This window comes from Leisingera coralii, assembly GCF_049056525.1.
In the GTDB taxonomy this organism is placed as follows: Bacteria; Pseudomonadota; Alphaproteobacteria; order Rhodobacterales; family Rhodobacteraceae; genus Leisingera; species Leisingera coralii.
In genome coordinates this window covers 54,415-96,567 of record NZ_JBHUPT010000024.1, presented here as the reverse complement: position 1 = coordinate 96,567, position 42,153 = coordinate 54,415, and the positions used below count along the sequence as shown (strand labels likewise).

General features: G+C 65.0%; 43 protein-coding genes, 5 tRNA genes and 1 riboswitch (1 of these 49 only partly in view). Of the genes, 26 read left to right on the top strand and 22 right to left on the bottom strand.

The features are described from left to right. Positions 1-66 precede the first annotated feature (66 nt). The gene (locus tag ACFMBG_RS10325) at positions 67-2,436 is read right to left on the bottom strand and encodes an ATP-dependent helicase (RefSeq protein ID WP_421054607.1); all 2,370 of its coding nucleotides are present in this window, start codon (positions 2,434-2,436) and stop codon (positions 67-69) included. 207 nt (positions 2,437-2,643) lie between these two features. Here ACFMBG_RS10325 and ACFMBG_RS10320 point away from each other — a divergent pair, with 207 nt between their 5' ends. Continuing rightward, entirely contained in the window at positions 2,644-4,416 is a 1,773-nt protein-coding gene (locus ACFMBG_RS10320; protein WP_421054606.1) for a sensor domain-containing diguanylate cyclase, read from the top strand. Positions 4,417-4,476: 60 nt separating this feature from the next. Beyond that, positions 4,477-5,628: an alpha-hydroxy acid oxidase gene (locus ACFMBG_RS10315; protein WP_421054605.1), complete on the top strand. Its 1,152-nt coding sequence runs from the start codon at positions 4,477-4,479 to the stop codon at positions 5,626-5,628. An 18-nt stretch (positions 5,629-5,646) separates the two neighbouring features. Here ACFMBG_RS10315 and ACFMBG_RS10310 read toward each other — a convergent pair whose 3' ends face one another. Beyond that, complete coding sequence (locus tag ACFMBG_RS10310) at positions 5,647-6,084, bottom strand: BLUF domain-containing protein (RefSeq protein ID WP_421054604.1); 438 nt, start codon at positions 6,082-6,084, stop codon at positions 5,647-5,649. 407 nt (positions 6,085-6,491) lie between these two features. Between ACFMBG_RS10310 and ACFMBG_RS10305 the strand changes: the two genes are divergently transcribed. Further along, complete coding sequence (locus ACFMBG_RS10305; protein WP_421054603.1) at positions 6,492-9,935, top strand: pyruvate carboxylase; 3,444 nt, start codon at positions 6,492-6,494, stop codon at positions 9,933-9,935. 169 nt (positions 9,936-10,104) lie between these two features. Continuing rightward, the gene (locus ACFMBG_RS10300; protein WP_421054602.1) at positions 10,105-10,497 is read left to right on the top strand and encodes a DUF2314 domain-containing protein; all 393 of its coding nucleotides are present in this window, start codon (positions 10,105-10,107) and stop codon (positions 10,495-10,497) included. A gap of 100 nt (positions 10,498-10,597) precedes the next feature. Here the strand turns inward: ACFMBG_RS10300 and ACFMBG_RS10295 are convergent, their stop codons facing one another. After that, the gene (locus ACFMBG_RS10295) at positions 10,598-10,783 is read right to left on the bottom strand and encodes a hypothetical protein (RefSeq protein ID WP_421054601.1); all 186 of its coding nucleotides are present in this window, start codon (positions 10,781-10,783) and stop codon (positions 10,598-10,600) included. A gap of 157 nt (positions 10,784-10,940) precedes the next feature. Here ACFMBG_RS10295 and ACFMBG_RS10290 point away from each other — a divergent pair. From ACFMBG_RS10290 to ACFMBG_RS10255, 8 genes are all read left to right on the top strand, one after another. Further along, positions 10,941-11,015 (top strand) — tRNA-Gly (locus ACFMBG_RS10290). 144 nt (positions 11,016-11,159) lie between these two features. Beyond that, on the top strand, positions 11,160-12,119 hold the full coding sequence (locus ACFMBG_RS10285) for a DNA cytosine methyltransferase (RefSeq protein ID WP_421054600.1): 960 nt from the start codon (positions 11,160-11,162) through the stop codon (positions 12,117-12,119). 105 nt (positions 12,120-12,224) lie between these two features. Then, entirely contained in the window at positions 12,225-13,127 is a 903-nt protein-coding gene (locus ACFMBG_RS10280) for a NaeI family type II restriction endonuclease (protein ID WP_421054599.1), read from the top strand. After that, complete coding sequence (locus tag ACFMBG_RS10275) at positions 13,112-13,525, top strand: very short patch repair endonuclease (RefSeq protein ID WP_421054598.1); 414 nt, start codon at positions 13,112-13,114, stop codon at positions 13,523-13,525. Before ACFMBG_RS10280 ends, ACFMBG_RS10275 begins: the two co-directional genes overlap by 16 nt. Positions 13,526-13,615: 90 nt before the next feature. After that, positions 13,616-13,690: transfer RNA gene (locus tag ACFMBG_RS10270), tRNA-Gly, on the top strand. Positions 13,691-13,834: 144 nt separating this feature from the next. Next, positions 13,835-13,909: transfer RNA gene (locus ACFMBG_RS10265), tRNA-Gly, on the top strand. 144 nt (positions 13,910-14,053) lie between these two features. Continuing rightward, positions 14,054-14,128 (top strand) — tRNA-Gly (locus tag ACFMBG_RS10260). Between the two features lie 165 nt (positions 14,129-14,293). Continuing rightward, positions 14,294-15,646: an aminotransferase gene (locus tag ACFMBG_RS10255; RefSeq protein ID WP_421054597.1), complete on the top strand. Its 1,353-nt coding sequence runs from the start codon at positions 14,294-14,296 to the stop codon at positions 15,644-15,646. A 374-nt stretch (positions 15,647-16,020) separates the two neighbouring features. On the opposite strand, the gene ACFMBG_RS10250 is transcribed toward ACFMBG_RS10255, so the two are convergent. Beyond that, a complete protein-coding gene (locus tag ACFMBG_RS10250; RefSeq protein WP_222505458.1) occupies positions 16,021-16,260 on the bottom strand; it encodes an Lrp/AsnC family transcriptional regulator in 240 nt (79 codons plus the stop codon). A gap of 192 nt (positions 16,261-16,452) precedes the next feature. On the opposite strand from ACFMBG_RS10250, the gene hisB reads away from it, so the two are divergent. Then, positions 16,453-17,040, top strand: a complete 588-nt coding sequence (gene hisB, locus ACFMBG_RS10245) for an imidazoleglycerol-phosphate dehydratase HisB (RefSeq protein WP_421054596.1) — start codon at positions 16,453-16,455, stop codon at positions 17,038-17,040. Between the two features lies 1 nt (position 17,041). Beyond that, positions 17,042-17,680, top strand: a complete 639-nt coding sequence (gene hisH / locus ACFMBG_RS10240; protein WP_421054595.1) for an imidazole glycerol phosphate synthase subunit HisH — start codon at positions 17,042-17,044, stop codon at positions 17,678-17,680. Positions 17,681-17,746: 66 nt separating this feature from the next. Here the strand turns inward: hisH and ACFMBG_RS10235 are convergent, their stop codons facing one another. Further along, on the bottom strand, positions 17,747-18,520 hold the full coding sequence (locus ACFMBG_RS10235) for an AraC family transcriptional regulator (RefSeq protein ID WP_421054594.1): 774 nt from the start codon (positions 18,518-18,520) through the stop codon (positions 17,747-17,749). Positions 18,521-18,591: 71 nt separating this feature from the next. On the opposite strand from ACFMBG_RS10235, the gene ACFMBG_RS10230 reads away from it, so the two are divergent. Both ACFMBG_RS10230 and ACFMBG_RS10225 read left to right on the top strand, forming a co-directional pair. Continuing rightward, positions 18,592-19,128, top strand: coding sequence for a peroxiredoxin-like family protein (locus tag ACFMBG_RS10230; RefSeq protein WP_421054593.1), 537 nt, complete (start codon positions 18,592-18,594; stop codon positions 19,126-19,128). A gap of 106 nt (positions 19,129-19,234) precedes the next feature. Next, positions 19,235-19,486 (top strand): WGR domain-containing protein, encoded by a 252-nt coding sequence (locus ACFMBG_RS10225; RefSeq protein ID WP_421054592.1) that lies wholly within the window; start codon positions 19,235-19,237, stop codon positions 19,484-19,486. 18 nt (positions 19,487-19,504) lie between these two features. Here the strand turns inward: ACFMBG_RS10225 and ACFMBG_RS10220 are convergent, their stop codons facing one another. Further along, positions 19,505-19,891, bottom strand: a complete 387-nt coding sequence (locus ACFMBG_RS10220) for a DUF2147 domain-containing protein (protein ID WP_421054591.1) — start codon at positions 19,889-19,891, stop codon at positions 19,505-19,507. A gap of 134 nt (positions 19,892-20,025) precedes the next feature. Here ACFMBG_RS10220 and hisA point away from each other — a divergent pair, with 134 nt between their 5' ends. Together hisA and ACFMBG_RS10210 are read left to right on the top strand one after the other, a co-directional pair. Then, entirely contained in the window at positions 20,026-20,748 is a 723-nt protein-coding gene (gene hisA / locus ACFMBG_RS10215; protein ID WP_421054590.1) for a 1-(5-phosphoribosyl)-5-[(5-phosphoribosylamino)methylideneamino]imidazole-4-carboxamide isomerase, read from the top strand. 37 nt (positions 20,749-20,785) lie between these two features. Beyond that, entirely contained in the window at positions 20,786-21,076 is a 291-nt protein-coding gene (locus ACFMBG_RS10210) for a hypothetical protein (protein ID WP_421054589.1), read from the top strand. A gap of 31 nt (positions 21,077-21,107) precedes the next feature. Here the strand turns inward: ACFMBG_RS10210 and ACFMBG_RS10205 are convergent, their stop codons facing one another. Beyond that, positions 21,108-21,554 carry a DUF302 domain-containing protein gene (locus ACFMBG_RS10205; RefSeq protein WP_421054588.1) on the bottom strand — a complete coding sequence of 149 codons (447 nt, stop codon included), beginning with the start codon at positions 21,552-21,554 and terminating at the stop codon, positions 21,108-21,110. 211 nt (positions 21,555-21,765) lie between these two features. On the opposite strand from ACFMBG_RS10205, the gene hisF reads away from it, so the two are divergent. Continuing rightward, positions 21,766-22,527 (top strand): imidazole glycerol phosphate synthase subunit HisF, encoded by a 762-nt coding sequence (gene hisF / locus ACFMBG_RS10200; protein ID WP_421054587.1) that lies wholly within the window; start codon positions 21,766-21,768, stop codon positions 22,525-22,527. Positions 22,528-22,537: 10 nt separating this feature from the next. Then, positions 22,538-22,855: a phosphoribosyl-ATP diphosphatase gene (locus ACFMBG_RS10195; RefSeq protein ID WP_421054586.1), complete on the top strand. Its 318-nt coding sequence runs from the start codon at positions 22,538-22,540 to the stop codon at positions 22,853-22,855. Positions 22,856-23,096: 241 nt separating this feature from the next. On the opposite strand, the gene ACFMBG_RS10190 is transcribed toward ACFMBG_RS10195, so the two are convergent. From ACFMBG_RS10190 to rlmB, 3 genes are all read right to left on the bottom strand, one after another. After that, on the bottom strand, positions 23,097-23,567 hold the full coding sequence (locus ACFMBG_RS10190; RefSeq protein ID WP_421054585.1) for a CoA-binding protein: 471 nt from the start codon (positions 23,565-23,567) through the stop codon (positions 23,097-23,099). 205 nt (positions 23,568-23,772) lie between these two features. After that, positions 23,773-24,234 (bottom strand): YHS domain-containing (seleno)protein, encoded by a 462-nt coding sequence (locus ACFMBG_RS10185; RefSeq protein ID WP_421054584.1) that lies wholly within the window; start codon positions 24,232-24,234, stop codon positions 23,773-23,775. Positions 24,235-24,332: 98 nt separating this feature from the next. Next, complete coding sequence (rlmB, locus tag ACFMBG_RS10180; protein WP_421054583.1) at positions 24,333-25,109, bottom strand: 23S rRNA (guanosine(2251)-2'-O)-methyltransferase RlmB; 777 nt, start codon at positions 25,107-25,109, stop codon at positions 24,333-24,335. 120 nt (positions 25,110-25,229) lie between these two features. On the opposite strand from rlmB, the gene ACFMBG_RS10175 reads away from it, so the two are divergent. After that, positions 25,230-25,313: transfer RNA gene (locus tag ACFMBG_RS10175), tRNA-Tyr, on the top strand. Between the two features lie 132 nt (positions 25,314-25,445). Here the strand turns inward: ACFMBG_RS10175 and ACFMBG_RS10170 are convergent. The 12 genes from ACFMBG_RS10170 to bioB all read right to left on the bottom strand — a co-directional run bounded on the left by ACFMBG_RS10170 (position 25,446) and on the right by bioB (position 37,866). After that, positions 25,446-25,964: a DUF2478 domain-containing protein gene (locus tag ACFMBG_RS10170; protein WP_421054582.1), complete on the bottom strand. Its 519-nt coding sequence runs from the start codon at positions 25,962-25,964 to the stop codon at positions 25,446-25,448. Between the two features lie 62 nt (positions 25,965-26,026). Further along, positions 26,027-26,689 (bottom strand): NnrU family protein, encoded by a 663-nt coding sequence (locus ACFMBG_RS10165; RefSeq protein WP_421054581.1) that lies wholly within the window; start codon positions 26,687-26,689, stop codon positions 26,027-26,029. A 124-nt stretch (positions 26,690-26,813) separates the two neighbouring features. Then, positions 26,814-28,850, bottom strand: a complete 2,037-nt coding sequence (locus tag ACFMBG_RS10160; RefSeq protein WP_421054580.1) for an ABC transporter permease — start codon at positions 28,848-28,850, stop codon at positions 26,814-26,816. Continuing rightward, on the bottom strand, positions 28,850-29,902 hold the full coding sequence (locus ACFMBG_RS10155) for a quaternary amine ABC transporter ATP-binding protein (protein ID WP_421054579.1): 1,053 nt from the start codon (positions 29,900-29,902) through the stop codon (positions 28,850-28,852). The genes ACFMBG_RS10160 and ACFMBG_RS10155 overlap by 1 nt, the downstream gene beginning before the upstream one ends. Before the next feature lie 10 nt (positions 29,903-29,912). Then, the gene (locus ACFMBG_RS10150) at positions 29,913-30,878 is read right to left on the bottom strand and encodes an ABC transporter substrate-binding protein (RefSeq protein WP_421054578.1); all 966 of its coding nucleotides are present in this window, start codon (positions 30,876-30,878) and stop codon (positions 29,913-29,915) included. A gap of 394 nt (positions 30,879-31,272) precedes the next feature. Beyond that, entirely contained in the window at positions 31,273-32,241 is a 969-nt protein-coding gene (locus ACFMBG_RS10145; RefSeq protein WP_421054577.1) for an ABC transporter substrate-binding protein, read from the bottom strand. Between the two features lie 182 nt (positions 32,242-32,423). After that, positions 32,424-33,215 (bottom strand): malonyl-ACP O-methyltransferase BioC, encoded by a 792-nt coding sequence (gene bioC, locus ACFMBG_RS10140; RefSeq protein WP_421054576.1) that lies wholly within the window; start codon positions 33,213-33,215, stop codon positions 32,424-32,426. Next, on the bottom strand, positions 33,212-33,829 hold the full coding sequence (locus ACFMBG_RS10135; protein WP_421054575.1) for a pimeloyl-ACP methyl esterase BioG family protein: 618 nt from the start codon (positions 33,827-33,829) through the stop codon (positions 33,212-33,214). The genes bioC and ACFMBG_RS10135 overlap by 4 nt, the downstream gene beginning before the upstream one ends. A 2-nt stretch (positions 33,830-33,831) precedes the next feature. After that, positions 33,832-35,130 (bottom strand): adenosylmethionine--8-amino-7-oxononanoate transaminase, encoded by a 1,299-nt coding sequence (bioA, locus tag ACFMBG_RS10130; protein WP_421054574.1) that lies wholly within the window; start codon positions 35,128-35,130, stop codon positions 33,832-33,834. Continuing rightward, positions 35,127-35,753 (bottom strand): dethiobiotin synthase, encoded by a 627-nt coding sequence (bioD, locus tag ACFMBG_RS10125; RefSeq protein ID WP_421054573.1) that lies wholly within the window; start codon positions 35,751-35,753, stop codon positions 35,127-35,129. The genes bioA and bioD overlap by 4 nt, the downstream gene beginning before the upstream one ends. Continuing rightward, on the bottom strand, positions 35,750-36,889 hold the full coding sequence (locus ACFMBG_RS10120; RefSeq protein ID WP_421054572.1) for an 8-amino-7-oxononanoate synthase: 1,140 nt from the start codon (positions 36,887-36,889) through the stop codon (positions 35,750-35,752). Before ACFMBG_RS10120 ends, bioD begins: the two co-directional genes overlap by 4 nt. After that, entirely contained in the window at positions 36,889-37,866 is a 978-nt protein-coding gene (bioB, locus tag ACFMBG_RS10115; protein ID WP_019294655.1) for a biotin synthase BioB, read from the bottom strand. The genes ACFMBG_RS10120 and bioB overlap by 1 nt, the downstream gene beginning before the upstream one ends. 213 nt (positions 37,867-38,079) lie before the next feature. Then, positions 38,080-38,208, top strand: a riboswitch (TPP riboswitch). Positions 38,209-38,346: 138 nt separating this feature from the next. On the opposite strand from bioB, the gene thiC reads away from it, so the two are divergent. The 5 genes in view from thiC to ACFMBG_RS10090 are tightly spaced (at most 1 nt apart) and all read left to right on the top strand, a layout consistent with a single transcriptional unit that may run on beyond the window. Continuing rightward, positions 38,347-40,161 (top strand): phosphomethylpyrimidine synthase ThiC, encoded by a 1,815-nt coding sequence (gene thiC / locus ACFMBG_RS10110; protein WP_421054571.1) that lies wholly within the window; start codon positions 38,347-38,349, stop codon positions 40,159-40,161. Beyond that, on the top strand, positions 40,158-41,126 hold the full coding sequence (locus ACFMBG_RS10105) for an FAD-dependent oxidoreductase (RefSeq protein ID WP_421054570.1): 969 nt from the start codon (positions 40,158-40,160) through the stop codon (positions 41,124-41,126). The genes thiC and ACFMBG_RS10105 overlap by 4 nt, the downstream gene beginning before the upstream one ends. Further along, positions 41,095-41,292, top strand: coding sequence for a sulfur carrier protein ThiS (gene thiS / locus ACFMBG_RS10100; RefSeq protein ID WP_174147453.1), 198 nt, complete (start codon positions 41,095-41,097; stop codon positions 41,290-41,292). The genes ACFMBG_RS10105 and thiS overlap by 32 nt, the downstream gene beginning before the upstream one ends. 1 nt (position 41,293) lies before the next feature. Next, positions 41,294-42,061, top strand: a complete 768-nt coding sequence (locus ACFMBG_RS10095; protein WP_421054569.1) for a thiazole synthase — start codon at positions 41,294-41,296, stop codon at positions 42,059-42,061. Continuing rightward, on the top strand, positions 42,061-42,153 hold the 5' portion of the coding sequence (locus tag ACFMBG_RS10090) for a thiamine phosphate synthase (RefSeq protein ID WP_421054568.1). It continues 513 nt past the right edge of the window; 93 of the gene's 606 nt are visible here — the first part of the coding sequence; the start codon lies at positions 42,061-42,063; its stop codon lies beyond the right edge, outside the window. Before ACFMBG_RS10095 ends, ACFMBG_RS10090 begins: the two co-directional genes overlap by 1 nt.

Genomic DNA, 42,153 nt, shown 5'->3' with positions numbered 1-42,153 from the left:
CCCCCGCGCCCGGATCGGATCGCTGCGCGATCCGATCCGCCGGCACAGCCGGCCAAACCGGGCTGATCAGAAGGGAACGTCGTCCGTGGCGGAGACAAAGCGGGCAACCACCTTCTTGGGGCCAGCCTTCTCGAAATCCACTTCCAGCTTGTCGCCCTCGATGCCGGTGATGGCGCCATAGCCGAATTTCTGGTGGAACACCCGCTCGCCCAGGGTGAAGCTGGAGGTGGCGGTGAGGTCGATCACCTGATGCTTGCTTTCCTTCGGCTGCGACAACCCGCGCTGGCCCGCGCGGGCTTGCATCCGTTTCCAGCCGGGGGAGTTGTAGCCGTCGGCCTGCGCCATTTTCTCCTCGATGGTGGAGCGGACCTGCCCTGTCCCCATGGATCCGCCGGGCGCGGCAGCGCCGTAGCCGCCGCCATAGAGACCCGGGGGCGTCAGCACTTCGACGTGCTCCTCTGGCAGCTCATCAATGAAGCGGGAGGGCAGCTGCGATTGCCACTGGCCGAACACCCGGCGGTTGCCGGCAAAGGAAATGGTGCAGATTTCCTCCGCCCTTGTGATGCCGACGTAGGCAAGGCGGCGTTCTTCCTCCAAGCCTTTCAGGCCGCTTTCGTCCATCGAGCGCTGCGAGGGGAACAGGCCATCCTCCCAGCCCGGGAGGAAGACCGCGGGGAATTCGAGGCCCTTGGCCGCGTGCAGGGTCATGATTGAGACCTTTTCGTCCGCGTCCTGCTTGTCGTTGTCCATCACCAGGCTGACATGTTCGAGGAAGCCCTGCAGGTTCTCGAAAGATTCCAGCGCCTTCACCAGTTCCTTGAGGTTTTCCAGGCGGCCCGGCGAGTCCGGGTTTTTGTCGTTCTGCCACATGGCGGTGTAGCCGCTCTCATCCAGGATGATCTCGGCCAGCTCCATATGGGTCATGCCGGCGTCGCCCGCCATGCGGCCCCAGCGGGCGATGCCTTCGACCAGCTGGCGCAGGGCGCCGCCGCCCTTACCCTTGATCTGGCCGCTCTCGACTGCAAGCCGCGCACCCTCCACCAGTGAAACGCCATTTTCGCGGGCGATGCCTTGAATGGTCTGCTGCGCCTTGTCGCCGAGGCCGCGTTTCGGAGTATTGACGATGCGCTCAAACGCCAGGTCGTCGTCGGGCGAGACCACGACACGGAAATAAGCCATGGCATCGCGGATCTCCATCCGCTCATAGAAGCGCGGGCCGCCAATCACGCGGTACGGCAGGCCGATGGTCAGGAAGCGGTCCTCGAACGCGCGCATCTGGTGGGAGGCGCGGACCAGGATGGCCATGCTGTTGAGGCCGATGGGCGACTGGCCGCGGGTGCCGCGCTGCATCGCCTCGATTTCCTCGCCGATCCAGCGGGCCTCTTCCTCGCCGTCCCAATGGCCGATCAGGCGGACCTTCTCGCCATCGCCGGCCTCGGTCCACAGCTCCTTGCCGAGACGGCCCTGGTTGCCGCGGATGACGCCCGCGGCGGCGGCGAGGATATGGCCGGTGGAACGGTAGTTCTGTTCCAGCCGCACCACCATGGCGCCGGGGAAATCCTTTTCGAACCGCAGAATGTTGCCGACCTCCGCGCCGCGCCAGCCGTAGATCGACTGGTCATCGTCGCCGACACAGCAGACGTTCTTGTGCCTGCCGGCCAGCAGCCGCAGCCACAGGTACTGGGCGACGTTGGTATCCTGGTATTCGTCCACCATGATGTAGCGGAACCAGCGCTGGTACTGCTCCAGCACGTCCGGGTGGTTCTGGAAGATCGTCACCATGTGCAGGAGCAGGTCGCCGAAATCCACCGCGTTCAGTTCGCGCAGGCGGGTCTGGTACTGTGCATAGAACTCGGTGCCGCGGCTGTTGTAGGCGCTGGCGTCGCCGGCCGGCACCTTGTCCGGCGCCAGGGCACGGTTCTTCCAGTCGTCGATGATGCCCGCCAGCATCCGCGCGGGCCAGCGCTTGTCGTCGATGCCCGCGGCCTGGATCAGCTGCTTCAGCAGGCGGATCTGGTCGTCGGTGTCGAGAATGGTGAAGTTCGATTTCAGCCCCGCCAGTTCTGCGTGGCGGCGCAGCAGCTTGACGCAGATCGAGTGGAAGGTGCCGAGCCAGGGCATGCCCTCGACCGCCTGGCCCAGCATGGCGCCTACCCGCTCCTTCATCTCGCGGGCGGCCTTGTTGGTGAAGGTCACCGACAGGATCTCGTTCGGGCGCGCCCGGCCGGTGCTGAGGAGATGCACGATGCGGGTGGTCAGCGCCTTGGTCTTGCCAGTGCCCGCCCCCGCCAGCATCAGCACAGGGCCGTCGAGGCATTCCACCGCCTCCCGCTGTGCCGGGTTGAGGCTGTCCAGATACGGCATCGGCCGCGCCTGCATGGCGCGGGCCGACAGCGATGCGCCCTCAAAGGCGTCCATTTCGTCGAAACTGCTCATGCCGCGACCCTAGCCTGATTCAGCCGCGGCGGAAAGAGGACGTTCACAGTCTGTTCACCCTGAATTTGCAGCCCATGCCGCCCAACCGGCCGGTCAGGTTAAGTTGCATTGTCTTTATTCTTCATGACCTGCAGCGGGTTATCTTTACCTTTTAACAGGGGCAAATCGCGATCCTACCGCAAAATCCGCCAATTTTGGGATTACGAAATGACAAACCGCCTGGCCAGGACATTGCTCCCCCAGTTCAAAGCATACTCTCTTTTCTTTGCCCTGCTCGCCGTGGCCGCTTTGGCCGCCTGGGCCGTGCTGACGGTGCCCGCCCCGATTGTCGACCGGATGCTGGAGGCGGACCTTCGCAAGCAGGCCGGCACCTGGCGGCGCGCCGTTCTGCTGCACCTCTCCAGCAGCGAGGATACCTTTGTCCTTGGCGATTTGACCGAACGAGACACCGAGTATCTGAGCCTGATGCCGAAAACCTCGGACGTGTACCGGCTGAACCTGTTCGAGGCGGACGGCACCATTTTCTGGTCCACCCGGGCCGAGAACATTGGCGACCGGAACACCAAGCCGTATTTTCAGTCCACCGTTTCCAAGGGCGTCGTCTATTACAAGCATGAGGAAAAGCCGGCAACCGAAGTTGACGGTCTCATGACGGCGGTCAATCCGGACGGTTCCATCCCTGTGCGCGAGGTGGCCGAGGTGTATTCGCCGGTCATGCACGAGGGTATCTTTATCGGCGCCATCGAATTTTATTCGGACATCACGGAGGTCAGGAACACATTCATCACCCGGGTCCGGTTTTCGCTTGCCCTGATATCGATCGTCACGATTGCAGCAATGACCGTTGTCACCATTGTTGTTTTCAAGACCAACCGCCGCACCATGCGGCAGGTGGAGGAGCGTTCTGCCAAGGATCACGAGGTCATGGCCAACCAGATGCAGCTCGCGCGCGAAGTGAAGCTGCTGGGCGAGCTGAACGAATGGCTGCAGTCCTGCCGCTCGCTCGACGAGCTGTTCAAGATGGTATCGGAATTCATGAGCCACCTGCTGCCGGATGCCGAGGGCAGCGTCTATGTGTTCTCCAATTCGCGGGACGTACTCGACGGCTGCGTGAGCTGGAACGGCGGCAGCCACAAGGATCACATCCACCCCGGCGAATGCTGGGGCCTGCGCCGCGGGCGCACCTATGAGTTCGGCTCCACCGAGGTGGCCTTTACCTGCGAGCACGCGGAACCCCATGACGGGCGGCCTTATTTCTGCTTCCCGATCCTGGCGCATGGTGAAACCGTCGGCCTGATGCATTTGCGGGCGCGGCCCAGCCGGGCCGGGGACTTTACCAGCTGCAAGCAGCTGGCGCAGATGTGCGCCGAGCAGATCAGCATGGCCATTGCCAATGTCCGGATGCGCGACCAGCTACATGACCAATCCGTGCGCGATCCGCTGACCGGTCTATACAACCGCCGCCATATGACCGACAGCCTGCGCAAGCTGATCCACGCCAGCGAGCTGCGCGGCACGGCGCTGAGCGTGGTTGCCGTGGACGTCGACCACTTCAAGAAGTTCAATGACAACCATGGCCACGATGCAGGCGACATGGTGCTGCGTGCGGTTGGCTCAGCATTGGAAAAGGCCTGCGACGGGGATGAGGTGGCTTGCCGCCCGGGCGGCGAGGAGTTCACCCTGATCCTGCCGGGGGCCACGCCGGAAGATGCGGTCACCCGGGCCGAACTGCTGCGGCAGCAGGTTGAGGAAATCACCGTGCGCTACGGCGAGAAGAACCTGCCGCGCATCACCATTTCCGCAGGCGTTGCGCATTTCCCGAGACACGGGCTGATCCCGCAGGAACTGCTGCGGGCTGCGGATGACGCGCTGTATGCGGCCAAGGCCAAGGGCAGGAACCAGATCTGCGTCTCCAGCCCGGGCGACAGCGGCGGCCAGGCCGAAGCGGACACGCTGCCTGCCCTGCCGAAAGCCGGCTAGGGCCTTCCCAAGCCTGCGCGGGGGCTGGACATTTTCCGCCCCCGCACTCCAAATGCACGGATGGATCTGCATCAGCGCTACCCCGGCCTCGACGATTTGAAACGCCGCGCCAAGGCGCGGCTGCCGCGGTTTGTCTGGGATTACCTGGACAGCGGCACCGGTGCCGAGCAGGCCCGCGCCCGCAACCGCACGGCGCTGGACCGGATCCGTTTTCTACCGTCCATCCTGCACGGGCCGATGGAGCCGGATCTGAGCACCGGGTTCCTGGGCGCGCCGCAGGCCCTGCCCTTCGGCATCGCCCCGGTGGGCATGTCCGGGCTGATCTGGCCGGATGCCGAGGCCGCGCTGGCGCGCAGCGCCGCCGCGGCGGGCATTCCCTTTTGCCTGTCCACCGTGGCCAGCCAATCGCCCGAGGATCTGGCGCCGCATCTGGGCCAGGACGCCTGGTTCCAGCTGTACCCGCCCAAGGACGAGGGCATCCGCGCCGACCTGCTGGCGCGGGCCCGGGATGCGGGGTTCAGGACGCTTGTGCTGACGGTGGATGTGCCCGCCGCCTCGCGCCGGGAGCGGCAGACCCGCTCCGGCCTGACCCAGCCGCCCAGGCTGACCCCGCGGCTGCTGGCGCAGATCGCGATGCGTCCTGCCTGGGCGCTTGGCATGGCGCGGAACGGGATGCCGCATATGCGGACCCTGGACAAATATATCTCCGGCGCGCAGGCGAACCTGCCGCCAACGGCGCATATCGGCTATTTGCTGCGGACCTCGCCCGATTGGGACTATGTGCAGTGGCTGCGGCGCAACTGGGACGGCCCTTTCGTCATCAAGGGGGTGCTGCGGGCGCGGGATGCCAGGCGGCTGGAAGAGGCCGGGGCCGATGCGGTGTGGATCTCCAACCACGGCGGACGCCAGTTCGATGGCTGCCCCGCCGCGATAGATCTGCTGCCGGAGATCCGGGACGCCGTGCAGATCCCGCTGATTTTCGACAGCGGTATCGAGGGCGGGCTGGACATCATCCGGGCGCTGGCGCTGGGGGCGGATTTCGTCATGCTGGGCCGCGCCTACCACTATGCGCTGGCAGCACTTGGCGCAGATGGCCCGGCGCATCTGACGGACATTCTGGCCAAGGACATGCAGGCCAACATGAGCCAGCTGGGCGCGCCGGACCTAGCGGCGCTGAAGACGCTGGAGCGGTGGCCGCCAGCGGCAGGATGAACCGTTGCGCGGCGCGGTTCAGGCGGTTTTCTCAAGCCGCTCGAAGGCGGCCAGAAAGCCGCGCACGGCCGGACGTACGGCGGTTCCGCTGCCGCGGCCGGGACTGTTGACCGGACTCAGCTTCTGCAGCGAAAACACGTGCTTCTGAACCGGCTTGGGCAGCCCATGCGGTTCGGAGACGGCCATCCGCCACTCCGGAAACGCCCGAGCAGGTGCCGCTTGGCTGACCAGCACCCGGATATTGCCGTGCCGCGGGCCGGAACTGATGCGGTGAAACAGCGCAGCCAGCGCCTCGGCCGGACCTTCGATCACCTGCAGGAACCACCCCTTGCGGCCGGCCAGCATGCCGGTCACATCGGCGGCGGCGTTGGATGTCCGCGCGTTCTCCACGATCACGGCCTGCTCTTGGCTGGACATGCCGCGCACGGCTTGGCTGACGTAAATGAGATGGTGCATGTTTACTCTCCTTGGCAGCAGCCGGCGCCGGGGCGCGGCTGGTTTCTGAGGGCAAGCGATTGAACCCAAGCCTATTTTCGGCCTGGCCGGAGGAGCGCCGGCAGCCGCTGTCTCGGAAGGTCAGAGGCTGGCTCTGCGGTTGCGCCAAGCTGAGCATTCCCGACCCGAAGTTGAGCGCGCTGGCCGAATGCGGGCCAGGCAGGCGGCCGCCCCCTGGTCCCGCGGTTCTGATCAAACGGGGCAAGGCCCGTTACAAAGCGGAAAAAACCGCCATCCGAAATGTAACAAAAATCCAAAAACAGGCCGCTTGAGAGCGCAATCATGCCGGAAATACCCAGAACTACGGTTGTGCGGATCGCTAATATCCGCCTAACACTGCACCAACTTGCACGGACCCCGAGGGTGACATGACCGACTTCAAAAAAATCCTGATTGCCAACCGTGGCGAGATCGCGATCCGCGTGATGCGCGCAGCCAACGAAATGGGCAAACGCACCGTCGCCGTCTATGCCGAGGAGGACAAGCTCGGCCTGCACCGGTTCAAGGCGGATGAAGCCTACCGGATCGGCGAAGGCATGGGGCCGGTGGCGGCCTATCTGTCGATCGACGAGATCATCCGCGTCGCCAAGGAAAGCGGCGCCGATGCGATCCACCCCGGTTACGGCCTCTTGTCGGAGAACCCGGATTTCGTCGATGCCTGCGCCCGCAACGGCATTACCTTCATCGGCCCCAAGGCCGAAACCATGCGCGCGCTTGGCGACAAGGCCTCGGCCCGCAAGGTGGCAATCGCGGCCGGCGTGCCGGTGATTCCGGCGACCGAGGTGCTGGGCGACGACATGGACGCGATCCGCAAGGAAGCGGCCGAGATCGGCTACCCCTTGATGCTGAAGGCCTCCTGGGGCGGCGGCGGGCGCGGCATGCGTCCGATCCACGCCGAGAAGGAGCTGGAAGAGAAGGTGCTGGAAGGCCGACGCGAAGCGGAAGCCGCTTTTGGCAACGGCGAGGGCTATCTGGAGAAGATGATCACCCGCGCCCGCCACGTCGAGGTTCAGATCCTGGGCGACAAGCACGGCGAGATCTATCACCTCTACGAGCGGGACTGCTCGGTCCAGCGCCGCAACCAGAAAGTGGTCGAGCGCGCCCCTGCCCCGTACCTGAGCGACGCGCAGCGCGCCGAGCTGTGTGACCTGGGCCGCCGCATCTGTGCCCATGTGAACTATGAATGCGCGGGCACCGTCGAATTCCTGATGGATATGGAATCCGGCAACTTCTACTTCATCGAGGTGAACCCGCGGGTGCAGGTGGAGCATACCGTGACCGAGGAGGTCACCGGCATCGACATCGTGCAGGCGCAGATCCTGATCGCGGAAGGCAAGACCATTGCCGAAGCCACCGGCAAAGCCAGCCAGGATGAGATCCAGTTGCACGGCCACGCGCTGCAGACCCGGGTGACCACCGAAGACCCGCTGAACAACTTCATCCCGGATTACGGCCGCATCACCGCCTACCGCTCTGCAACCGGCATGGGCATCCGCCTGGACGGCGGCACCGCATATGCGGGCGGCGTGATCACCCGCTACTATGACTCGCTGCTGACCAAGGTGACCGCCTGGGCGCCGACGCCGGAGAAGGCAATTGCCCGCATGGACCGCGCGCTGCGCGAGTTCCGGGTGCGCGGCGTGTCGACCAACATCGCGTTCGTCGAAAACCTGCTGAAGCACCCGACCTTCCTGTCGAATGAATACACCACCAAGTTCATCGACGAGACCCCTGACCTGTTCCAGTTCAAGAAGCGCCGCGACCGCGGCACCAAGGTGCTGACCTATATCGCGGACATCACCGTGAACGGCCACCCGGAGACCGAAGGCCGCCCGGCGCCTGCCGCGGACCTGAAGGAACCGCGCGCGCCCAAGGCCGAGCCGGGCAACCTGCCCTATGGCACCCGCAACCTGCTGGAGCAGAAGGGCGCCCAGGCGGTGGCCGACTGGATGAAGGCGCAGCGGCAGCTCTTGCTGACCGACACCACCATGCGCGACGGCCACCAGTCCCTGCTGGCAACCCGGATGCGTTCGATCGACATGATCAAGGTGGCGCCGGCCTATGCGCAGAACCTGAGCCAGCTGTTCTCGGTGGAATGCTGGGGTGGTGCGACCTTTGACGTGGCCTACCGCTTCCTGCAGGAATGCCCCTGGCAGCGCCTGCGCGACCTGCGCGAGCGGATGCCGAACCTGATGACCCAGATGCTGCTGCGCGCCTCCAACGGCGTCGGCTACACCAACTATCCGGACAACGTTGTGCGGGAGTTCGTGCGCCAGGCGGCGGAGACCGGTGTCGACGTGTTCCGCGTCTTCGACTCGCTGAACTGGGTCGAGAACATGCGCGTCGCCATGGATGCCGTGGTCGAAAGCGGCAAGGTCTGCGAAGGCACCATCTGCTATACCGGTGACATCCTGGACCCGAACCGCGCCAAGTACGACCTCAAGTACTATGTCGGCATGGCCAAGGAACTGGAAGCCGCCGGCGCCCACATCCTGGGTCTGAAGGACATGGCGGGCCTGCTGAAGCCGGCCGCTGCCCGCCAGCTGGTCAAGGCGCTGAAGGAAGAGGTCGGCCTGCCGGTCCACTTCCACACCCATGACACCTCGGGCGTGGCCGGTGCCACCATCCTGGCAGCGGCGGATGCTGGCGTCGATGCGGTGGACGCGGCCATGGACGCCTTCTCCGGCGGCACTTCGCAGCCTTGCCTGGGCTCCATCGTCGAGGCGCTGCGCAACACCGACCGCGACACCGGTATCGACATCGCCAAGGTGCGCGAGATCTCCGGCTACTGGGAGCAGGTGCGGGCGCAGTACGTGGCGTTCGAAAGCGGCCTGCAGGCCCCGGCTTCCGAGGTCTACCTGCACGAGATGCCGGGCGGCCAGTTCACCAACCTGAAGGCGCAGGCGCGCTCGCTGGGTCTGGAAGAGAAATGGGCCGACGTGGCGCAGACCTATGCCGACGTGAACCAGATGTTCGGCGACATCGTGAAGGTGACCCCCTCCTCCAAGGTGGTTGGCGACATGGCGCTGATGATGGTCTCCCAAGGCCTGACTCGTGCGCAGGTCGAGGATCCCAAGACCGACGTCGCCTTCCCCGACTCGGTGGTCGACATGATGCGCGGCAACCTGGGCCAGCCCCCGGGCGGCTTCCCGGACAGCATCGTGTCCAAGGTGCTGAAAGGCGAAGCGCCGAACACCGAGCGCCCCGGCGCGCATCTGGAGCCGGTCGACCTGGAGGCGGTCCGTGCCGATCTGTCCAAGCAGCTGGAAGGCTTCAAGGTCGATGACGAGGACCTGAACGGCTACCTGATGTATCCCAAGGTGTTCCTGGACTACATGGGCCGCCACCGCCAGTACGGCCCGGTGCGCACCCTGCCGACCCGCACCTTCTTCTACGGCATGGAGCCGGGCGAGGAGATCACTGCCGAGATCGATCCGGGCAAGACCCTGGAAATCCGCCTGCAGGCGATTTCCGAGACCGACGAGAAGGGCGAGGTGAAGGTCTTCTTCGAGCTGAATGGCCAGCCCCGCGTGATCCGGGTGCCCAACCGTCTGGTCAAGGCCTCGACCGAAGCGCGCCCGAAGGCACAGGCCGGCAACCCGAACCACGTTGGCGCGCCGATGCCGGGTGTCGTGGCGACCGTCGCGGTGCAGCCGGGCCAGAACGTCAAGGAAGGCGATCTGCTGCTGACCATCGAAGCGATGAAGATGGAAACCGGCATCCACGCCGAGCGCGACGCAACCGTCACCGCGGTGCATGTCCAGGCCGGCGGCCAGATCGACGCCAAGGACCTGCTGGTCGAGCTGGAATAATCCAGCCGGAAAGCGCTAGAGTTGAAGCTGCGGCCAGTCCTTGGCCGCAGCTTTTTTTATGGAGATTCAAATGTTCAGGCCTCTGATTTTAGCCACGCTACTGGCTTCTGCCCCTGTTGCCGCCTTCGCCGGGGATCCAATCATTCAGTTTGAAACGGAGGACCCGGAAATGAACGCCGCCATCGGCTCGGCGCAAAGCTCGATGGATGCCTTTTTCGCCCATGTTCTGGACGGCCAGGGCAATGCGGCTGGCGGTGCGTTGGTCAAGGTGGCCCTGGAGACCAGCTATGGCCACGAGAACATCTGGGTGGACCAGTTCACCCTTGCAGCCGGCGGCGGCATGACCGGCAAGCTGGCCAATGAACCGAATGATCTGCCAGGCAAGCACTTTGGCGACACCGTGAAGTTCGACCGGGCAAGCCTGCGCGACTGGAGCGTTTTCATAAACGGGCAGCTCTACGGCAACTTCACCACACGGGTGATGATACCGCATCTGGACGCGGACAGCCGGGCCCAGCTTGAACAGGTGCTGTCGGTCAATCCTGTGCCTCAGGGCTGGTAGATACGGCAGCCAGCGGCAGCGCCCGGCGGGCCAAGCCCGCCCTGGGAGCCTGATAGGCTCCCGTTCCGCAGGGGGGGTGTTCGAAGAGTACGTTGCTGGATCAGGCGTTGCGGGCGGCGAATTCAGGCAAGGTGACGGTTTCGACCTGCACCGGCTTGATCCCCTCGGCCTGCCCGGCCACGCTGTCCGCCTCCGGCGCATTGGCGTGGCGTGCCCCTTGCACCAGAAGCCCGGCCGCGATTGCTGAAGCCAGGCTGGTGATCCGCAGAACATCTTTCCAAAGCATGGCCAAAATCTCCCTTTGAAAATCCGGTTGTTTGGGGGTGAAACGCGCGCGCCCAGCGCTTCCGTCGCGGCCCTGGCGGATTTTTTTCGCTGCGCACCGTTTTTCCACTTGCAGCCGGCGGGCGGAGACCCTATTTCACCGCTCACCGGATGGCAGCGCGGGCGTAGCTCAGGGGTAGAGCATTACCTTGCCAAGGTAAGGGTCGTGAGTTCGAATCTCATCGCCCGCTCCATCGGGAAACGGACAGGCCGCCCTTCGGGGCGGCCTTTCGCTTTTCCGGGAATCCGCATAGTCTGGCCGGGTGCAGAAAACCTTGTGCGGAATCGCTTTACCGCCTAGGAACAGAGCAAGAACAGATACGGGCGGGCAGAGCAGAATGCTGACATCGGTAGAACTATGCGCAGGTGCGGGCGGCCAGGCCCTTGGGCTGGAGAAGGCAGGCTTTGATCACACCGCGCTGGTTGAGATCGACAAGCACTGCTGTGCCACCCTGCGCCACAACCGCCCCGCCTGGAACGTGCTGGAGGAGGACGTGCGCAAGTTCAAGGAGGTTGCGGGCGACTACAAGGGCATCGACCTGCTGGCGGGCGGCCTGCCCTGCCCGCCGTTCTCGGTGGCGGGCAAGCAGCTGGGCGAGAAGGACGAGCGCAATCTGTTCGACGATGCGATCGAGATCGTCGATGCCACCCGCCCCCGCGCCGTGATGATCGAGAACGTGCGCGGCTTTCTGGATGCGGTGTTCCATGACTACCGCGAGAAGCTGAAGAAGCAGCTCTCGAAGCTGGGGTATGAGACCGACTGGCGGCTGCTGAATGCCTCCGACTTCGGGGTGCCGCAGCTGCGGCCGCGGGTGGCGATTGTTGCCCTGCGCAAGGAGTTTGCCGGCCAGTTCAACTGGCCCGAGCCGCTGCCGCACAACCCGCCGACCGTTGGTGCCACCCTCATCGACCTGATGAAGGAACGCGGCTGGCGCGGGGCCGATGACTGGGCCGCCAAAGCCGATGAAATTGCGCCGACCATCGTCGGCGGCTCCAAGAAACACGGGGGCCCGGATCTGGGCCCGACCCGCGCACGGCGTGCCTGGGCGGCGCTTGGCGTTGAGGGACGCACCATCGCTTATGAAGCGCCGGATCCGTTCCACAACGACATGCCGCGGCTGACGGTGCGGATGGTGGCGCGTATCCAGGGCTTCCCGGATGCATGGCATTTCACCGGCGCCAAGACCAATGCCTACCGCCAGGTCGGCAACGCTTTCCCGCCGCCGGTGGCCGAGGCGGTGGCGCGGGAGCTGAAGGCGGCGATTGCCAAGCCGAACCTGCATGCCGTTCGGGCGTAGCAACAGAGCGTTAAGGGCAGTGCCCGGCCGCGGGCGGAAACGAAGTGCCCGCCCATGGGGGCGGTCGGGCACTGCCCGGCGTGCCGCCGGGCGGGAGATCCGCATTTGAAACAGAAGCTCCCAGACACCCTTGTGCTTCCCGGCCATCCGGACTTCGGCACCCTCTTCCCGCTGGCGGAAGAGATCACCACCCGTGCAGGCGGCGCGCTGGCCCTCGAATACGATGTGCCGCAGATGCTGCGTCAGTGCATCGACGATGTGATCATGACGCCCAAGACCGGGCGGCGCGCCTATGAGGAGCTGGAGAAGACCGAGAAGACCTATATCGGCACCCGGGTGGAGATTGAGCTTCGGGCGCTCTTGCGCTTGCGCAAGGGGCGGCTGGATACCGAGATTCTGGGCCAGGATGTCGACATCAAACACACCATGGGCGGCAACTGGATGATCCCGACCGAGGCGCTGAACTGCGCCTGCCTGCTGGTCGCCGCCGACGAGGTGCGGGCACGCTGCTATCTGGGCCTGATCATCGCCCGGCCCGAGTACCTGACGCAGGGCCAGAACAAGGACGCCAAGCGCAGCATCTCCGCCGAGGGTTTCCGACATATCCTGTGGCTGCTGAAGGACCAGCCCTACCCCGCCAACTTCTGGCGCACCGCGGATGAGGCGGCAGTGCAGCAGATCTTTGCCGGTGAGACTGGCAACGAGCGGATGGCACAGCTGTTCCGGCTGATCCAGCGCCGCCCGGTTCCCCGCGACGTGGTGGAGGCGGTGGCGCAGCAGAAGGATTTCATGCGCCGGATCCGGGCCGATGGCGGCCACGGCACCCGTGACATGCTGGCACGCGAGCAGATCGTGCTGCTGGAAGGCCAGAAGGATGCCCAGCTGATCAAGGCGCTGGGGCTGCCGCCCTGCCCGGCCAGCGCCTTCATTTCCTGCCGGATTGAAAGCAGCTACCATGCCCGCATGGTGGAACAATCCAGGCACAAGGTGGAATGGCCGACAAGCTGACTCCGGAACGGCGCAGCGCCAATATGGCCAAGATCCGCGCCAAGCACACCAAGCCGGAAATGCTGGTGCGGCGGATGGTGCACGGGATGGGCTTCCGCTACCGGCTGCACCGCAAGGACCTGCCCGGCAAGCCGGATCTGGTGTTCGGCCCGCGCCGCAAGGTGATCTTCGTGCATGGCTGCTTCTGGCATCTGCATGAGTGCCGCGACGGGCGCATTCCCGCGTCCCGCCGCGATTACTGGGAGCCGAAACTGCTGCGCAATGTTGAGCGCGACGCCGAACATCTGGCCGCGCTGCAAGGCGCGGGCTGGCAGGTGCTGACGATCTGGGAATGCGAGACCAAGGACCTTGGCGCTTTGGAAAACCGCCTCGCGGACTTCCTCGAAACCGGAGAATAACGCTTATCCACAGATACTTGCGCGAGGTTCGAAATTTCCTCTTGCAGCCCGTTTTGGAAAGCCCTAAACACCGCTTCACCGGATGGCAGCGCGGGCGTAGCTCAGGGGTAGAGCATTACCTTGCCAAGGTAAGGGTCGTGAGTTCGAATCTCATCGCCCGCTCCATTCGAAAGCCGAAAAGGCCGTCCTCCGGGGCGGCCTTTCGCTTTTTGGCCCGGCGGCGCCGGCGGCATTTTCTTCATCAAGCTGCCATTTTCCGCTTGCAGCCTCCTGCCGGATTTCCTATTCACCGCCTCACCGGATGGCAGCGCGGGCGTAGCTCAGGGGTAGAGCATTACCTTGCCAAGGTAAGGGTCGTGAGTTCGAATCTCATCGCCCGCTCCATTCGAAAGCCGAAAAGGCCGTCCTCCGGGGCGGCCTTTCGCTTTTTGGCCCGGCGGCGCCGGCGGCATTTTCTTCATCAAGCTGCCATTTTCCGCTTGCAGCCTCCTGCCGGATTTCCTATTCACCGCCTCACCGGATGGCAGCGCGGGCGTAGCTCAGGGGTAGAGCATTACCTTGCCAAGGTAAGGGTCGTGAGTTCGAATCTCATCGCCCGCTCCATCGGAAAAACGAAAAGGCCGTCCTTCGGGGCGGCCTTTCGCTTTTGCAGGCACCGGGCTCCGGCCTGCGCTGAAATTTGATCAAATTCCCTTTGACGCGCGCTGCAAAACACGCCAAAGCTACTGCCAAACAGCCCCTGCGGCAGGTCATTGTAGGAGTTTGGACATGGCCCCTGTCATCTATCCCACCACCAATTTCACCGCGACCGAGCAGCTGTGCCTGGACCGCGGCGAAGGCATCTACGTCTATGACACGGACGGCAACAAATACATCGAAGGGCTGGCGGGCCTGTGGTGCACCTCGCTGGGCTACAGCAACACCGAGGTGATGGACGCAATCACCGAGCAGCTTCACAAGCTGCCGTTCTCGCACACCTTCGGCGGCAAGACCCATGAGCCGATCATGAAGCTGGCCGAGAAGCTGAAGGCGATGGTGCCGGTGGAGGACGCCTATATCTTCTTCGGCAACTCCGGGTCCGACGCCAACGACACGCATTACAAGATGCTGCGCTATTACTTCAACGCCATCGGCAAGCCGGAGAAGCGCAAGATCATCACCCGCGAGCGCGGTTATCACGGGGTGACCGTGGCAGCGGGCTCGCTGACCTCCCTGCCCGCGAATCTGGCGCATTTCGACGCGCCGCTGGAGGCGCTGCACATCCTGCGCTCGGACGCGCCGCATTATTACACCGGCCGCCAGGGCAATGAGACCGAAGAGCAGTTCGTCGACCGGATCATCGGCAACCTGGAACAGCAGATTCTGGCCGAGGACCCCGACACCATCGCCGCGATGATTGTCGAGCCGATCACCGGCGCGTCCGGCGTGATCGTGCCGCCGGAGGGTTATTACGAGAAGCTGCAGGCACTGCTGCGCAAGCATGGCATCCTGGTCTGGGCCGATGAGGTGATCTGCGGCTTCGGGCGCACCGGCGCCGATTTCGGCTGCACCACCATGGGCATCAAGCCGGACCTGATGACCTTTGCCAAGCAGCTGAGCTCGGCCTATTTCCCGATCTCCGCCTCCGTCATTCCCGGCTGGATGTATGAGGCGATGATTGCGCAGACCAACGAGGTTGGCGTGTTCGGCCATGGCTATACCTACTCCGGCCACCCGGCGGCCTGCGCTGCGGCGCTGAAGACGCTGGAGATCTACGAGCGCGACAACCTGTTTGAACACGCCGCCGAAGTGGGGGCCTACATGCAGGCGCAGCTGCGCGAGGTGTTCAGCAGCCATCCGCTGGTTGGCGAGGTGCGCGGCAAGGGTCTGATCGCGGCGCTGGAACTGGTGTCGAACAAGACCACCGGTGCGAGCTTTGACAAGGGCGCCGCCGGCGCTGCCGCGCAGAAGGCCTGCCAGGACAACGGGCTGATCGTACGGGCGGTGGCCGGCAACGCGCTGGCGCTGTGCCCGCCGCTGATCATCACCAAGGCAGAGGTGGACGACATGCTGGCCCGGATGAAGACAGCGGTTGACGCCGCCTATGCGGATCTGAAGGAACAGGGGCTGATCGCAGGCTGAGCCTGATTGGCACCTTGGCATTTTCCGTGAAGCGCCCCGGCCTGTCCGGGGCGTTTTCTTGTAAGCATCTGTGGTGCAACAGGGTATTGCACCCCGGCAAGCGGGTCGATTTTTCCGCAGAAATCGGTTAGACTGCGCGCAGTTTGTTTCAGACCGAGATTTTCATGATGACGCGCCGTACCGGCATTGCCGGTCTTCCTGCCAGACATACCGCCGCCGGAGTCCGTTTCGCGACCCGCTGAGCGCTTTACGCCGAATCTCAGCCTGCTGACACGCAGACCGGGCACCTGTTCCGGTCACGAGTTCCGTTGGGGACCAGGGACCCTCAATGCCCCTCGCAGCCCGGCAGCTGCGGGGGGCTTTGGCTGGGAGCTTCAGAACACCTTGTAGGTCATGGTGGTCAGCGACCGCTCGATCCCGTCGATCTGCAGCAGCTTGTCGTTGATGTATTTGCCCACGTCCTCGCCGCTGGGGATGTAGAGCTTCATCAGCAGGTCGAAATTGCCGCTGGTGGAGTAGAGCTCGGAGTGGATTTCCCGCAGCGCAATCTCCTCGGCCACCTTGTAGGTGGTGCCGGGCTTGCAGCGGATCTGGACAAAGACGCAGGTGGACATGGGTGCCCCTTTTGAATGGTCAAGGATTTGCGCCCAAGCTCGCATGCGCCGCATCCGGGCGCAAGACACCGGGATTGCTGCAACAGATTGCCCCGCTTGCGCAATGCCGCACTTGAGCCATGCCCCCTGCCCGCCCTATAAGCGCCCAGGCAGAATTAAAGTTCTGGCAGCATGACGAAGGATAAGCCGCTGATGCGTACCGCCAAAGTGACCCGCAAGACCGCGGAAACCGATATTTCGGTCGAGATCAACCTCGACGGCACCGGGGTTTACGACAACCAGACCGGGGTCGGCTTTTTCGACCACATGCTGGACCAGCTGGCGCGCCACTCGCTGATCGACATGACCATCCGCGCCAAGGGCGACTACCACATCGACGACCACCACACGGTGGAGGACACCGGTATCGCGCTGGGTCAGGCGCTGGTGCAGGCGCTGGGGGACAAGAAGGGCATCCGCCGCTACGGCGAGTGCCACCTGCCGATGGATGACGCCCAGATCCGCTGCGCGCTGGATCTGTCAGCGCGGCCGTTCCTGATCTGGAACGTGGAACTGCCAACCCAGAAGATCGGCACATTCGACACCGAGCTGGTGCGCGAATTCTTCCAGGCGCTGAGCACCCACGGCGGCATCACCCTGCACATCGACCAGCTGCACGGGTTCAATAGCCACCACATTGCCGAGGCGGCGTTCAAGGCTGCCGCCCGCGCGCTGCGGCTGGCGGTGGAAACCGACCCGCGCAAGGCTGATGCGATCCCCTCCACCAAGGGTGCGCTGTAAAATGCTGACCGCGATCATCGATTACGAATCCGGCAACCTGCACTCCGCCGAGAAAGCCTTTCAGCGCATGGCGCGGGAGATGGATGCAGGCGAGGTTGTGGTGACCTCCGACGCCGATGTGGTATCCAAGGCTGACCGGCTGGTGCTGCCCGGCGACGGCGCCTTCCCTGCCTGCGCGGCAGAGCTGCGCGGCCACAAGGGCATCTATGACGCCATGGTCGAAGCGGTGGAGCAGAAGGGCCGGCCATTCCTCGGCATCTGCGTCGGCATGCAGCTGATGGCGACCACCGGGCATGAATACGAAGAAACGCCGGGCCTCGGCTGGGTCGGCGGCGACGTGGTGAAAATCACGCCGGCGGATCCGGCGCTGAAGGTGCCGCACATGGGCTGGAACGATCTGGTGATCGACCACGCTCACCCGGTGTTCGACGGCATCCAGAGCGGCGATCACGTGTATTTTGTGCACTCCTACCATTTCCGCGTGGCAAACCCGGCGGAGCGGCTGGCGCATGTGGACTATGCCGGCGACGTGACTGCTGTCATAGGCCGGGACACGATGGTGGGCATGCAGTTCCACCCGGAGAAAAGCCAGGCCACCGGCCTGCGGATGATCGGCAACTTCCTGACCTGGAAACCGTAAGGGGACGGCGCTGATGCGCCGTTGCCTCCGGCGGGAGTATTTTTACAAAGAAGAAGACTGGAGCGACTAGGCCGCAGCCGTCCTCAGCGAAACCGGCGCGACGCCATAGGCCTTGCGGAAGGCGCGGGTGAAGCCTTCGGGGCTGGTATAGGCATAGCGGCGCGCCACCGCCTCCACCCTATCGCCGCGCGCAAGGTCCTGGTGCGCCAGGATCAGCCGCCAGCGGCGCAGGTAGCCCATCGGGGTTTCGCCCACTTCCGCCGCGAAGAGTTCCGCAAAGCGCGACAGCGACAGCCCCGCCTCCTGCGCCAGATCGGCGTTGGTCCAAAGCCTGCCCGGGTGGTCATGCATCGCCACGATGGCGCGGCTGAGGCGCGGATCGGCGAGGCCCGCCAGCAGCCCCGGCTCTGTCGCGCCTTTCTGGATCTGGTTGCGCAACAGGCGCACCATCAGAACCTCGCCCAACCGGTTGATCACCGATTGCGCACCGCAGTGCTGACCCTCGGCTTCCTCCTGCATCAGCCGCACCAGCCCCTGCGCTTCGGCGTTGCTGGTGATGTCGTACTCCACCAGCTGCGGCAAAGCGGCCAGAAACGGGTTGCTCTGCCCCGACCACTCCACCCGCGCCGCCCACATCACGGTGGCCGGATCCAGCTCCTGCATCGCCCCCCGGGTGCAATAGAGGATGCGCACCGGCGCGCCGGTGCTGTCCGCCAATGCGATCAGATTGGCCTCCCCCGGCCCGGCAGCCTGCACGGCCAGCTGAAAGCGGTCCATCAATGTGGTGAGGCGGTCCAAATTTCCGGTGTTCCCGTCAGGTTTTTCGGATTTATGCGACATTAAACTGCGCAATACAGTTAGGCAAGCACCACCACTCACACCACTCACATCACTCAAAACGGAGCGTTCTAATGCTGATCCCCCGCCAGAAGACCCCGGACCTGACCCTGCCGACGCTGGACCAAGGCCAGTTTGACCTGTCCGCGGAAAATGCCGAGCGCGGCACCGTGATCTGCTTTTACCGGGGCCTGCACTGCCCGATCTGCGCGACCTATCTGAAGGAATTCGAGAAGAAGGTTGCGGCCTTTGCCGAGCGCGGCGTCAACTGCATCGCCATTAGCTCCGACGGCGAGGAGCGCACCCGCGCGATGGCGGACAAGATCGAGGCCAAGGAGCTGCGGTTCGGCTATGACCTGCCGCTGTCCGTGGCCAAGGAATGGGGGCTTTACATCTCAACCTCGCGCGGCAAGACCTCGATCGGGATCGAGGAGCCGGCGCTGTTCTCCGAGCCCGGCCTGTTCATGGTGACGCCGGAACAGACGCTCTATTACGGTTCGGTGCAGACCATGCCGTTTGTGCGCCCGCATTTCGCGGAACTGGTGGCGGCACTGGATTTCGCCATCCCCAACAACTACCCGGCGCGCGGTGAATACACCGGTGATGTGTAACCGTCACAGCTGCCGCGGGGGCCGGTACAATTCACCGGTTTGAGCAATAGACAAGAGGTCCGCTTCGATGCATACGGGGCGGACCTTTTGTCACTGCGGCAGCCCCTTGCACATCCGTTTCGAGAAATACGACCACGCTGAAGGCAAGCACCGGTATTGCTTGCTGAGCCTGACGCCGACGCTGTTCGGCGACTGGTGCGTTGAGCGTGTCTCGGGACCGCTGAATGCACCGGGCGGCGCGCAGAAGCGGACCTATTTCGCGGGCCACACCGAGGCGCTGGCGATCTTTGAAGGGTTCCGGGACCGGCAGCTGAAGCGCGGCTATGCGCCGATCCCGGTGCAGCTGGGGCTGCTGTAAAGACAGCCCCTTAGGGGCTTACTGGACGCGGGTCCAGGTTTGTTTAGAGCAGATCAGCCCGCCCGCCACGCAGCCGCGCAGGGCCAGGCTGTTGCCCGCGACATCCATCTTGCCGATGTAGATCTTGTCATTCGACGGCCGCCAGACCTTGCCCTCGTATGAGCCGTCGCCGTTCGGTACCATGTCGATCACCAGCGTCTTGCCGAGGTTCGGGGACTGGTATTCGCCGCCGCTGTTGAAGGTGCGGGCGATCTTGCCGCAGACGGCAGCGCCGCATTTGGCCATCTGGATATGGGCGTAGGAGCCGTCGTCGGGTTCCGTTTTCCAGACGCCCAGCACCGGATCCGCCGCTGCGGCCCCTGCCAGCCCCAGAGCCAGGGCCATGCCCGCAAAGAGATGTTTCATTCCATTTCCTCCCTGTTTTCAGGCAGCCTGTCCCTGATGCGCGCTTCGAGGCAAGGTTGACTTCGGGTCGCGTTGCATTTCAGACCGCGCTTGTGCAAAACACCGCCAGCTTGATTTCACGAAGGACCGCCCGGATGATCCTCTACCCCGCAATTGACCTCAAAGACGGCCAGGCCGTGCGCCTGCTGCATGGCGAGATGGACAAGACCACCGTGTTCAACGACAACCCCGCCGCGCAGGCGCTGGAGTTTGTCGAGGCGGGCTGCGAGTGGCTGCACCTGGTGGACCTCAATGGCGCCTTTGCCGGCGAGCCGGTGAACGCGGCTCCGGTCGAGGAGATCCTGAAGCAGACAAAGGTGCCCGCGCAGCTGGGCGGCGGCATCCGCGACATGGCGACCATCGAGCGCTGGATTGATAAGGGACTGGCGCGGGTCATCCTGGGCACCGTGGCGGTGGAAAACCCGGACCTTGTGCGCGAAGCGGCACGGGAATTCCCCGGCAAGGTCGCCGTCGGCATCGACGCCCGCAACGGCAAGGTCGCGACCAAGGGCTGGGCCGAGGAGACCGATGTCATGGTCACCGACCTCGCCAAATCCTTCGAGGACGCGGGCGTTGCCGCGATCATCTATACCGACATCCTGCGCGACGGCGCAATGAAAGGCCCGAATGTCGAGGCGACTGCTGATCTGGCCAATGCGGTCAGCATCCCGGTGATTGCCTCAGGCGGCGTGTCCTCGCTGGAGGACCTGCGGGCGCTGAAATCCTGCGGTGCGCCGCTCAATGGTGCGATTTCGGGCCGGGCGCTTTATGATGGCGCCATCGACCTGAAAGAGGCGCTGGCGGTTCTGAAGGCCTGACGCCCCGCCCCGGTCTGATCCGGCGAAGGGAAAATTCATGCGCCTTGTCCGCCGAATCCTCGCGACGCTGACCATAGGGCCGATTGTCCTGTGGCTGCTGTGCATTGCGTTCGTGATGCTGCTGGGGTTCGGCTTTGATTGCGAAATCCACGAAGGCTTTGCCAACCCCTGCGTGGTGCTGGGCCATGACCTGAGCGAGACCGCCTATACCACGGGTGTCCTCGCCGCCTGGGGGCCGCTGATCTTTGGCCCGGTCACGATGGGCGCAGGGCTGTTGTGGGCCATTGCGATCGTGATTGACCGCCACCGGTCCCGCCCGCGCCGCTAAGGCACGGGCAGCCCGCGGGCGGTTTCCGCGGTTATTGCGCCGCCTTGGACGTCAGCTTGTCCAAGGCTCCCTGCATCTTGCCAATGAACGCTGCATCTGCCGGGATTTCGAGGCCCGACAGCATCTCAGCCGGGTCCTCATAGGTAAGCCAGACCTGGCCGTCCGCGTCCTCAAAAGCCAGCACCTTGAGCGGCAGATAGAGCCCTGCCCGCATGTCGGCCTGCATCGCCGGAGTGCCCAGCTTGGGATTGCCGAAGATCAGGAGCTGGGACGGGCTCAGCTCCAGCGCTGCGTTCTGCGCGCCTGCGGCATGGTCCACCCGGGCAAAGACGGTGGCGCCCGCGCCCTCAACCGCGGCCTGCAGCGCGTCCATGGTTTCACCGACGGATTTCTGGCTCTGCACGGTCACCAGTTCCGCAGCGGCAGGCAGTGCGGCGGCGAGGGCGATGGCTCCGGCAAGGAAAAAGGTCTTGGTCATAACAGCTGCTCCAAATTCAGGGACGTCTGATCATGATCGGGGCATCCGCTCCGGCCAGGCAATTCACAACTGCGAGACTGCACGGTTCCGGCGGTTTCGCGCGGATTGCACCCGTGCCCCGGACCAAAACGCGCAGACTCTGCCATATTTGTTGCGCTTGCCGCGGGCATTGCGTACCCACGGGGCCAAGCAGTTTGAAAGGCACGGCAACATGCTGAAGACCCGCATCATTCCCTGTCTCGACGTCGCCGACGGGCGCGTGGTCAAGGGTGTCAACTTTGTCGGCTTGCGCGACGCGGGCGATCCGGTGGAATCGGCCAAGGCCTACGATGCGGCCGGCGCGGATGAGATCTGTTTCCTCGACATCCACGCGACCCATGAAAACCGCGGCACCATGTTCGACGTGGTGCAGCGCACCGCCGAGCAGTGCTTTGTGCCGCTGACCGTGGGCGGCGGGGTACGCACCAAGGAGGACGTGCGGGCGCTGCTGCTGGCAGGCGCCGACAAGGTCTCCTTCAACTCGGCCGCCGTGGCCAACCCGGACGTGATTGCCGAGGCCGCGGACCAGTTCGGCAGCCAGTGCATTGTCTGCGCCATCGACGCCAAGACGGTGGAGCCGGGCCGCTGGGAGATCTTCACCCATGGCGGGCGCAAGCCGACCGGCATCGACGCGGTGGAGTTTGCCAAGCTGGTGACGGCCAAGGGGGCGGGGGAGATCCTGCTCACCTCGATGGACCGGGACGGCACCAAATCGGGCTTCAACCTGCCGCTGACCAAGGCCATTTCGGACGCGGTGGACGTGCCGGTGATTGCCTCCGGCGGCGTCGGCAACCTGGATCACCTGGTGGAGGGCGTGACCAAAGGCGGCGCCAGTGCGGTGCTGGCGGCCTCGATCTTCCACTTCGGGGAATACACCATCCAGGAAGCCAAGGAACACATGGCCGCCGCCGGTATCCCGATGCGGCTGAACTGAGGGGCAAGTGATGAGCCTGCTGCACGATCTCGAAGCCACCATCCTGTCCCGCAAGGGCGCAGACCCGGACACCAGCTGGACCGCCAAGCTGCTCGCCAAGGGGCCGGAGAAATGCGCCGAGAAATTTGGCGAGGAGGCCATTGAGGCCATCATCGAGGCGGTGAAGGACGACAAGGCAGGGCTCGCCTCCGAAGGGGCCGACGTGCTCTATCATTTCCTGGTGATGCTGGCCGCCCGCGATGTGGCGCTGGACGATGTGCTGCAGGTGCTGGCGGAACGCCAGGGCCTCAGCGGCATTGCCGAGAAGGCCAGCCGCCCCAAGGGCTGATCCTCAGTCAGGGCCGGCCGTCCGGCCGCGGGTCAAGGGAGGCGCAGCCTCCGCGCGCCAGCGCGGCTTGCCCTTGACGCGCACTCTGAAACACACTCGGTGAGGCCCTTGAGGGCACTCCTGCCCCTCAAGGGCTTCTCAGCATAAAACCTGCGCCGCGCAGCGGCGCCCGGCCCAACCGTGGAAGCCGTCCGGCAGGACGGGCCGGAACGGGCGGGAGCACCCTGCCCGGCCACAGGCGTCAAAGTTTCGAGGAAATGATCCCGGTGGCAAAGCCGCCCATGCGCAGTTCGCCGAACAGGCGCTGGTACTCGATCTTGGGGCAGCGATTCTGGATCACCGTGACACCGCGCGCCTCGGCCTTGGCAGCGGCTTCGGCATGTTCCACACCGATCTGCATCCACACGGTCTGCAGCTTCGGGAACGCCTCCAGCGCCTCGTCCACGATCGGCGGCACCGCCTCGGAGCGGCGGAAGATGTCGACCATGTCCACCGGCGCGTCTATCTCCGAGAGGCTGGCATGCACCGTCTCGCCGAACAGCCGCTTGCCCGCATGGCCCGGGTTCACCGGAATCACCCGGTAGCCCTTCAGGCCCAGGTAGCGCGCCACATAGTAGCTCGGCCGCACCGGGTTCATCGAGACGCCGACCACAGCCACCACCTTGGTGCGCTGCAGGACCTTTTTCAGATGCTCGTCGCTGTAATCTGTCATGCCGCGCACCCTAGCCTTGCCGCGCACCGCCGCAAAGCCGGATTCGCTGCGCGCCAATAAAAATGCGCCCGGACGAACCGGGCGCGAGGTATGGAACGAGGGACAGTGAAAAAGATCTGCGGTGGTTCCACTCCGCAGTCTGTATTGAATATGGGCCACAGTCAGAAAAATAAAACCCCCCCTCGCGAAAAAGTGAGGTGACGGGCTATTTCCGGAGAATCACCGGCCAGTGCAGCCGCGCCTGGGCGATCAGCTCGCCACGGCGGGTGGCCCAGACTCCCCTTGCTTCCGGGTTGTTGAGAAGGAACAATTCGCCGTCAACGATCGCCCAAAGCTTCGGGTTGCCGTCCGCCAGCATCCCCTGCGACATCGCAAAGGCGCAATAGCCGCCAAAGGCCGGCGCATAAGCGCGGGGATTGGCTTCGAAACGGGCCTGGTTGCGGGCCGAGGCAAACCGCCACACGACCCCCTTCCACATCACCGCATGACCGCGCCGCCCGGGCTCAGCGGCGCCAAGTTCGAAGAATGCCACCGGATCATAGCCGCCGATGGCAACACCCGCACGGGAGGAGAACATGGCCGCATCCGCCCGGGCCAAACCGGGCAGCGACAGAAACAGAACCGCAACAGCCATCGAAAGCAGGCGCAGGGCCACGTTATTCTCCATTCACATTCTTGCAGCAGCCCTCTGACTCTGCCGCAGCGCCCTGCCGTTGCAAAGGGAGCATACGCAGATGTGATTACCCCGTGACGGGCTGAGCCCGCCTAGCGTGCAATCGAGGCGTAAAGCGCAATCGCAGCCGCATTGGAGACATTGAGCGAGCCAAAACCGCCCGCGGCGTCGATCCGCACCAGCTGGTCGACGGTCTCCTTGGTCTTCTGGCGCAAGCCAGGACCCTCAGCCCCCAAAACCAGCGCCACGGGCAGATTCTTCTTGCCCTCCAGTGCAGACTCAACGGTCTGCTCCGCCTCCCCGTCCAGGCCCAGCACGATAAAGCCCATCTGCTGCAGCTCGGTGATGGTGTCGGCCAGGTTGCGCATCCGCAGGTAGGGCTGGCGCTCCAGCGCGCCGCTGGCGGTCTTGGCCAGCGCCCCGGTTTCCGGTGCCGAATGGTGGCGGGTGCCGATCACCGCACTGGCGCCCAGCACCTCCGCCGAGCGCAGAATCGCGCCGACGTTATGCGGGTCGGTCACCCGGTCCAAGAGCAGCACCCGCGGCGCCTCGCGGCCGATGCAGTTTTCAGCCAGCCCGCCCCAGTTCAAGGGCTTCACTTCAAGCGCCGCCCCCTGGTGCACCGACTGCGGGTCGATCGGCGGGTTGAACTTGCGCGGGTCGATGACCTCTGCCTCGACACCGGACTCCGCAATCGCATCCGCCAGTTTCGCCTGCGCGTTCTGGGTCACCATCAGCTGGATCTTTTCGCGCTTCGGATTGAGCAGCGCATCACGCACCGCATGCAGCCCGAACAGCCACACGGTTTCGGCGGCGGCGGCCTTTTTGGCCTGTTCTTTTTCGACGACCCACTTGGGTTTCCTGGTCATTTTGCTCTCCGGCAGAAAGAATTTGCGAGGCGTGCGAAAAACTTGCGATTTTCCTGTTGACGCCCCTTTGGCCTGCTTGTAATCACGCCTCCACATCAGGTGCAACAAGCAACTGACAGTGGGCGACAGGCCGCAAGGTGTGGCAGGGGACTGTAACTCCCTCGCGGAGACGCACGCCTGGTTCGATTCCAGGGTCGCCCACCATTTTCCCTCTTCACATGACGGACGATGGTGGTTCAGCAGCAAGGCTGAACAGGCCGCGCGCTGCCCCGCGCAGCAAAAAGCCCGCGAGAGCTTCGCGGGCCTTTCGATTGATTTCAAAGGGTAATCGCCGGGTTAGGCGGTTTCGGCCACGGCCTGCACCGCCCATTCGACCAGCGCGTCCAGATCCGAGCCCGCTTCGACAGCCATGCCATCGGCAAAGGCCTGGAACGGCTCCACGTTCAGCTTGTTGACGCCGGAAATCACCGGGATGCCCAGAGCCAGCGCCTCGCCGATGATGGGGCGCATGCCGCGCCCGTCGGCCTCGTGCTTGCCGAATTTGTTGACGATCAGCAGCTGCGGCGCAGGGTCCGTATGCAGCGTCGCAGTGACCTGTCCGACCGCCTGTTCCAGCGCCTCCGGGTTGAGGCGGCAGCCGCGGGCGCCGGCGCCCAGGGACTGGGAAATGCGGATGGTTTCGCCGTCCGGCAGCACCCGCACATCCATGTCGCAAAGCTCCTTGTCGTAGCATTCCACATTGGTCTGCACGATGCCGGCCAGGCGGAGGCCCTTGGCCTGCAGCCGCTCGGCCAGTTCGCTCAGCAGGCGGTCGGTGGCGCCGCGCTCTTCGGTCATCACATAGGCCAGGTGCATTTGTCAGTCTCTCCAGTCTCGTGTCGTTTCATAGGTGGTCATGCGGCCGCCGGGGTCAAGCCCTACCAGGGCAGCGGGCTGTAGCCGATGATGGGGGCGTGCAAGACCAGCAGCGCCAGGAACACCGCCGCCGCCAGCCCGGCTTCACCCGCCGAGGGCCGCAAGCGGCCAAGGTTCAGCCGCGCGGTGTTGCGGCTGAGGCGGCGCCATTCGCCCTGGCCCATCTGGCGCTGCTTGCGCCTGTCGATCAAGGCCATGCCCATCCAGGCAAAGCCCGCAAAGAGGCCGAACAGGATCACATGCGCCAGGTCGCCATTGGCCAGAAGATGCGCCCCGGCCCAGAGCGCCATGGCTGCCAGCAGCGGGTGGCGGCTGACGGCCAGGATGCCGGGATTCTCAGGATCAAAGGCGCGCAGCCCCAGTCCGCCAAAGCTGAAGGGGTTCTGCCGCATCATGCCAGCCACCGCCAGCAGGCAGGCCAGCGGCATCACCAGCAAAGGCACCCAGCGGAAACCCTCCCAATAGGGCAGCACGCCCACGTAGGGCGCCCGGGCCGCGGCCACGACCAGCCAGGCCAGGATCATCAGCGACAGCACGCTGTAGGCGATGAAATAGCCGCGCAGCCCCAGGCGGCTGACCAGCCAGGGCCGCACCGGCGGGCGCACGGGAATGGCGTGGCTGGCCAGGAACAGCAGCAGCGCGGCGGTGAATTCAAGCCAGCCCATCGGGGTCGCTCCGGATATTGATCAGTCTTGTGTGCAGCTATAGGCGGGCGGCGAGTATAAAACGTTGCCCCAGATCAAAAAAGGGCGCCGCTGGGGCGCCCTTCTCTTTTGGATTTGAGGATCGTTACAGACCCAGGGCCTTGCGCCGCTCCTCGGCAAAACCCTGCACCATGCGGTCGGCAATCAGGGCGAGGATCGCCATCGCCGCACCGGCAGAGATGCCCAGCCCCACATCCGCCTGCCCCAGTGCCAGATAGATCGACTGGCCCAGGCCGGTGGTGCCGATCAGCGCTGCGATGACCAGCATGGCAAAGGCATAGAGGATGGTCTGGTTCAGCCCCAAGAGGATCGACGGCGCCGCATAAGGCGCGCGGATGTCCTTGAGCATCTGCCATTTGGTGGCACCGGAAGCGGTCGCGGCCTCGATCATCTCCTCCGGTGTCGAGACCAGCCCGTGCCGGGTGTAGCGGATCATCGGCACGATGGCATAGGCGATGATCGCCAGGAAGGCGGAGAACTCACCGATCTGGAACACCATCAGCACCGGGATCAGGAACACGAACAGCGGGATCGTCTGCAGCATGTCGCAGATCGGACGCACCACGCGCCAGACAGCGGGCGAGACCGCCGAGGCCAAGCCGATCGCGCCGCCCACCACTGCGCAGGCAAAAACCGCAGCGCCCGACAGGTAGAGCGACAGCAGCGCCCGCTCCCATAGGCCGGAGACCAGGATAGTACACAGCAGCACCACCGTCAGGATGGCCAGCCCGCGGCCGCCTGCAACCCAGGCCAGCGCGCCCGCCCCTACCAGCACAAAGGGCCAGGGCAGCTGAGAAATGCCGGTTTCCAGCATGCCGGCGGCAATCAGCAGCATCACCCCCAGCGCCATCCGGCCGCGCAAGGCGCAGACCACGCCTGCGGCGGCACCTGCCGCAAACAGCCCCAGGCTCATCGCCGGGGTCCAGGCAAAGCCCCAGGTGAAGGGCAGCACCGCCTGGTCCAGGCCGATGCGGATGGGCAGCAGTACGTAGAACAGCACGTTGTTCTTGAGCGCGGTCAGGACCTCCGCATTGGCGCTGGTGAAGGCCGACAGCCCCCGGTCGACGCTGTCCGCCACCGGGTTGAACAGGGCATAGGTGCCGGGCTGCTGAACGCTGCCCCAGAAGGCCGCGCTGACCACGACGCCCAGCGCCAGGATGCCCCAGGCGACGCGCGCATCGTGCTTGTCGCGCCGGTCCTGGGTCAGGGTGCCGCTCATCCGGTCGATCAGGATCGCGAAGATCACGATCACTAGGCCGGCCAGCAGACTTTGCCCGAACTGCGCCTTGCGCATGGTCAGCAGGACCTCCCAGCCGATGTCGTCAAAGCCGCCGATCACGGCGGCAATGATCACCATCGACAGCGCCGCCATCAGGCATTGGTTGACGCCCACCATGATCTGCTGCCCGGCGGAGGGGATCTCGCACTGGAACAGCTGCTGCAGGCGGGTGCCGCCGGCCATGATGGCGGCTTCCTTGATCTCCGGCTCCACCCGTTCGAGGCCCAGCAGCACGTTGCGCGCCATCGGCGGCGCCGCGTAGATGGCGGAGGCGATGAGGCCGACGACGGGGCCAAAGCCAAACAGCACCAGCAAGGGGGTGAGATAGGCAAAGGTCGGCACCGTCTGCATGATGTCCAGCACCGCCTGCACCGGCTGGCGGATGCGGGGGTATTCATTGGCGAGGATGCCGATGCCACCGCCGATGATCAGCGCCAGAGGCACCGAGACGGCAACCAGTGCCAGGGTGTTCATGCTTTCGGGCCAATAGCCGGAGGCGAGCACAAAGCCGAGGCCCACCACCGCCATCAGCGCCATCCGCACGCCGCCCAAGGTCCAGGCCAGCGCCGTGGTGGCGCAGATGACCAGCGGCCAGGGGGTGTGGCTCAGCACGTAATTCGCGGCTTCCATTGGGTAGAACATCAGCGCCGAGAAGCTGCGGGCCGCGGGTTTGATCAGCGCCAGGAACCACTCCATGGCAACCCCCACCCAGTCGGTCGCAGGCAGCACCCAGGCGGCGGGGAATTTCACCAGCCACGGCACGCTGCTTTCCAGCAGCAGGCAAAGTGCGCCCACCGCCGCCGCGATCAGCGCCGCGACGGATCCTTTCGAAAGACCCGCCATCACGCCTGCTCCACCTGCAGCGCTGCGGCCAGATCGGCCGGGTTCACCACACCGACCAGCTTGCCCTCAGCCGTGCGGACCGGCACGGGCTCATACAGTTCCATGCAGCGCGCCAGCGCGGCATCCAGCGTCATGTCTTCACGCAGGCCGGGATCGTCGGCGCCGTAGACATGGTGCTCACCCGTCTGCATCACCGAGGCGACGCGGGCGTGCCGGCCCTTGGCCACGTCCTTGGAAAACTCGCGCACGTAGTCATCGGCCGGGCGCAGCACGATATCGGCAGGCGTGCCGATCTGCACAACCTTGCCGTCGCGCATGATGGCGATGCGGTCGGCAAGCTTCAGCGCCTCGTTGATGTCGTGGGTGATGAAAACAATGGTGGTCTTCAGCTTGGCCTGGATCTCCAGAAACTCATCCTGCAGCTGCCGCCGGATCAGCGGATCCAAGGCGGAGAACGGCTCATCCAGGAACCAGACCGAGCAGTCCGCCACCAGCGAGCGGGCGATGCCGACGCGCTGGCGCTGGCCGCCGGAGAGTTCGCGCGGGTAGTTCTTTTCCCGCCCGCCGAGGCCGACCAGTTCGATCACCTCCTGCGCCTTGGCCAGCCGCTGTTTCTTCTTCACCCCCTGCACCCGCAGCGGATAGGCGACGTTTTCGGCCACGGTCATATGCGGGAACAGGCCGAAGTGCTGGAACACCATGCCCAGCTTCTTGCGGCGCAACTCGATCAGCCGCTTGGGACTGGCCTCGACGATGTTCTCGCCGTCGATGCGGATCTCGCCGCCTGTGGCGTGCAGCAGGTGCGAGATGCAGCGGATCAGGGTCGACTTGCCGGAGCCCGACAGCCCCATGATCACGAACAGCTCCCCTTCCTTCACGTCAAACGAGGCGTCCTGCACCGCCGGGATCAGCCCCTTGGAGCGCAGTTCATCCGCGGCGGCTTGCGGGGTTTCATTCCGCGACAGCGCCTCTTTCAGGGCGCTGTCTGCATTGTTGCCAAACACCTGCCAGACATTCCGGCAGGTGATGGCAGGCGTCTCAGAGCCGCTCACTGGGTTTGGCTCACTTGATGGCGGCGTCGACAACCGGGCGCCACTTGTCCTCGTTGGCGGCCATCCATTCGGCAACCACCTCTTCGACCTTACCGCCGTCCACGTCGACCGCGCCCATCATCGGCTGCTGGTCTTCCACGGCCAGGGTGTAGTTCGACAGAATCTCATACGCTGCGGGCCAGGTTTCTTCGGTGCCGGACCAGGCGGCCTTGAAGATGCGCGAGGGCGAGAAGTCGCAGTCATTCACCGCGTTGGGGTTCGGGCCCCAGGCCGGATCGCTGAAGCAGGCATCCTCGCCCGGCGGCAGATCGACGAATTTGACGTCATAGGCCGACATTGCCCAATGCGGCTGCCAGAAAGTGATCAGCAGCGGCGTCTTGCGCTCGGTGGCGGCGCGCAGCTCGACGATCAGTGCCGCCTCGGAGCCCGCAGGCACCGCCTTGAACGGCAGGTCCAGCCCGGTCATGCGGTCCGCACCCGGCGTGCCCCAGTCGGCGGGGTAATCCACCAGGCGCCCGTTGGGCAGGGTCTCGGCAGTGGCGAACTGCATCGCGCAGTCCTTCAGCGCCTCCCAGGCCGGCAGGCCGGGGCAGATCTCGGCCACGTGCGCCGGATAGGCGATGCCTTCGCGCGCGTTCAGCTCCAGGTCGCCCAGTTCGACGACGGTGCCCTCTTCGATCTTCTTGGCGTATTCATCCGAGACGTTGGAAGACCAGATCTCCAGCGTCGCGTGGATGTCACCGTCAGCGATGGCCTGGAACTGGTTCATCATGCCCGCGGAGACATATTCCACGTCATAGCCCGCGGCCTTCAGCATCTCGCCTGCGATATGGGTGGTCACGTGCTGGCCGGTCCATTCGTTCACCGCCAGCTTGATCGGCTTGCTGGTGTCACCCAGTTCCGCCGCCGAGGCAATGCCCGCAGCCACAGTTATCGAGGCCGCGCCCAGTGCCAGCGCATATCCTTTGAAATTCATCTCAATACTCCCTGTCATTATCCTTTTGCGCCGCCGTTTTCCGGCTGTGACGCATCATTTGGAACCCGGCGGTTCATGGCACCTGCCTGGCCTTGCGGCCGGTCTTGTTGTTGTCAGCTTGTGCCCATGGCCCAAGTGTGGCCGGGGATAATGCAAGTATTGGAACATATTGCGGCGCTTTGTCGAGCAAATGCGGCACAAAACGCGAAATATTTTGATTGACGGTTCAAGTTTTTGTGCAAACGGACAAGATCCGGAATCATTCCGGGCTGCCGCAACCGCTGTCCCGAACCGGCTTACCGCAGCCCCGGCCCCGCCATCAAGCCGCCAACGAACAGCAAAAAGCGCCCCCGCACCGGCGGGAGCGCTGCAGACCTGCCCAGGCGCAGGCGGCTCAGGAGCGGCCCTTGCCGGTGGCCTCCTCGACAACCGGCATCCATTTGGCGCGGTTCACCGCCAGCCAGCCACGGGCGGCCCCCTGCACGGTTTCACCGCGCACATCCACCAGCCCGATCAGCGGCTGCTGGTCCCAGATGCTCAGCTCGTAGTTCCTGAGGATCTCGTGGGCTGCGGGCCAACGCTCCTTGAAGCCGGTCCAGCTCGCCTTTACCACGCCGCCGCGGTAGAAATCGCAATCGCCGGTGGCCTTGGGGTTGGGGCCCCAGGACGGGTCCGTGTAGCAGGCCGGCTCCGGCTTGGGCATGCGGACGAATTGCAGCGCGTAAGAGGACATTGCCCAATGCGGCGCCCAGAAGGTGGCAATCACCGGGCGCTTGTCCCGGTAGGCCTGCTTGAAGGCCTCGATCATCGCCGCCTCGGACTCGGCGGGCACCACATCAAAGGGCAGGTTCAGCGCCCGGATGCGGTCCGCGCCGGGTGACCCCCAGGATTCCGGATATCCGATATATATACCCCGCTCGCCCTTGCCGTTTTCCGAAAAGATGCCGGCACAATCGCGCAGCGCTTCCCAATTGGGCAGGCCCGGGCACATCTGCGCCACATAGGGCGGGAAGACCACGCCGTTGCGCGCGTCCAGCCCCAGATCGCCCAGCTCCTCGACCCGCCCCTCGTCCCGGACGGCAAAATACTCAGCCGGGTTGCTGGTGGTCCAGATCTCCATCATGGCATGGACCTCACCTGTGGCAATCTGCTCGTACAAGGCGCCCTGATCCGCCTCGACATATTCCACCTTGTAGCCCGCCTCTTCCAGCATGCCGCCGGCGATATAGGTCGACAGGTGCTGGCCGGTCCAGTTGTTCAGAGACAGGCGGATCGGCGTAGCCACATCCCCCATGTCGGCTGCTTCAACGGCCCCCGAAACCGCCAGCGCCGCCAGCGCTGCCGCAAATGCTTTGACTTTCATTGGCATCACTCCCGTACTGCCAGTCTTCCCACGTGCCGCGCGCAGGCGCAGCTCCGGATCCGGCATAGCAGCGGGACATTGACAAAGATTAACGCCGCGCGGAAACGGCGGCGCCAAGGAATGGAAAAAAGCCTAAAACTTGCGGCAAGCGCGCAGCGCACCGCTAGAGCATCGCCGCCGGATCACGCGGTACGCCGGGCCACCAGCAGCACCGGATCATAGGTCAGCGGCAGCTTGCCGCTGCGGCCGAAACGCGCGCGGTAGGCGTCCTCGAAGTCCCGCAGATGCCGGCGGCTCCAGCTTTGCTGGGCGTGGCCGTTGACTCCGGTCTGGCGCAGATGCTTCAGCAGCGCCAGCGCGTTATCGAATTCCAGCACCACCGGCGCCTGGGTGACCGCCAGGAGGTTCAGGCTTTCAGGCAGCACCGCCCGCCACTCCCCGGCATCCAGGTAGCTGGGGGCCGCCGCGGCTGAGCCCAGAGCCGCCAGCTCGCGGAACTGGCCGCGGCCAAAGCCCGAGAGCGCCAGCCAGCCGCCGGGTTTCAGCCGTGCCGCCAGCCGCGCTGTCAGCGCCGGCAGATCCGGAATCCACTGCACTGTGGAGGCCGAGGCGATCAGATCCAGTTCCTGCGGCAGCGGCAGGCTTTCGACCGGCCCGGCCTCGAACCGGACCTGCGGCTGCTCTGCGCCTTCCAGTGCCTGCAACGCAAAGGCAGCCTCCGGAACCAGGTCATTCAGCAGCAGGCTGCCGATCCGGTAGCGGTGCAGCAGCTGCCGGGTCAGATGGCCGGTGCCGCAGCCGAATTCCAGCGCCGCCCCGAATTGCCCGGGCGCGCCCTGGGCCTGCAGCATCTCTGCCAGCTGTGCGGCAATCTCCGCCTGCACCGAGGCGTTGCGGTGATAGCTCTCCAGCCCGCGCCGGAAGCTTTGCCGCACCCGCGACTGGTCAAGCTGAGGAGGCATCATGTCTTTCATTGCAGCAGCGCCTCCCAGGTCTCGAACTGGCCGAAGGGCGCGTGCGGCGCGTCGATTTGGCTGACGGCCTGCCCCGCCCAGGCCCGCGCCAGATTGGCGGGCGGAAAGATCTTATCGCCTGAGCTGATCCAGATCCGGTCAAACCGCGTTTGCGGCGCGTCGCCGCGCCGCTCCACGGCCAGAAGCTCGGCCTGACGCGCTTCCACATCCAGCGGTTCGGGAGGCTGCGGCGCCCCGAAGACTCGGGTCAGGAAACTTTGAAAGCTTTCCAGGCTCAGCGTCTCAACCGTTTTGCGGAAGACCGCGGGCGGAATACCCGCGCTGCGGTTCACCGGTTTCAGGCTGCCGTTCACCGCCACCTTGCGCTGGAACGGATCGGGCCGCCCCTGCTGCCAGTGGGCATAGGCCGTGACGCCAAAGGACCAGGCCAGCAGGCTGACCCGCTGATAGCCGGACAGGTCCGGCAGCTCCGCCTTCAGGTCGGTGTAGCCGCTGGCAAACAGGATGTCCTGCGGGCCGTCCAGATGCCAGAACACCTCAGGCCCCACAGCCCAGCCGCCGAAGACCACGATGGCCTCGGCAGCTTGGTTCTGTTTGAGCCAGCGGAATTCCATGGTTACAGCTCCCGCGCCAGCCGCAGCATCCCTGCGGTGATTTCGCTTAGCTGATCCGGCGTCGTGATGAACGGGGGCATGGTATAGATGTTGTGGCCGAAGGGGCGCAGGAACACGCCCATTTCATGCGCGCGGGCATGGGCCGCATCCGCCGAGACGCGGTGCTTCATCTCGATGACGCCAATGGCGCCCAGCACCCGCACATCGGCCACATTCGGCAGATCGCGGGCCGGGGCCAGTTCCGCTTCCATCTGCTCGCCGATTGCCGCCACCGTGCCGCGCCAGTCCTGGCCCGTGAGCAGGTCCAGCGAGGCCTTGGCAGCCGCACAGGCCAGCGGGTTGCCCATGTAGGTCGGCCCGTGCATGAACAGGCCCGGATTGCCGCCGCCGATGCCCTCGGCCACGCGGTCATTGGTCATGGTGCAGGCGAATGAGATATGGCCGCCCGTGAGCCCCTTGCCGAGGCAGATGATATCCGGCTCAACGGTGCAGAAATTCGTAGCAAACAGCTCGCCTGTGCGGCCGAACCCAGTGGCGATCTCGTCGAAGATCAAGAGGATGCCCAGTTCATCGCAGAGCGCGCGCGCCTGATTGAGATACTCCGGGTGATAGAAGTACATGCCGCCGGTGCCCTGCACCACGGGCTCCAGGATGAAGGCCGCGATCTTTTGCGCGTTGGCTTCCAGCACTGCCCGCAGCTCGCCAAGGCCGTTCTGCGCCGGGTCGTCATTCCAGTCCTCATGAATGCGGATCGGCGGACGGGAGACGAAATGCTGCACGCTCAGCGCGCCCTGGAACAGGTGGTGCATGCCGGTGTCCGGATCGCAGACACTCATCGCCTTCCAGGTATCGCCGTGATAGCCGGAGCGGATGGTGGCAAATTCCTTGCGTCCCGCCTGGCCGATGGCGTGCTGGTACTGCACCGCCATCTTCATCGCCACCTCGACCGAGACCGAACCGCTGTCGCAATAGAAGATGCGCGTCAGACTCTCCGGCGTGATCTCTAGCAGCTTGCGGCCCAGGTCGATGGCCGGATAATGGGTCAGCCCGCCGAACATCACATGCGGCAGGGTGTCGAGTTGGTCGTGAATCGCCTTGGTGATCGCCGGATTTTTGTGGCCGTGCATCATGCACCACCAGGACGACATGGCGTCGATCAGCCGGGTGCCGTCCGCCAGCGTGATGTGCACGCCCTCGCTTTCCTTCACCACGAATGTCGGGCCGGGTTTGGCAACATTGGTGTAGGGATGCCAGAGGTGCTGCTGATCGAATTCCAGCTGGGAGAGGTCTGCGGCACTCATGCCAAGGCCTCCTTGATCAGATCGACCCGGATGCTGGCTTGAAACGCCACGGCCAAGGCGTCAGAGGTCAGTTCACCAAGGACCGGCAGACGGCCCAGATGCGCCACCTGGCCGAACTGGCAGATGGTTTCCTCCACCGCCGGTTCCGCGTCGCCGATGAAGGCCACGCCCACAACTGAACACCCCGCATCCCGCAGCGCCTTCAGAGACAGCAATGTGTGGTTGATCGTGCCCAGCTGCGTCCGCGCGCAGAGGATCACCGGCGCGCCCCAGCGGGCGAACAGGTCGAGGTACAGCACCTTGCGGTTCAGCGGCACCATCAGACCGCCTGCCCCTTCTGCCACCAGCACGCCGTCCACCTCAGGCAAAGACAGCGCGTCCGGGTCGATCTCCGCGCCCTCGGCTTCCGCCGACAGATGCGGCGAGGCGGGCAGCTGCAGCAAGTAGCCCTCGGGCAGCGCCGGGCGGCCCGACAAGCGCGAAACGATCTGGCTGTCGGTCTCCTCCTCCAGCCCGGATTGCACCGGCTTCCAATAGGTGGCGCCCAGCGCCTGCACCAGGCCGGCCGAGAAGACGGTCTTGCCGATGCCGGTATCGGTTCCGGTGACGATCAGCGCGCTCATGGGGTTGTCTCCATTTCCCGGACGAGGTCTTCGAACATCTGGGTGATGATCCCCGCCCCCGTGTTCAGCGTGATCGACAGCCGCAGCCGCGAAGTGCCGCGCGGCACAGTCGGCGGGCGGATGCCGCGGATGTCGTAGCCGTGGCCTTGCATCCGCGCAGCCAGCGCCATGGTGCGCTTGTCGTCGCCGATCACCACCGGCAGGATCTGGCTTTGGAACCCTTCCAGCCCGCACAGACGCTTGGCCTCGCCCTGGGCATGGGTAATTCCCTGCCACGCCTGTTCGCGGCGGCCCGGGTTCTGCTGAAGTTCCTGCAAGGCCGCCCGCACCAGCGCCGCATTCAAGGGTGACGGCGCGGTCGCAAAGATGAAGCCGCGCGCCTTGTTGATCAGCGTCTCGATCAGCACCCGCTGACCGCAGATCAGCGCGCCCGAGGCGCCCAGCGCCTTGCCGCAGGTGTGTAAGGAAAGGACGTTGGGACGGTGGGCAATTTCATGTGCCAGCCCGCGGCCCAGATCGCCGAACACGCCCGAGGAATGCGCCTCATCCACGACCAGCACCGCGCCCTCGGCATCGGCCAGGGCCATCAATGCGTCCAGCGGGGCAAGGTCGCCGTCCATGGAATAGACCGCCTCAACCGCGATCCAGACCTGGCCATCGCCGCCCTCAGCACGCCAAGCTTTCAGCACCCGGGCTGCATCCTCCACATCGCTGTGGGCAAAGCTGCGCGTCTCTGCCCGGCCCAGCCGCATCCCGTCATGGGTGCTGGCGTGAATCAGCGCGTCATACAGCACCAGATCGCCCTGCTGCGGCAGAGTGGAGAAAATCGCCTGGTTAGCGTTGAAACCGCCGCCCATGAACAGCGCCGCCTCGGTGCCGAAGAAGTCCGCGGCCTCCGCCTCCAGCAGCTGATGCTCCGCGTCATTGCCGCGCAAGAGGCGCGAGCCCCCTGCCCCCACCGGCACGCCGCGCGCCAGCGCGTCAGCGGCGGCGGCACGCAGCACGTCGCTGCCCGCCAGCCCGAGGTAGTCGTTGGAGGCAAAGTCATGCCCGTCCCGCGGCATCAGCTGCCGGTAGCGTCCGCGCGTGCGCAGCGCTTCCAGCGATTTCTCATGCCTCGGGAAGGCGCCCGCCATCAGCGGCTGCCGTCGCAGCCTGCCGCCATCGCGGTGATGCCCAGACGGTCGAACAGCTGCTGGTCCTTGTCCTCTTCGGGGTTGTCCGCGGTCAGCAGCGTGTCACCCACAAAGATCGAGTTGGCACCGGCAAAGAAGCACATCGCCTGCATTTCGTCCGACATGTCGGTGCGGCCTGCCGACAGGCGCACATGCGATTTCGGCATCAGGATGCGGGCCAGCGCCACGGAGCGGACGAATTCGATCGGGTCCAGCTTCTCGACATTGGCCAGCGGCGTGTCGGCGATCGGGATCAGCATGTTGACCGGCACCGAATCCGGGTGCACCTCCAGCGTCGCCAGCGCCAGCATCATGTCGATGCGGTCGAGCTGCTTTTCCCCCATGCCGACGATGCCGCCGGAGCAGACCTTGATGCCCGCCTCGCGCACCCGGTTCAGGGTGTCGATACGGTCGGCAAAGGTGCGGGTGGTGATGATCTCGGAGTAGTAGCGCTCAGACGTGTCGATGTTGTGGTTGTAATAATCGAGACCCGCATCGCGCAGGCGGAACACCTGTTCCTCGTCCAGCATGCCCAGGGTCATGCAGGTTTCCATGCCCAGGTCCTTGACCCCCTGCACCATCGCCTCCAGCGCCGCCATGTCGCGGTCCTTGGGCGAGCGCCAGGCGGCGCCCATGCAGTAGCGCGTCGCGCCGCCTTCCTTGGCTTTCTTGGCCTCGGCGATCACCCGCTGCACCTCGATCAGCTTGGAGGCCGAGAGCTGCGCGCCGTTGCGCGCCGACTGGGAGCAATAGGCGCAGTCCTCGGCGCAGCCGCCGGTCTTGATGCTCAGCAGCTTGGATTTCTGCACTTGGTTGGGGTCGAAATACTGCCGGTGCACGGTGTGCGCCTGAAACAGCAAGTCCATGAAAGGCTTGTTGTAAATCGCTTCCGCTTCCTCGCGGGTCCAGTCGGTGCGGATGGGTGCAGCGTCCAGCATGCTGTCTCCTGTTCTCTATACCTGTTGGCCATGCGCGGATGGCGTTTCCGGTTTTTATAGATAATTTTGAGGGCGCCGATCAAGCATCAAAGCTGCGCTGCAGCGATTTGCCCCGAATTCGCGCCCATAAGGCCAGTATCGCGCTGATACTAATGCCAAAAAATAATCTACAAAGATTCCGGTTGACGGGAACCCCGCACCTCCCCTAGCCCTATTGGCACGCAGGGGAGTCCCGCCCAAGGGACTGAGAGGCGTCATGGTGCGGGGCAGCCCGGACCGGCGGCGCGACCCTTTGAACCTGACCCAGTTGATACTGGCGTAGGAAGCTAGGAGCATGGCGCGGCGCCCCGGCGGCAACCCGTGTTCTGAGCAGGCAGCATGCGTGCACCGGCCGTACACCGGCTGTACACCCCCCCTGCCCGTTTTCCTCCGTCCCGGCTCGACTGGTGTTTTTGAACCGAAGGCCCGGAGGAACACCAGATGAACGTCCCCAATCCGAAAATCACAACGGGCGCATTGCCCGCATCGCGCAAGATCTACGTCAGCGGCGAGGTCCACCAGGACATCCGCGTGCCGATGCGCGAAATCTCCACCCACCCCACCGCGGGCGAGGCGCCGCTGCCGGTCTATGACAGCTCCGGCCCCTATACCGACCCGGAGGTGCTGACCGACATCCGTGAGGGCCTGCCCGCCCTGCGCCGCCAATGGATCGAAGCGCGCGGCGACGTCGAGAGCTATCAGGGCCGCGACGTGAAGCCCGAGGACAACGGGTTTGTCGAGGGCGACCGGCTGACGCCGGAGTTCCCGGTGAAGCCCGCCCCGCTGCGCGGCAAGGACGGCAAGGCCCCGACCCAGCTGGCCTATGCCCGTGCGGGCATCATCACGCCGGAGATGGAATTCGTGGCTATCCGCGAAAATCAGCTGCGCGAGCTGTCGCCGTGCCACGCCAAGCGCGACGGCAATGATTTCGGCGCCAACATCCCCGACTACGTGACCCCGGAATTCGTGCGCCAGGAGATCGCCGCAGGCCGCGCCATCATCCCCGCCAACATCAACCACCCGGAAATCGAGCCGATGATCATCGGCCGCAATTTCAAGGTGAAGATCAACGCCAATATGGGCACCTCTGCTGTCACCTCCTCGATGGAGGAAGAGGTCGACAAGCTGGTCTGGGCGATCCGCTGGGGCGCCGACACGGTGATGGACCTATCCACAGGCCGCAACATTCACAACACCCGTGAATGGATCGTGCGCAACTCGCCGGTCCCGATCGGCACCGTGCCGATCTACCAGGCGCTGGAGAAGGTGAATGGCATCGCCGAGGACCTGACCTGGGAAGTGTTCCGCGACACGCTGATCGAGCAGGCGGAACAGGGGGTGGATTACTTCACTATCCACGCGGGCGTGCGGCTGCATATGGTGCCGATGACGGTGAACCGGGTGACAGGGATCGTGTCGCGCGGCGGCTCGATCATGGCGAAGTGGTGCCTGCATCACCACAAGGAAAGCTTCCTCTATAAGCACTTCGAGGAAATCTGCGACATCTGCCGCCAGTATGACGTGAGCTTCAGCTTGGGCGATGGCTTGCGCCCCGGCTCCATCGCGGACGCCAATGACGAGGCGCAGTTTGCCGAGCTGGAAACCCTCGGCGAGCTGACCAAAATCGCTTGGGCCAAGGACTGCCAGGTGATGATCGAAGGGCCGGGCCATGTCGCCATGCACAAGATCAAGGAGAACATGGACAAGCAGCTGGAGTGCTGCCGCGAGGCGCCCTTCTATACGCTGGGGCCGCTGACCACCGACATCGCGCCGGGCTATGACCATATCACCAGCGGTATCGGGGCGGCGATGATCGGCTGGTTCGGCTGCGCGATGCTGTGCTACGTGACGCCAAAGGAGCATCTGGGCCTGCCCGACCGCGACGACGTGAAGACCGGGGTGATCACCTACAAGATCGCGGCCCATGCTGCCGACCTCGCCAAGGGCCTGCCGGGCGCCCAGCGCCGCGACGATGCGCTGAGCCGTGCGCGGTTCGAGTTCCGCTGGGAGGATCAGTTCAACCTGTCGCTGGACCCGGATACCGCGCGGGAGTTCCACGACCAGACCCTGCCGAAACAGGCGCACAAGGTGGCGCATTTTTGCTCGATGTGCGGGCCGAAGTTCTGCTCCATGCGGATTTCGCACGACATCCGCTCCGAGGCGCAGAAAGAGGGTATGGAGGCGATGGCCGCCAAGTTCCGGGAGGGCGGCGAGCTCTATGTGCCTGCCGCCGAGTCTGCGGAGCCCGCGGAATGATCACCATCGCCGGTGCGGGCCTTGCCGGCCTCGCCTGCGCCTATGAACTGGCGCAGCGCGGGGCGGCGGTCACCGTCTATGAGCGGGGTGAGACCCCAGGGGACAGCAGCGTCGCGCGCTTTGCGGGCGGCATGCTGGCGCCCTGGTGCGAACGCGAAAGCGCCGAGGAGGAGGTGATCACCCTCGGCAGCCGCGCCTTCGGCTGGTGGGCCAGGATCACACCGGTCCACAGGCGCGGCACGCTGGTGGTGGCGCCTGCCCGCGACCGGGCGGAGCTCACCCGCTTTGCCCGCCGCACCCGCGGCTTCAGGGGCGTGGACGGGGCGGAGATTGCGGAGCTGGAACCGGCGCTGGCGGGACGGTTTGCGCAAGGGCTTTTCTTTGAGCAGGAGGCGCATCTGGACCCGCGGCGCGCGTTGCGCGACCTGACTGCGAAGGTGCAGGAACTGGGGGTGGAGATCCGCTATGGCGCCCCCGCCCCCGCCCGCGTCACGCTGGATTGCACCGGCATGGCAGCTCCGCTGCCAGGCCTGCGCCCGGTGCGCGGCGAGATGGCGATCCTGCACTGCCCGGAGGTGGAGATCATCCGCACCCTGCGCCTGCTGCACCCGCGGATGCCGCTGTACCTCGTTCCCCGCGGTGACGGGTATTTCATGATCGGCGGCACAATGATCGAGAGCAGCTCGGACCGTGCCATCACCCTGCGCTCGCTCAGTGAACTGCTGAGTGCTGCCTTTGCCCTGCACCCGGGTTTTGCGGAGGCCAGCGTGGTGGAGACCGGCGCGGGGCTGCGCCCTGCCTTCCCCGACAACCTGCCGCGGCTGACCGAACAGGACGGCACGCTTTTTCTCAATGGGCTTTACCGGCACGGCTTTCTGCTTGCGCCCGCGATGGCCGAAGCCGCGGCCCGCCGCCTGCTACAGGAGACATCAGATGAAGATCATCGTGAACGCCGAACCGCGTGACGTATCCGCAACCGATCTGAAGACGGCTTTGCACGAGCTGGGCTTTGTCTGCTCGGCCGTTGCCACCGCTTTGAACGGCACCTTTGTGGCCCGCGGCAAGCGGGAGGAGGTGCAGCTGTCCGAGGGCGACCGGCTGGAAGTGCTGGCCCCGATGCAGGGAGGATGAGATGAAAGTCTACGGAACAGAGATCGCCTCGCCGCTGCTGCTGGGCACGGCGCAATACCCCTCGCCCGCGGTTCTGGCGGAGGCGGTGCACTCCAGCGGCACGGAGATCATCACCGTGTCCTTGCGCCGCGAGACCGCCGATGGCTCCGGCGCCGGGTTCTGGGAGAGCCTGCGGGAGACCGGCTGCCGGATCCTGCCCAACACGGCGGGCTGCCATTCGGTGCAGGAGGCGGTGACCACCGCCCGTATGGCGCGGGAGCTGTTCGGAACGCCCTGGATCAAACTGGAGGTGATCGGCCATTCAGACACGCTGCAGCCGGATGTGTTCGGGCTGGTAGAGGCGGCGCGGGTGCTGAGCAGCGAGGGGTTTCAGGTCTTCCCCTATACCACCGATGATCTGGTGGTGGGGGAGAAGCTGCTGGAGGCGGGCTGCGAGGTGCTGATGCCTTGGGGCGCGCCAATCGGCTCCGGCCAGGGATTGCGCAACCCCGATGGCTTGCGGGCGATGCGAGCGCATTTCCCGGATGTGCCGCTGATCGTGGATGCCGGCATCGGGCGGCCCTCGGACGCGGCACAGGCGATGGAGCTGGGCGTGGATGCGGTGCTGCTGAACACCGCGGTGGCCAAGGCTGGCGATCCGGCAGGCATGGCGCGCGCGATGGCGCTGGCCATTGAAGCCGGGCGTGCGGGATATGAGGCCGACCCGATGGAGCGGCGCGACATGGCGGTGCCTTCGACCCCGGTTCTGGGACTGGCGGAGTTTGCATGATGGACCGTTTCTACTTGATCGCGGGCCATGTCGGCCGGCTGGAGTTGCTGGTGCCGCATGGGGCCAGGCTGGTGCAGCTGCGCCTCAAGGAT

What these genes read in the sequence shown, in the direction of transcription:
- thiS (WP_174147453.1), top strand. Translation starts at nt 41,095, where the DNA reads ATGAAGATCATCGTGAACGCCGAACCGCGTGACGTATCCGCAACCGAT.
- hisH (WP_421054595.1), top strand. Translation starts at nt 17,042, where the DNA reads ATGCTGACCGCGATCATCGATTACGAATCCGGCAACCTGCACTCCGCC.
- ACFMBG_RS10235 (WP_421054594.1), bottom strand. Translation starts at nt 18,520, where the DNA reads ATGTCGCATAAATCCGAAAAACCTGACGGGAACACCGGAAATTTGGAC.
- ACFMBG_RS10150 (WP_421054578.1), bottom strand. Translation starts at nt 30,878, where the DNA reads ATGAATTTCAAAGGATATGCGCTGGCACTGGGCGCGGCCTCGATAACT.
- ACFMBG_RS10310 (WP_421054604.1), bottom strand. Translation starts at nt 6,084, where the DNA reads ATGCACCATCTCATTTACGTCAGCCAAGCCGTGCGCGGCATGTCCAGC.
- ACFMBG_RS10285 (WP_421054600.1), top strand. Translation starts at nt 11,160, where the DNA reads ATGCTGACATCGGTAGAACTATGCGCAGGTGCGGGCGGCCAGGCCCTT.
- ACFMBG_RS10170 (WP_421054582.1), bottom strand. Translation starts at nt 25,964, where the DNA reads ATGCACCTGGCCTATGTGATGACCGAAGAGCGCGGCGCCACCGACCGC.
- ACFMBG_RS10120 (WP_421054572.1), bottom strand. Translation starts at nt 36,889, where the DNA reads ATGGCGGGCGCCTTCCCGAGGCATGAGAAATCGCTGGAAGCGCTGCGC.
- ACFMBG_RS10255 (WP_421054597.1), top strand. Translation starts at nt 14,294, where the DNA reads ATGGCCCCTGTCATCTATCCCACCACCAATTTCACCGCGACCGAGCAG.
- ACFMBG_RS10105 (WP_421054570.1), top strand. Translation starts at nt 40,158, where the DNA reads ATGATCACCATCGCCGGTGCGGGCCTTGCCGGCCTCGCCTGCGCCTAT.
- ACFMBG_RS10210 (WP_421054589.1), top strand. Translation starts at nt 20,786, where the DNA reads ATGCGCCTTGTCCGCCGAATCCTCGCGACGCTGACCATAGGGCCGATT.
- bioC (WP_421054576.1), bottom strand. Translation starts at nt 33,215, where the DNA reads ATGAAAGACATGATGCCTCCTCAGCTTGACCAGTCGCGGGTGCGGCAA.
- ACFMBG_RS10095 (WP_421054569.1), top strand. Translation starts at nt 41,294, where the DNA reads ATGAAAGTCTACGGAACAGAGATCGCCTCGCCGCTGCTGCTGGGCACG.
- ACFMBG_RS10295 (WP_421054601.1), bottom strand. Translation starts at nt 10,783, where the DNA reads ATGCTTTGGAAAGATGTTCTGCGGATCACCAGCCTGGCTTCAGCAATC.
- thiC (WP_421054571.1), top strand. Translation starts at nt 38,347, where the DNA reads ATGAACGTCCCCAATCCGAAAATCACAACGGGCGCATTGCCCGCATCG.
- ACFMBG_RS10145 (WP_421054577.1), bottom strand. Translation starts at nt 32,241, where the DNA reads ATGAAAGTCAAAGCATTTGCGGCAGCGCTGGCGGCGCTGGCGGTTTCG.
- ACFMBG_RS10165 (WP_421054581.1), bottom strand. Translation starts at nt 26,689, where the DNA reads ATGGGCTGGCTTGAATTCACCGCCGCGCTGCTGCTGTTCCTGGCCAGC.
- ACFMBG_RS10315 (WP_421054605.1), top strand. Translation starts at nt 4,477, where the DNA reads ATGGATCTGCATCAGCGCTACCCCGGCCTCGACGATTTGAAACGCCGC.
- ACFMBG_RS10135 (WP_421054575.1), bottom strand. Translation starts at nt 33,829, where the DNA reads ATGGAATTCCGCTGGCTCAAACAGAACCAAGCTGCCGAGGCCATCGTG.
- ACFMBG_RS10185 (WP_421054584.1), bottom strand. Translation starts at nt 24,234, where the DNA reads ATGGAGAATAACGTGGCCCTGCGCCTGCTTTCGATGGCTGTTGCGGTT.
- ACFMBG_RS10325 (WP_421054607.1), bottom strand. Translation starts at nt 2,436, where the DNA reads ATGAGCAGTTTCGACGAAATGGACGCCTTTGAGGGCGCATCGCTGTCG.
- ACFMBG_RS10300 (WP_421054602.1), top strand. Translation starts at nt 10,105, where the DNA reads ATGAACGCCGCCATCGGCTCGGCGCAAAGCTCGATGGATGCCTTTTTC.
- rlmB (WP_421054583.1), bottom strand. Translation starts at nt 25,109, where the DNA reads ATGACCAGGAAACCCAAGTGGGTCGTCGAAAAAGAACAGGCCAAAAAG.
- bioB (WP_019294655.1), bottom strand. Translation starts at nt 37,866, where the DNA reads ATGCTGGACGCTGCACCCATCCGCACCGACTGGACCCGCGAGGAAGCG.
- ACFMBG_RS10220 (WP_421054591.1), bottom strand. Translation starts at nt 19,891, where the DNA reads ATGAAACATCTCTTTGCGGGCATGGCCCTGGCTCTGGGGCTGGCAGGG.
- hisB (WP_421054596.1), top strand. Translation starts at nt 16,453, where the DNA reads ATGCGTACCGCCAAAGTGACCCGCAAGACCGCGGAAACCGATATTTCG.
- bioA (WP_421054574.1), bottom strand. Translation starts at nt 35,130, where the DNA reads ATGAGTGCCGCAGACCTCTCCCAGCTGGAATTCGATCAGCAGCACCTC.
- hisA (WP_421054590.1), top strand. Translation starts at nt 20,026, where the DNA reads ATGATCCTCTACCCCGCAATTGACCTCAAAGACGGCCAGGCCGTGCGC.
- bioD (WP_421054573.1), bottom strand. Translation starts at nt 35,753, where the DNA reads ATGAGCGCGCTGATCGTCACCGGAACCGATACCGGCATCGGCAAGACC.
- ACFMBG_RS10230 (WP_421054593.1), top strand. Translation starts at nt 18,592, where the DNA reads ATGCTGATCCCCCGCCAGAAGACCCCGGACCTGACCCTGCCGACGCTG.
- ACFMBG_RS10195 (WP_421054586.1), top strand. Translation starts at nt 22,538, where the DNA reads ATGAGCCTGCTGCACGATCTCGAAGCCACCATCCTGTCCCGCAAGGGC.
- ACFMBG_RS10190 (WP_421054585.1), bottom strand. Translation starts at nt 23,567, where the DNA reads ATGACAGATTACAGCGACGAGCATCTGAAAAAGGTCCTGCAGCGCACC.
- ACFMBG_RS10160 (WP_421054580.1), bottom strand. Translation starts at nt 28,850, where the DNA reads ATGGCGGGTCTTTCGAAAGGATCCGTCGCGGCGCTGATCGCGGCGGCG.
- ACFMBG_RS10320 (WP_421054606.1), top strand. Translation starts at nt 2,644, where the DNA reads ATGACAAACCGCCTGGCCAGGACATTGCTCCCCCAGTTCAAAGCATAC.
- ACFMBG_RS10205 (WP_421054588.1), bottom strand. Translation starts at nt 21,554, where the DNA reads ATGACCAAGACCTTTTTCCTTGCCGGAGCCATCGCCCTCGCCGCCGCA.
- hisF (WP_421054587.1), top strand. Translation starts at nt 21,766, where the DNA reads ATGCTGAAGACCCGCATCATTCCCTGTCTCGACGTCGCCGACGGGCGC.
- ACFMBG_RS10250 (WP_222505458.1), bottom strand. Translation starts at nt 16,260, where the DNA reads ATGTCCACCTGCGTCTTTGTCCAGATCCGCTGCAAGCCCGGCACCACC.
- ACFMBG_RS10305 (WP_421054603.1), top strand. Translation starts at nt 6,492, where the DNA reads ATGACCGACTTCAAAAAAATCCTGATTGCCAACCGTGGCGAGATCGCG.
- ACFMBG_RS10275 (WP_421054598.1), top strand. Translation starts at nt 13,112, where the DNA reads ATGGCCGACAAGCTGACTCCGGAACGGCGCAGCGCCAATATGGCCAAG.